51 protein-coding genes (2 of these 51 running past the window's edge) are annotated in these 57025 nt (G+C 56.9%); 25 read left to right on the top strand and 26 right to left on the bottom strand.

Translation table 11 applies throughout. The features are described from left to right. Positions 1-163: the 5' portion of an NAD(P)/FAD-dependent oxidoreductase gene (locus AAGD24_RS15390; RefSeq protein WP_305936639.1), read on the bottom strand. It extends 1640 nt beyond the left edge of the window; the window shows 163 of its 1803 coding nt (coding positions 1-163); it begins with the start codon at positions 161-163; its stop codon lies beyond the left edge, outside the window. A 377-nt stretch (positions 164-540) separates the two neighbouring features. On the opposite strand from AAGD24_RS15390, the gene AAGD24_RS15385 reads away from it, so the two are divergent. After that, positions 541-2484, top strand: a complete 1944-nt coding sequence (locus AAGD24_RS15385; RefSeq protein WP_379865575.1) for a sigma-54-dependent Fis family transcriptional regulator — start codon at positions 541-543, stop codon at positions 2482-2484. A gap of 12 nt (positions 2485-2496) precedes the next feature. On the opposite strand, the gene AAGD24_RS15380 is transcribed toward AAGD24_RS15385, so the two are convergent. Next, entirely contained in the window at positions 2497-3789 is a 1293-nt protein-coding gene (locus tag AAGD24_RS15380) for a hypothetical protein (RefSeq protein ID WP_379865573.1), read from the bottom strand. Between the two features lie 536 nt (positions 3790-4325). On the opposite strand from AAGD24_RS15380, the gene AAGD24_RS15375 reads away from it, so the two are divergent. The 5 genes from AAGD24_RS15375 (at position 4326) to AAGD24_RS15355 (ending at position 9602) form a co-directional block, all read left to right on the top strand. Continuing rightward, positions 4326-5408 carry a TRAP transporter substrate-binding protein gene (locus tag AAGD24_RS15375; protein ID WP_007152684.1) on the top strand — a complete coding sequence of 361 codons (1083 nt, stop codon included), beginning with the start codon at positions 4326-4328 and terminating at the stop codon, positions 5406-5408. 120 nt (positions 5409-5528) lie between these two features. Continuing rightward, on the top strand, positions 5529-6074 hold the full coding sequence (locus AAGD24_RS15370) for a TRAP transporter small permease subunit (protein WP_379865571.1): 546 nt from the start codon (positions 5529-5531) through the stop codon (positions 6072-6074). Then, complete coding sequence (locus AAGD24_RS15365; RefSeq protein WP_075196986.1) at positions 6071-7363, top strand: TRAP transporter large permease subunit; 1293 nt, start codon at positions 6071-6073, stop codon at positions 7361-7363. The genes AAGD24_RS15370 and AAGD24_RS15365 overlap by 4 nt, the downstream gene beginning before the upstream one ends. Before the next feature lie 193 nt (positions 7364-7556). Next, positions 7557-8906, top strand: a complete 1350-nt coding sequence (locus AAGD24_RS15360; RefSeq protein WP_041334152.1) for a cache domain-containing protein — start codon at positions 7557-7559, stop codon at positions 8904-8906. A 54-nt stretch (positions 8907-8960) separates the two neighbouring features. Further along, complete coding sequence (locus AAGD24_RS15355) at positions 8961-9602, top strand: response regulator transcription factor (protein ID WP_041334154.1); 642 nt, start codon at positions 8961-8963, stop codon at positions 9600-9602. Position 9603: 1 nt separating this feature from the next. Here the strand turns inward: AAGD24_RS15355 and AAGD24_RS15350 are convergent, their stop codons facing one another. Further along, entirely contained in the window at positions 9604-10449 is an 846-nt protein-coding gene (locus tag AAGD24_RS15350) for a DUF72 domain-containing protein (protein ID WP_379865569.1), read from the bottom strand. A 144-nt stretch (positions 10450-10593) separates the two neighbouring features. On the opposite strand from AAGD24_RS15350, the gene AAGD24_RS15345 reads away from it, so the two are divergent. Beyond that, the gene (locus tag AAGD24_RS15345) at positions 10594-11046 is read left to right on the top strand and encodes a carboxymuconolactone decarboxylase family protein (protein WP_379865567.1); all 453 of its coding nucleotides are present in this window, start codon (positions 10594-10596) and stop codon (positions 11044-11046) included. 25 nt (positions 11047-11071) lie between these two features. Continuing rightward, a complete protein-coding gene (locus AAGD24_RS15340) occupies positions 11072-11965 on the top strand; it encodes a sigma-70 family RNA polymerase sigma factor (RefSeq protein ID WP_143743924.1) in 894 nt (297 codons plus the stop codon). Positions 11966-11969: 4 nt separating this feature from the next. Here the strand turns inward: AAGD24_RS15340 and AAGD24_RS15335 are convergent, their stop codons facing one another. After that, positions 11970-12539 carry an NnrU family protein gene (locus AAGD24_RS15335; protein ID WP_350034036.1) on the bottom strand — a complete coding sequence of 190 codons (570 nt, stop codon included), beginning with the start codon at positions 12537-12539 and terminating at the stop codon, positions 11970-11972. Between the two features lie 111 nt (positions 12540-12650). Between AAGD24_RS15335 and AAGD24_RS15330 the strand changes: the two genes are divergently transcribed. The 3 genes from AAGD24_RS15330 (at position 12651) to AAGD24_RS15320 (ending at position 15538) form a co-directional block, all read left to right on the top strand. Next, on the top strand, positions 12651-13025 hold the full coding sequence (locus AAGD24_RS15330) for a hypothetical protein (protein WP_085679556.1): 375 nt from the start codon (positions 12651-12653) through the stop codon (positions 13023-13025). Between the two features lie 119 nt (positions 13026-13144). After that, a complete protein-coding gene (locus AAGD24_RS15325) occupies positions 13145-13795 on the top strand; it encodes a dimethylsulfonioproprionate lyase family protein (protein ID WP_305936642.1) in 651 nt (216 codons plus the stop codon). Positions 13796-13804: 9 nt separating this feature from the next. Then, positions 13805-15538 (top strand): BamA/TamA family outer membrane protein, encoded by a 1734-nt coding sequence (locus tag AAGD24_RS15320; protein ID WP_379865564.1) that lies wholly within the window; start codon positions 13805-13807, stop codon positions 15536-15538. Between the two features lie 12 nt (positions 15539-15550). Here AAGD24_RS15320 and AAGD24_RS15315 read toward each other — a convergent pair whose 3' ends face one another. The 3 genes from AAGD24_RS15315 to AAGD24_RS15305 all read right to left on the bottom strand — a co-directional run bounded on the left by AAGD24_RS15315 (position 15551) and on the right by AAGD24_RS15305 (position 19227). Next, on the bottom strand, positions 15551-17173 hold the full coding sequence (locus AAGD24_RS15315) for a M28 family metallopeptidase (protein WP_085679571.1): 1623 nt from the start codon (positions 17171-17173) through the stop codon (positions 15551-15553). A gap of 251 nt (positions 17174-17424) precedes the next feature. Then, positions 17425-18168, bottom strand: a complete 744-nt coding sequence (locus tag AAGD24_RS15310) for an ABC transporter substrate-binding protein (protein WP_051947020.1) — start codon at positions 18166-18168, stop codon at positions 17425-17427. Positions 18169-18303: 135 nt separating this feature from the next. Then, on the bottom strand, positions 18304-19227 hold the full coding sequence (locus tag AAGD24_RS15305) for a helix-turn-helix domain-containing protein (RefSeq protein ID WP_041334166.1): 924 nt from the start codon (positions 19225-19227) through the stop codon (positions 18304-18306). A 121-nt stretch (positions 19228-19348) separates the two neighbouring features. Here AAGD24_RS15305 and AAGD24_RS15300 point away from each other — a divergent pair, with 121 nt between their 5' ends. Next, positions 19349-20212 (top strand): DMT family transporter, encoded by an 864-nt coding sequence (locus AAGD24_RS15300; protein WP_036209353.1) that lies wholly within the window; start codon positions 19349-19351, stop codon positions 20210-20212. 24 nt (positions 20213-20236) lie between these two features. On the opposite strand, the gene AAGD24_RS15295 is transcribed toward AAGD24_RS15300, so the two are convergent. The 3 genes from AAGD24_RS15295 to AAGD24_RS15285 all read right to left on the bottom strand — a co-directional run bounded on the left by AAGD24_RS15295 (position 20237) and on the right by AAGD24_RS15285 (position 24370). Next, complete coding sequence (locus AAGD24_RS15295) at positions 20237-22660, bottom strand: putative bifunctional diguanylate cyclase/phosphodiesterase (RefSeq protein WP_379865561.1); 2424 nt, start codon at positions 22658-22660, stop codon at positions 20237-20239. Positions 22661-22754: 94 nt separating this feature from the next. Beyond that, complete coding sequence (locus tag AAGD24_RS15290) at positions 22755-22898, bottom strand: DUF3096 domain-containing protein (protein WP_007152669.1); 144 nt, start codon at positions 22896-22898, stop codon at positions 22755-22757. A gap of 41 nt (positions 22899-22939) precedes the next feature. After that, positions 22940-24370, bottom strand: coding sequence for a PLP-dependent aminotransferase family protein (locus AAGD24_RS15285; protein WP_075196997.1), 1431 nt, complete (start codon positions 24368-24370; stop codon positions 22940-22942). 93 nt (positions 24371-24463) lie between these two features. On the opposite strand from AAGD24_RS15285, the gene AAGD24_RS15280 reads away from it, so the two are divergent. The 3 genes from AAGD24_RS15280 (at position 24464) to AAGD24_RS15270 (ending at position 28148) form a co-directional block, all read left to right on the top strand. Further along, positions 24464-25084, top strand: a complete 621-nt coding sequence (locus tag AAGD24_RS15280) for a pyridoxamine 5'-phosphate oxidase family protein (protein WP_075196998.1) — start codon at positions 24464-24466, stop codon at positions 25082-25084. 120 nt (positions 25085-25204) lie between these two features. Beyond that, the gene (locus AAGD24_RS15275) at positions 25205-25531 is read left to right on the top strand and encodes a hypothetical protein (RefSeq protein ID WP_036209362.1); all 327 of its coding nucleotides are present in this window, start codon (positions 25205-25207) and stop codon (positions 25529-25531) included. A 40-nt stretch (positions 25532-25571) separates the two neighbouring features. After that, positions 25572-28148: a DUF2339 domain-containing protein gene (locus AAGD24_RS15270; protein WP_379865558.1), complete on the top strand. Its 2577-nt coding sequence runs from the start codon at positions 25572-25574 to the stop codon at positions 28146-28148. Positions 28149-28195: 47 nt separating this feature from the next. Here AAGD24_RS15270 and AAGD24_RS15265 read toward each other — a convergent pair whose 3' ends face one another. From AAGD24_RS15265 to AAGD24_RS15250, 4 genes are all read right to left on the bottom strand, one after another. Beyond that, on the bottom strand, positions 28196-28615 hold the full coding sequence (locus AAGD24_RS15265) for a hypothetical protein (protein ID WP_041334169.1): 420 nt from the start codon (positions 28613-28615) through the stop codon (positions 28196-28198). 106 nt (positions 28616-28721) lie between these two features. Further along, positions 28722-29477, bottom strand: a complete 756-nt coding sequence (locus AAGD24_RS15260) for an anti-sigma factor domain-containing protein (protein ID WP_379865556.1) — start codon at positions 29475-29477, stop codon at positions 28722-28724. Next, positions 29474-30022, bottom strand: coding sequence for a sigma-70 family RNA polymerase sigma factor (locus AAGD24_RS15255; RefSeq protein ID WP_227517877.1), 549 nt, complete (start codon positions 30020-30022; stop codon positions 29474-29476). The genes AAGD24_RS15260 and AAGD24_RS15255 overlap by 4 nt, the downstream gene beginning before the upstream one ends. Positions 30023-30181: 159 nt before the next feature. Then, positions 30182-32275, bottom strand: a complete 2094-nt coding sequence (locus AAGD24_RS15250) for a TonB-dependent siderophore receptor (RefSeq protein WP_379865554.1) — start codon at positions 32273-32275, stop codon at positions 30182-30184. Between the two features lie 255 nt (positions 32276-32530). Here AAGD24_RS15250 and AAGD24_RS15245 point away from each other — a divergent pair, with 255 nt between their 5' ends. Next, positions 32531-33568, top strand: a complete 1038-nt coding sequence (locus AAGD24_RS15245) for a low specificity L-threonine aldolase (RefSeq protein WP_036209376.1) — start codon at positions 32531-32533, stop codon at positions 33566-33568. Positions 33569-33656: 88 nt separating this feature from the next. Next, the gene (gene yeiP, locus AAGD24_RS15240; protein ID WP_036209377.1) at positions 33657-34223 is read left to right on the top strand and encodes an elongation factor P-like protein YeiP; all 567 of its coding nucleotides are present in this window, start codon (positions 33657-33659) and stop codon (positions 34221-34223) included. A 43-nt stretch (positions 34224-34266) separates the two neighbouring features. Here yeiP and AAGD24_RS15235 read toward each other — a convergent pair whose 3' ends face one another. Continuing rightward, positions 34267-34719 (bottom strand): Lrp/AsnC ligand binding domain-containing protein, encoded by a 453-nt coding sequence (locus AAGD24_RS15235; RefSeq protein WP_379865552.1) that lies wholly within the window; start codon positions 34717-34719, stop codon positions 34267-34269. A 158-nt stretch (positions 34720-34877) separates the two neighbouring features. Here AAGD24_RS15235 and AAGD24_RS15230 point away from each other — a divergent pair, with 158 nt between their 5' ends. Both AAGD24_RS15230 and putA read left to right on the top strand, forming a co-directional pair. Next, complete coding sequence (locus tag AAGD24_RS15230) at positions 34878-38378, top strand: NAD-glutamate dehydrogenase (RefSeq protein ID WP_379865551.1); 3501 nt, start codon at positions 34878-34880, stop codon at positions 38376-38378. A gap of 169 nt (positions 38379-38547) precedes the next feature. After that, positions 38548-42177: a bifunctional proline dehydrogenase/L-glutamate gamma-semialdehyde dehydrogenase PutA gene (putA, locus tag AAGD24_RS15225; protein WP_305936649.1), complete on the top strand. Its 3630-nt coding sequence runs from the start codon at positions 38548-38550 to the stop codon at positions 42175-42177. A 49-nt stretch (positions 42178-42226) separates the two neighbouring features. Here the strand turns inward: putA and AAGD24_RS15220 are convergent, their stop codons facing one another. After that, positions 42227-42871, bottom strand: a complete 645-nt coding sequence (locus AAGD24_RS15220; protein WP_075197006.1) for a DsbA family oxidoreductase — start codon at positions 42869-42871, stop codon at positions 42227-42229. A gap of 232 nt (positions 42872-43103) precedes the next feature. Here AAGD24_RS15220 and AAGD24_RS15215 point away from each other — a divergent pair, with 232 nt between their 5' ends. Further along, positions 43104-44846, top strand: a complete 1743-nt coding sequence (locus tag AAGD24_RS15215; protein WP_075197007.1) for a PHB depolymerase family esterase — start codon at positions 43104-43106, stop codon at positions 44844-44846. A 55-nt stretch (positions 44847-44901) separates the two neighbouring features. Here the strand turns inward: AAGD24_RS15215 and AAGD24_RS15210 are convergent, their stop codons facing one another. After that, positions 44902-45594, bottom strand: a complete 693-nt coding sequence (locus tag AAGD24_RS15210) for a pseudouridine synthase (RefSeq protein ID WP_136633719.1) — start codon at positions 45592-45594, stop codon at positions 44902-44904. 64 nt (positions 45595-45658) lie between these two features. Between AAGD24_RS15210 and mtgA the strand changes: the two genes are divergently transcribed. Continuing rightward, complete coding sequence (gene mtgA / locus AAGD24_RS15205; protein WP_036209384.1) at positions 45659-46360, top strand: monofunctional biosynthetic peptidoglycan transglycosylase; 702 nt, start codon at positions 45659-45661, stop codon at positions 46358-46360. A gap of 36 nt (positions 46361-46396) precedes the next feature. Further along, positions 46397-47023, top strand: a complete 627-nt coding sequence (locus AAGD24_RS15200; protein ID WP_036209386.1) for a LysE family translocator — start codon at positions 46397-46399, stop codon at positions 47021-47023. A 5-nt stretch (positions 47024-47028) separates the two neighbouring features. Here the strand turns inward: AAGD24_RS15200 and AAGD24_RS15195 are convergent, their stop codons facing one another. Beyond that, complete coding sequence (locus AAGD24_RS15195; RefSeq protein WP_075197010.1) at positions 47029-47730, bottom strand: lytic transglycosylase domain-containing protein; 702 nt, start codon at positions 47728-47730, stop codon at positions 47029-47031. A 179-nt stretch (positions 47731-47909) separates the two neighbouring features. Here AAGD24_RS15195 and AAGD24_RS15190 point away from each other — a divergent pair, with 179 nt between their 5' ends. Beyond that, positions 47910-48434: a shikimate kinase gene (locus AAGD24_RS15190; protein ID WP_036210277.1), complete on the top strand. Its 525-nt coding sequence runs from the start codon at positions 47910-47912 to the stop codon at positions 48432-48434. Between the two features lie 26 nt (positions 48435-48460). Here the strand turns inward: AAGD24_RS15190 and AAGD24_RS15185 are convergent, their stop codons facing one another. Beyond that, positions 48461-48637, bottom strand: a complete 177-nt coding sequence (locus AAGD24_RS15185) for a DUF1328 domain-containing protein (RefSeq protein WP_007152648.1) — start codon at positions 48635-48637, stop codon at positions 48461-48463. Positions 48638-48858: 221 nt separating this feature from the next. On the opposite strand from AAGD24_RS15185, the gene AAGD24_RS15180 reads away from it, so the two are divergent. Continuing rightward, positions 48859-49338, top strand: a complete 480-nt coding sequence (locus AAGD24_RS15180; protein ID WP_136633410.1) for a hypothetical protein — start codon at positions 48859-48861, stop codon at positions 49336-49338. Between the two features lie 144 nt (positions 49339-49482). Further along, the gene (locus AAGD24_RS15175) at positions 49483-50376 is read left to right on the top strand and encodes a DMT family transporter (RefSeq protein WP_075197011.1); all 894 of its coding nucleotides are present in this window, start codon (positions 49483-49485) and stop codon (positions 50374-50376) included. On the opposite strand, the gene AAGD24_RS15170 is transcribed toward AAGD24_RS15175, so the two are convergent. From AAGD24_RS15170 to AAGD24_RS15140, 7 genes are all read right to left on the bottom strand, one after another. Continuing rightward, on the bottom strand, positions 50373-51116 hold the full coding sequence (locus AAGD24_RS15170) for a maleate cis-trans isomerase (protein ID WP_305936650.1): 744 nt from the start codon (positions 51114-51116) through the stop codon (positions 50373-50375). The two genes, AAGD24_RS15175 and AAGD24_RS15170, sit on opposite strands and share 4 nt — an antisense overlap. 51 nt (positions 51117-51167) lie before the next feature. Next, positions 51168-53051: an amidohydrolase family protein gene (locus tag AAGD24_RS15165; protein WP_305936651.1), complete on the bottom strand. Its 1884-nt coding sequence runs from the start codon at positions 53049-53051 to the stop codon at positions 51168-51170. A 51-nt stretch (positions 53052-53102) separates the two neighbouring features. Next, positions 53103-53321 carry a hypothetical protein gene (locus AAGD24_RS15160; protein ID WP_126811866.1) on the bottom strand — a complete coding sequence of 73 codons (219 nt, stop codon included), beginning with the start codon at positions 53319-53321 and terminating at the stop codon, positions 53103-53105. Between the two features lie 99 nt (positions 53322-53420). Continuing rightward, the gene (locus AAGD24_RS15155; RefSeq protein WP_036209398.1) at positions 53421-53879 is read right to left on the bottom strand and encodes a DUF4112 domain-containing protein; all 459 of its coding nucleotides are present in this window, start codon (positions 53877-53879) and stop codon (positions 53421-53423) included. 4 nt (positions 53880-53883) lie between these two features. Continuing rightward, positions 53884-54591, bottom strand: a complete 708-nt coding sequence (locus tag AAGD24_RS15150) for a DUF3581 family protein (protein WP_036209399.1) — start codon at positions 54589-54591, stop codon at positions 53884-53886. A gap of 165 nt (positions 54592-54756) precedes the next feature. Further along, positions 54757-55041, bottom strand: coding sequence for a SelT/SelW/SelH family protein (locus tag AAGD24_RS15145; protein WP_075197016.1), 285 nt, complete (start codon positions 55039-55041; stop codon positions 54757-54759). A gap of 35 nt (positions 55042-55076) precedes the next feature. Further along, positions 55077-57025, bottom strand: the 3' portion of a protein-coding gene (locus AAGD24_RS15140) for a DUF1631 family protein (RefSeq protein WP_305936652.1). 1753 nt of this gene lie beyond the right edge of the window; the window shows 1949 of its 3702 coding nt (coding positions 1754-3702); its start codon lies beyond the right edge, outside the window; the stop codon is at positions 55077-55079.

The following is a 57025-nucleotide window of genomic DNA, read 5'->3' as shown; positions in this document are numbered from 1 at the left end:
CCAGGGTTTTTATGTTCCAGGTCATTGCAACCAAATCTCGCCAGAAGCCGTTTGCTTCAAACAGTTCCGCTGCCCTTCCAGGATCGCTCGACTGCAGTATCTCGCTGAACCCGTCAAGCCACTGCTGAACTCGTTGGGTGGGGGTGATTTGGGTTTCGGTCATCACGGTTCTCCAGATTTCCATTGTTTTTGTTGGCGGGGAGTCTTTGATCCCCGGTGCGTCGTTGAACACGCTAATAGGAAAGGAGCAGATGACGTGCCACATCGGTCTCCAAGGGCTTTTTATTTTCCAGGTATCTGAAATAAAAGGGTTTCAGGGATTTTTGTGAAAGGAGGAGAGGGTGGCGGAGCCATGTGGCAGAAGGCCCTGGCATTACGGCTGTAATGCGATTGCCTGTAAATGCGTTACAGGTGTAACGATCACTCAGGCACTAAAGGAGGATGTTGATGCCGGGTAATCCGGTATAGGCTGTCAGAACGACGAAGCAGTATCTCATCGTAAATGACAACAACAATATCAGAGCAATGCAGGAGCTTGGCATGACGATGCAACAGGCACAGCGGCGCCACATAGATACGATTCTAAGTTATACAGATGAAGGCGTGTGTGCGGCTTTATCTCCGGAGTCCGAACTGATTGGTCGCTCATGGAAGCGATGTATTGACGAGTACGGACTGGACCCGAGCCAGCCGCGTCGTGCCCGGATCGTGACTCATCAAACCCTGAGGGAGCATCAGGACTCGGTCGATGAATTTCTCAACGTGGCTCGGGCCGGCGTTGAGCAACTGTATATGAATATCGCAAAGCTGGGTTATGTGCTGTTGTTGACGGATCACCGGGGCATTACCGTGCAGTTTCTGGGGGATCGGCGTTCTGACCAACGTTTGCGTAAAGCCGGTTTGTACCTGGGGGCCGATTGGAGTGAGAAGTACGCGGGCACCTGTGCTGTGGGTACGTGTATTGAAGAGGGGCAGGCGCTGACATGTCACCGGGTCGACCATTTCGATGCAACCCATATAAGCTTGACCTGCACCTCGGCGCCCATTCTTGATCCGCTGGGCAACCTGCTTGCGGTACTCGATATTTCGGCCCTGGATTCGCCTGATCCACACAGCAGCCAGACGTTTGCGCTGCACCTTACCCAACTCTATGCCCGCATGATTGAGGACGCCTATTTCCTCCGCCGTTATCGCAATCAGACGGTCTTCCGGTGTGATGCCTCGCGGGAGTTTGTGCAGGTAAATGGCCAGTATCTGTTCGCCATTGACGATGATGGGTGCGTGGAGGCCGCCAATACAGCCGGTCGTTCACTCATGTCGAGCCATGGAAACGGCAGCGATACCAAGCTGACCAGCCTGTTTGAATGCGAGTTAAGGGACATCTGGAGCATTCCTTACGATCAGGATGATCAGGTCAGGGCGTTCAGGCACTGCATCAGCGGCAATACCTTTTTTGCAGCACTGATCCAGCCGAGGATCAAGTCGACGGCTTCCGCACCTTCTGAAGCACTGCCCACTGATGAGTCTGTGCCTGAACTCGATGCGCTGGCAGCGGATGACCCCGTCATGAGGCGAACTCTTGGCCTTGCCAAACGACTGAGGAACAGAGATGTCGGGCTGCTGGTTCTGGGTGAGACCGGCACCGGAAAGGAGGTGCTTGCCAGGGCAATACACCAGTCCAGCCACCGTTACCGACGGGCGTTTGTTGCCGTAAACTGTGCAGCCATTCCCGAGTCACTGATCGAGAGCGAGCTTTTCGGGTATGTGGCGGGTGCGTTTACCGGTGCGCGGGCCAGGGGAATGCGAGGAATGATCCAGCAGGCGGATGGTGGGACATTATTCCTGGACGAAATCGGGGATATGCCCTTGCAGCTCCAGACCCGGTTGCTGCGGGTGCTGGCGGAAGGCGAAATTCTGCCAGTGGGCGCCGACAGTCCCGTGAAAGTGAACTGTCGCGTGATAGCCGCCACGCACCAGGACCTGGGCCAACTGATTGAACGTGGTGCGTTCCGCGCCGACCTCTATTACCGGCTGAATGGGGCCACGTTGCGCTTGCCCTCCCTGGGAGAAAGGGCTGACCGCCAGCATGTGATTAACCGGGTACTCACACACCTGATCGACCAGGGACAACTGCCCGATGTTCGAATCCGGGCAGATGCCATGAGTGCGCTGCTTGCCTACGACTGGCCGGGTAACATTCGTCAGCTTGTTAATGCACTGGCGTTTGCAGAGGCTACCTGTGACGGTGGACAGATCACCGCCAATGACCTGCCAGAGGAGTGCCTGAGAGATCCTGCGATCGCAGCATCGAACGTTGAGCGGGATGTCGACCCCGACGAGAGCGATCCGTTATTGGCGGCACTAAAGAAATACCGCTGGAACGTCTCTGAGGTCGCACGTCGTTATGGAGTGTCACGCCCGACTATCTATCGCTGGATGCAGCAGCAGGCGATTGAGGCGCCGAGGTTCCAAAGCAAAATATAAGTCTACGCTGCATTATATCTGCTTGTAGACCACCTCTGACAATCGGCTGCGGTTGCCATCCGTATCCAGGGTGCGGATAGCGAAGTACCAGGTGCCTTCGGTGAGCTCGTCCACCAGCAACTCGTCGATAGAGGCGTCGCCAATGGCCAGGCTTTGGTCCAGGCTGTCCTCGCTGTTGCCGTAAACCACCTCAAAGCCGGCAATTTCGCCCATCGCGAGACTGTCTCCATTTTCTCTGGTGAGCGGCGCGGTCCAGCTTAGCAGGGCTGCGTTGGCCGGAACGGTGTCCTCGGGGCTTGGCTCGGGGGCCGGCGGTTCGCTGGTGTCGTTGTCCGTTCCGTTGTCGGCGACAGTATCTCCAGTGCTGTTGTCGTCACTGGTATCGGGCTCTGGTGTATCGACAACGCTGGTGTCGTCTTCGCCGTATACCTCTGCAATGGTCTTGAAGCGTTGTACGTAGCGGTATTCGGCCACCACAAGTCTCTGGCTGATGACGCTCGAGTCCACCTCGGCCTGCAGCTCAGAGGCCTGCACTGCTGCGGCAGACACGAGATCGGCCAGAGCGATGTTTTCGCCGTCGCCCATCAGGCTGATCTGGCCGGTTTCGAGAATCTGGGTTGCCACGTTGTTCAGGACATCGGAAATGTTGTTCCATTGGGCGTTGTTGTTGACCAGGGCAAGGAAAGCCGCATTGGCAACGGCGACCTGCAGGGCATCGGCAGACACGCCGTTAAACTCGTCCAGGCGAGTCAGGTCTGGCGGGTCGAGGCGCAAGGAGCCTGCTGCCAGGCCAAACCAGCTTTCAACCCTTTCATAGGCCCCAGAGAGTGCATCGGGGGAGAGCCCATTCTCGCTACGCTCAGCCAGCGCCACGGCCAAATGGGTCAGCGGCGTGAGGTTGACGGTCTCCATGCGAAGATCACCGGCTCCGCGCAGACTGAAACTATCGTCCAGCATCATGGTGTCGCCAAAGGCAACCGGCTCGGCGCCGCTGCGTTCGCATTGGGGAACGACGTCGCAAGTCATGCGGGTATTACTGTCAGCGGTAAGTTCTACCAAAGCCCAGCTGTCCGCCTTTCCTCGCAATTGCCACACATAACTACCGTCGTTTGCTGTCAAAACCGGTTTTGCGGCCTGTCGCTGTGGAGCATAGTAGCCGTCTTTGTCGGATATCAGGCGAGTGGCGGTCACCAGGCCTTGTTGAATAATGCCTTTCATGGCGGCGCCGGCAAGCTCAACAGTTTCAGCCGCCGGAGTGGTTGACGCTTCTGACTGTGGTGTCGTGGCGTTGTCTGAGGACGTCATGTCGAGACCGCAGCCCGAAAGCAGAACCGCTAAAGATAGAGTCAGCAGTCCATGCTTCGTTAAATTATTGCCGCAAGTTGACATTGTTTCGCACCAATTTATTGACGAGTTTGGACGAATCTTACAGCGGCATTTTTCGGTTATATGCGGTCTGGTTCAGGGTTTTTCGGGTGAGAATCGTCAGGAAGTTGGCGCTTACAGAGCGATACACGGTGAGACTGAGCGTTACATGCTCTCGGGGCGATTTTGGTTCCTTAGTTCGCTGTTATTTATACATTTTATGCAATCGACCCGGCAGCCGGGACATTTGCTTGGGCGCGGCGCGACTATTAGCGATTACAAATTTAAACGGTGGGCAGGAGTTGGATATACCTCTAAGTATTAATACGTAGTTTTTCTGCGGCGCTCTAAGTAATCACTGCGTATTGGTTTGGTCATTCCTACGGATTGTTAGTTCTCGCTCAAATCGTGACCATAAGTCGCGAATGACGACCCGAGCATCGTTCTAATACAACAAACACAACAGGAACAAGATCATGAAAAACTTCTTGAAAGCTGCTGCGACCGCCGCAGTGGTGTTCTCCGTGCTGTTCACGTCCTTTGCCCACGCTGCTGATAAGAGCTACACCCTCCGACTCGCAGAAACCTGGGGGCCGAACTTCCCGATTTTCGGTGATGCCACCAAGAACATGGCGGAAATGGCCGAAAAAATGTCCAACGGCCGGCTCAAGATCCGGATCGACTCCGCCAACCGCCACAAAGCGCCTTTTGGCGTCTTTGATATGGTTAAAGCGGGCCAATACGATATGGGCCATTCAGCGTCTTATTATTGGAAGGGCAAAGTGCCCAACACCCTTTACTTCACCAGTATGCCGTTTGGTATGAACGCTCAGGAGCAATGGGCGTGGTTCTACCACGGTGGCGGTATGGAGCTGATGCAGGAAGTGTACGAGCCCCATAACATGCTGTCGTTCCCGGGCGGTAATACGGGCAACCAGATGGGCGGCTGGTTCCGCAAAGAAATCAAAACCCTGGAAGACCTCGACGGGCTGAAAATGCGAATCCCCGGGTTTGCTGGCGAAGTCTTTGCCGAAGTTGGCGTTAATCCTACCAACATCCCGCCGGGAGAGCTTTACACTGCCCTGGAGCGCAACACCATCGATGCGGTTGAGTGGGTAGGCCCGGCCCTGGACCTGCGTCTGGGTTTTCAGCAGATTGCTGACTATTACTACACCGGCTGGCATGAACCCGCCACCGAGTTGCAGTTCCTGATCAACAAGGATGTCTGGGAGGACCTGCCGGCGGATCTGCAGGAAGTTCTGCGTGTCTCTATGCGTACGGCATCCTACGACATGCTGACCCAATCCGTGCATGCCAATGCACAAGCTTGGGCATCCATTCGTGACGAGTACCCGAACGTCAAGGTCAAAACCTTCCCGGACGATATCTTCAAAGCCATGGTCGCGGCTAACGAAAAGGTCCTGGAAGCGTATTCCAGGGATAACGAGCAAGGTCAGCGCATTATCAAGTCACAGCAGGCCTATCTGGACAAAACACGTGCTTACATCGACATCTCCGAGCGCGCCTACCTGAACACCATGGCCGAACTGGAAGAGTAAGTTTCCCGCCATTGGCCGGATGCTTGGCGCTTCGTAAGAAGCGTCGGCATTCGGGTGTTTTCATGAGTCCTATTTAATCCCGATTGGTCCGGAGTCCCCGCTTCGGCAAGAGGAGTTGTAATGCGTTGGTTAATTGCTGTGGATGACGGGTTAGGCGCTGTATCTCGAGCGTGTGGCTGGGTCGCAAGCGTGGCATTTGTCCTGATGATGCTGAATGTTTTCTACGATGTGGTGGCTCGGTATGCCTTCAATGAGGTATCCATTGGGATGCAGGAATTGGAGTGGCACTTGTACGCCGTCGTCTTTCTCATGGGCATTCCTTACGCCATGAGGACGGATGGCCACGTGCGAGTGGACGTTCTTTATGCCGGCCGTAGTGAAGCTTTCAAGGCTTGGGTCAATCTTGTTGGGGCCCTTTTTTTTGCGCTTCCGATTGCCGCCATGATCGCCTGGCTGGGTTGGGGATACATGCTTGATGCCTATTACATGGGGGAAGGCAGCGGAGATCCGGGAGGTTTGCCCTACCGCTTTATTGTTAAAGGGCTGATCCCGTTTTCTTCATTCTGGCTGGCGGTTGCCAGCGTGGGCATGGCGACCTTCGCTCTCAGGGTTCTTGTCAAAGAATCCGCCTACGACGAGCAAACCGGTGCAGGAGGTCTGGCATGATCGGGATGATAATGTTTGGGGTCTGCCTCTTCATGCTGCTGTGGGGCTTTCCTGTTGCGTTTACGTTCGGCGGCGTTGCGTTGATTTTTGGCCTGATTGCAGAGGGGCCGCAACTGTTTGCCTTCATGCCATTCCGCATTATGAGCATCATGCAGAACACGGTGTTAATGGCGATACCGCTGTTCATTTATATGGGCATCGTGTTGCAGCGCACCCGATTGGCGGAGCAATTGCTGGAGTCCATGGGGCGACTGTTTGGTGGATTGCCCGGGGGACTGGCGATATCCACCATCGTGGTCGGTGCTTTACTGGCCGCCTCCACTGGAGTGGTGGGTGCCAGTGTCGTGGCCATGGGGTTGATTTCGCTCCCGGTCATGCTGGCGAATGGCTATGACAAAAAGCTTGCCTGCGGCACCATTTGTGCGTCAGGCACCCTGGGGCAAATTGTGCCGCCATCCATCATCCTTATCATCCTCGGTGACGTGCTCGGCTTGCCTGTAGGGGACCTTTTCAAGGCCGCAGTGATCCCTGGTGTGGTGCTTGTGGGGCTATACATCGGGTATATCCTGTTCGTCAGTTGGCGATCGCCGGGAACGGCGCCAGCGATGCCGCGGGATAGCGACGACAGCCGGGCACAGGAAATCGGCAAAGCCCTGATGGCGATCATACCGCCGCTGGCATTGATTGTTGTGGTACTGGGCTCGATCTTTACCGGTATCGCAACGCCGACCGAATCTTCAGCCCTGGGTGCCGTCGGCGCGCTGGTTCTGGCCGTGGCCTATCGCCAGTTTTCCTGGAGGATGATGTGGGAAAGCTCTCGGGATACGGTCAAGGTGACGGCCATGGTCTTCGCCATTCTGGTAGGGGCAACCGCCTTCTCCATGGTGTTCAGTTACACCGGTGGCGACTACCTGCTGGAGGAGTGGATGCTGCAACTGCCGGGTGAGAAATGGGGCTTCCTGATCCTGACCATGCTTATTATTCTGGTGTTGGGTTTCTTCATCGACTTTGTCGAAATCTCCTTCATCATCGTACCTATTCTGGCGCCCATCGCTGAACTGATGGGTATCAATATGCTCTGGTTCGCCATTCTGATCGCGATGAACCTGCAAACCAGCTTCCTGACGCCGCCCTTCGGGTTCAGTCTTTTCTACCTGAAAGGAGTATCACCACCCGAGGTTAAAACCACCGACATCTATCGCGGTGTGGCGCCATTCATACTGCTGCAGATAATGGTGCTGATCGCGATCCTGATCTTCCCCGCGTTCTTTGGTATGTCATCCTCCTGAGCGAGTTCAGGCGGCTTTTATCAATGACGCTGAGGGCATGTTTCGATCTGGCTGAAGTACCTTGACTGGAGGTTTGGCGGGCCTGGGGAGACTCTTTTCCAGGCCCGCTCTTTTTTACGGTTTGGGTTAGACTGATGGAGTCTCGCAACCGATGCCTAGATGGCGTGTGCTTATAAAGGACAATGTGACGGTCATGTCGTTAAGAACAAAATTGATACTGCTTGCCCTGGTTCCCCTGCTGGTGGTGACCGGTATTTTCTCCGCGGTGACCTTGCACCAGGGCGACATACTCATGGAACGCGAACTGCAGATTTTTGAGCAGAACCTGCGGCGGTCCAAGGAAACAGCGTTGAAAGACTACGTGTCTATAATGCGCACCGCTATCGAATTTGTCCGTCAGAACGCGGCCAATGATGATGAAGCCCGCGACAAGGTTATGGCTCTGATGCAGGAGGCCTCATTCAGTGACGACGGCTATTTCTATGCCTACACCCATGACGGATTGAACCTGGTCCACGCAGCACAGCCGGCCCTGGTCGGACGGGATATGTACGATTTCCAGGACAGTAGCGGGAACTATCTGATCCAGAATCTGATACGGATTGCTGACAATGGCGGAGGGTATTACCAGTATCTGTGGCAGCAGCCTTCCACCGGCAAGGAAGTGGATAAAGTTGGCTACGTTGAACAGATTGAAGACTGGCAATGGATGTTTGGCACCGGATTGTATATCGATGATATTGCCGCTGAGATGCGGGCCATCGAAGCGGGCGTGGACGCCAACGTTAAACAGACCCTGTGGGCCATTCTGTTGGCGTTGATGGTATCAATCGGTGTTGTGGTGTCTGCGGGGGTTCTGTTTAATGTGCACGAACATCGCTTGGCGGACCAGAATCTGAAAGAGCTGAGCCACAAGACCGTGCAACATCAGGAAGAAGAACGCCGCCGGGTATCAAGGGAATTGCATGATGGCATCAATCAACTGCTGGTGTCTGTGAAATATCGGTTGGAGACGGCCATGACCCATATTCCAGAGGGTGACTCCGTCGCCCAGGAGTCACTGGTGAAAGGCGGAGAGGTTTTAAACCGTGCGATACAGGAAGTACGGCGTATTTCCCATGATCTGCGCCCCAGCGTACTGGATGACCTGGGGTTGTTGGCGGCGCTCAACCAGTTGCTGGATGACTTCCGCGAACGTAGCGGGATCGTTATGGACATAGATATCCAGCCACCGCAGGAGGATATTTCCGAGGAGGTGGCTACAACGCTGTATCGTATTGTTCAGGAGGCCTTGTCGAACGTTGAGAAACACGCCCAGGCCACCCGGTTGGCGCTGAGCCTGGAAGAGGATGCGGAGGGACTCTTTCTGTGTATTTCCGACAACGGCGTAGGCATTGCCGAGAAAGATGCATACGCCAGACGAGGCATCGGGTTGCGTAATATGCGCGAGCGTGTGGAGTTTTTGGGTGGGGAGTTTGAGGTGTCTCCGCGGCCAGGAAACGGAACCCGGATAATGGCCTCGTTCAAACAATACCAGGCATAGTCGAAAGAATAAGGATAAGCCTGGCGGTCTAGTAAACCTGACGGTAACGGTCCTATGAGCACATCAGAATCTGTAGTGAAGGTCATGCTGGTCGATGACCATATCCTTGTCCTGGAAGGTATCAGGGCGCGGCTGGAACAGGAAAAGGGCATCGACGTCGTCGGCCAGGCAACCGATGGGCTGGAGGCCCTGGAACGGGTCAAAGACCTGAAGCCGGACGTGATCATGATGGATGTCAGCATGCCGAACATGAACGGGATTGAAACAACGAAAATTTTCCAGGAGCGCTATCCCGATCTGAAAGTGCTTATCCTCAGCATGCACGACAACCGGGAATACATTTCACAGCTGATGTTTCATGGCGCCAAGGGGTACATCCTGAAGGACGTATCGGTTGAGGAAATGGTGAGCGCCATTCGTACCGTGGCTGATGGCGCCACCTACATCTGCCGGGCAGCGACCGAGACGTTGTTTCGTCATGGGGAAACAATGGAGCCGGTGGAGAGCAAACTTACTCGCCGCGAGGAGGCCATTCTTTCCAGAGTGGCCAAAGGGCTTAGCAGTAAAGCCATCTCCAATGAGCTCAACATCAGCGTGAGAACGGTGGAAACCCATCGGCAAAACATCAAGTCCAAGCTGGATTTGAATACCACGGCGGAGCTGACCAAGTACGCCTATGACCAGCAGTTGCTCTGAGTCAGAATAGCCCCATCTGGGGCTGGGTCTCGTCGAGGTCCAGGGCATCAACCATGGGTGCTCGTTCACGCAGTAACTCATTCCAGAGCGCCGCCAGGGAAAGGGCATCGCCCTTGTTCGGCATGTGCATGAAAATATAGGGACGTTTCCCTTCCTCGATCCACGCAGCTGCGCGCTCAACCCAGGGTGCGAGAAACGGACGGTTGGCCTCCAGGTCGGGATGGCCGACAAAGCGGATCACCGGCGCTGCATCCACAGGGAGCAGATGCACTGGTACTCGCGGCTTTTTGCGCTGTGCATCGCGTGTTTCCTCGTTATCCGGGGCCGCGGCAAAGAGTGCCCGGCTGTCCATGCACACCCGTGCAATGCGGCGTTCTCTCAAGCCACGATTCAGGGCTTTCTCGGCCTCTCCCTTGTCAAAGAACGCACTGTGGCGAACCTCAACGGTGCAGGTCAGGGTCGGGGGCAGGGCATCCATAAATCGCCAGAGGTTTTCCAGACGCTCTGGCCCGAAACTGGCGGGAAGTTGCAGAAGGATGGGGCCAAGCACATCGTTGAGTGGCGCAATTATCTCAAGAAAGTCAGATACTTCGCGGCCAGCGCCACTCAGTAGACGGTCATGGGTGATCAGGCGTGGAAACTTCAACAGGAAACGAAAGTCATCGGGCACCTGTGACCGCCACTGTCGGCACTGTTCCTGGCTGGGCGTGGCGTAAAAAGTGGTGTTGCCCTCCACGCAATTGAGGGCACTGCTGTAACGCGCCAGTGGGCTCTGACCGGGAGGGAGTCGGCTGGTCCAGTCGGGATGTTGCCACTGGGGGCAGCCGAGAAAGTAGGGTTGTGCCATGGTCCCGTTTTACCACCGTTTATCAAGGGTCTGCTAAAAATTAGTCTCTGTATGTCACAAACATCAGGGCTGCCCCGTCTACCTCTGTAGAACCTACGTGGACATGATGCCACCTCGTGTCCCCCCATGCAGAGGAGTAAGATAATGGAAACGCGATTGAATGCCTACAAGGCCTCCCCGGACGCCATCGCCGCAATGACCCGGCTGGAGGAGTACGTTGGCAGTTGTGGGCTGGAACACAGCCTCATCCACTTGGTGAAAACCCGGGCATCCCAGATTAACGGTTGCGCCTATTGCCTGCACATGCACACCAGCGATGCCCGCAAAGCCGGTGAAAGTGAAGCACGGCTCTACCTGCTGTCCGCTTGGCGTGAGTCCGGGCTCTACACACCTCGTGAACGGGCTGCCCTGGCCTGGACCGAAGCACTGACGAACGTGGCTGACACCGGTGCACCCAGTCAGGATTACGAGCAGGGGCGAGCGCATTTCACCGAGAAGGAGTTCGTCGACCTGACGTTGCTGATCGGTGCGATCAACGTCTGGAACCGGATCAGCGTGGGCTTTCGGGCGGTTCACCCGAATGACAGTAAACTGTAACCAAGTACGCCGGGAACCAATTGCCATGAATGAACAGCCCGCGCATCAGTTTGATCACTGGCGCCGATACCTGACAGGCGTCGCGTACCGCATGCTGGGTTCGGTGACGGAGGCAGAGGATGTGGTGCAGGATGCATACCTGCGTTGGCACCATGCCGATCACCTGTCAGTCGATGATGTGCGGGCCTACCTGACCACGGTCACCAGCCGGCTTTGTCTTGATCGCCTTCGCGCCGCTCATCGGCAGCGGGAGGTCTATGATGGTCCCTGGCTGCCGGAACCTATAGTCGAAAGTCAGGACACTCCGGCAGGCGCCGAGGCGCTTGCCAGTGATGTGTCCTTTGCCCTGATGCTGGCGCTGGAGCGGTTGTCTCCCCTGGAACGTGCTGCATTCCTGTTGCACGATGTATTTGGGCTGGATTTCAGCCAGGTCGCTGTGAGCCTGGAACGCAGTGAAGCCAGTTGCCGCCAACTCGCAAGCCGCGCCCGGAAACGTGTGCAGGCTGAGCGCCCGCGCTATGAGGTGAGTTCAAGCGAGCATAATCAGTTGACCGATCGATTCTTCGACGCCGCCCGCAGTGGCGATGTGGCAACGTTGAAGGCGCTGCTGAGTGAGAACGCCATACTGCATACCGATGGTGGGGGAAAGAGGATTGCAGCGCGGCGCCTGATTCTTGGTGCCGACAGGATCAGCCGGTTCTTTGAAGGCGTGGCGCGCAAGTCTGCATCGCCCAGCCCTCGGTGGGTTAAAGCCGTTTTCGTGAATGGGCTACCGGGATGGTTGACCATTGAACAGGATGGGCTGCCACAGATCACGACACTGGATGTGGTGGATGGCCGTATCCAGTCGGTCTATGTCGTGCGCAACCCGGACAAACTAGGGCATTTGGCCGGCCACCTGCCAGAGTTGCGTGTTTAGGGTGTCACACTGGCGCCACCCCGAAGAGCCATTGGTGAGCCCACATTACCAGCACCGCATAAACCGCAAGGCCACCAACAACCGCTATGGCATCGTTCGCTTTGCTGGCCGGCAGGGTCGCAATCAGCCGCTGGGTTCTGCGTTTCAAGGAGATCCGATCCACCACGGCCCAGGCCAGGAAAGAGCCGAACAGCAACAGGTCGTGCAGCATCCCGTTCGCGAGTAAGTGAGCCAAAGCCCAGAGCTTGACCGCGACGAGCATTGGGTGCCCAAGTTTTGCCTTGATCTTGCCCGGAAAATAGGTGGCCAGCAGTAGGGGAAAGACCGGAATCAGAAGGAGCATGGCCAGGTGCCGGAGCCAGCCTGGAGAGGTGTAAATCACGGTCGGGTCTAGGCGGGCGTTGCCATACCCCCAAACGATCAGAACCAGACCGACCAATGCGGCCAGCGAGTAAAGCCCCTTGAACGCCCCTTCGCCAAGGGAGTTGTGCAGGCGATTGCGCAGCGGTTCGTTGACGATGGACAGAGAGTGCACGCCAAGAAATAAAACCAGACCAACGATCAGTGTTGCCATTTACCCATGCTCCGTTGAGAAATTCCAGACAGTATAGTTGCGCAAACCGGGACAGCACATTCTCAAGCGTTTATCATCCAAAGCCTGTTTCACTGGATTGATAAGGCGCCCATGAAGTTTCCGAAAGTCACCGTTGTATTGGTATCTGCAGCCCTGTTGTTTGTGTTGTGGGAGCAAACCCGGGAACGCCCACCGTCAGTAGATGCCAGCCGCTTTACAAATCTGACCGCGAATCCAGTTGAGCGTAGCGTTGCCATGGACTGGGTTGTTAAGCAGATCCCGTCGTTATGTGACGATACTGTCGGGCAAAGCCGCCGTTCAGAGGCCCACTCAACCTGCGTCAGCAAAAGCGAGGCCCGTACATCAACCTGCCGCCGTGGGATCTATGATCGATTTCCCAGTGTGATCGCCTCGGAAGAGGTGTTCCGGGATCTGTCCATCACAGCGATGAACTGCCTGGTCCCCCGATCCGGACTCGTAGATTAGGGAATCGGTTTTTTCAAACCTGCTTCGGGTTGGGCTAACATTGGGTGCAGGTGTCAAACAGTCCATCCTCGGTATCGGGATGCACGATTATTTTGGCTGAGCCCGACAGGAGACGACAGATGCACAGACTTTCTGATCACGTTGACTGGCAATATCTGTTTCGTGAGTACTGGCATCTCTACCGGTTTGGCTCCGCAGGTGGGAATCCAATCATCCGCTCACACCTCAAAGATGTTCGCAATAGACTGAACGCGGAACTTGAAACCAACCCGTCCATGGAATTCGATCAGCCGGTCGAGCTACCTGTTTGCGCCTGGCTGGGGCGTGCGCTGGATCAGGGGCTAAGTGAGCGAACCGCGCCGGTGGTGAGGGCATTGATGCGGGTTTCCGATCAACTGACCTGGCGCTATGGTTATGAGCGAATGCACAAAAGCCTGGCCCGCAAGTACGCGTACGCGGAACTGATGGGCCCCAATGGCCCGGCAATCAGCAGAAACGTCATTTTGGGGCTGGTATTGTTTGGGCCTCGCTGCACCTACCCCGAGCACAGCCATGATGGCATCAGCGAATCCTATATCTGCCTGAGTGGATCGGTGTCAGACAGCAACTACAGTGTGTTCACACCCGGATCCCTGTTCTTTAATCCTCCGGAGAAAGCCCATCGAATGACGACCGGGGACTTTGAGCCTACGTTACTGGCCTATGCCTGGACGGGGACAGAGGAGAAGCTTGCCAATCAAACAATGAGCTTTTCTGGCCGCAAGCGATGAGGTGCCGTGATGGCTCGCGTCAGGCACATTGATGCGATCGTTCTATTCCAGAGGCTACTCCTTTTCCCTTTGGGTCTTGCTCCTTTCAGTTCGGATGTGCTGGCGCAACTTGATACCAACAATTGTGTCGCCAGCGAAATCCAGCCCGAAGCCATTGATCTTGATCAGCCCCGAGACCAGTTGGCACGCCAAAGTGATCTGATCATTCCCGAGGATGCCCAAATTACCCGAATAAACATTGTTCGGCGCCCGATCTTCGATACCACCGATCCTGAACAGGACAACTTTCTTTATCGCACGCTGAACGCCCTAAATACCCCGACCTGGAAATCGGCCCTGCGTGCCCAGTTGGTGTTCGACGAAGGTGACGTTTACCAACCGGGTACGCTGGACGAATCCGAACGTATATTGCGGCAGAGTGAGTACCTGACGGCCGCGTGGATCGGTGTTACCCGCGTTTGCGGGAATGAGCTGGAAGTCACTGTGCTTGCACGTGACACCTGGACGTTACTGCCGAGCGTTGGTGCTTCCAGGACGGGAGGCGAGAATAAAACCAACACCGGCCTTTCTGATCCGAATTTCCTGGGTTCCGGCAAGAGCGTGGGGATTTCCCACAAAAAAGATGCCGACCGCAGCGAGACCAGTGTCGATTTCGATGATCCGAACGTGCTTGGCTCCCATTGGCAGGCAGGCCTTTCCTACGATAAGCGCAGTGATGGGCGCGGTCGCAGTGCCTACCTTGAGCGTCCATTCTACAGTGAGCTGGCGGAGTGGCGATTTGGCCTGAGTGGTGAGGATGACATTCGCGAACAATCCCGCTATGTGGGGGCGGAGGCAATTGCGGACTATCGGCAGGACCGCGATTTTGCCAGTGTTGATGTCGGCTGGCGACTGGCAGAACGCAATGGCAGCCAGTTAAGACTGCTTGCCGGTTTTCGCTACGATGCCCGGGCGTTTGAGCGCTTACCGGATGAAACCAATCTGGACCTTCTGCCCGATGATCGGACACTGAGCTACCCATGGGTCGGGTTTGACTACCGTGAGAACCGCTTCCGGGAAATGACAAACCTGACTCGTCTGCAACGGGTCGAGGACGTGCGGGACGGCTTTGTGTGGCGTACCGAGCTGGGGTACTCCTCGCCGGGACTTGGAGCGACGGAAGACCGCGCCGTACTGAATATGGACTTCCGGGATGCTTTGCTGGCCACTGACACCAACTACGCCAGCTACGGGTTCAGTCAGAGCGGCACCTGGCGATTTGACCAGCACCGTTTCGAGAATCTTATCGGAACCCTGAGCCTGGAGTACTTTCATGGCGGGGCAGTGGATTGGAACAGTTGGTACACCAACCTGTCGTTCACGGCAGCGCACAATTTGACCGTGGATCAACAGCTTCTTATTGGCGGTGACAATGGCCTTCGTGGTTATCCGAGCAACTACCAGCAGGGCAACAGAAGAGCGCTGTGGACACTGGAGCGCCGTTACTTCCCGGACTGGCACCCTTTCGAGCTGTTTCGCATGGGGGGTGTAATTTTCACCGATGTAGGCAGAGCCTGGTTTGATGATGGTCGCAATAGCGGACCCGATGACGGCGTACTGACGGATGTGGGATTCGGCCTGAGGCTGGCCTCAAGCCGGATCGAAGTACAGCGAATGCTGCACCTGGACTTCGCCTTCCCGCTGGCGGGAGATGACAGCGTTGACCAGGTGCAGGTCTTGTTGCGGGGTCGTTCGCGATTCTAAGCGACAGTCATGTCACTTGATCCACTTGTCGCCCCAATGGGTGATGTCGTGCTTCTGCTCCACTTGCAGTGTGCGGGCGCCAGCGGCCGGTTCTGCTTCTTCCGCGGCAGCAATTTCCTCGTCAATCACTCGCGTTGAGAGTGACAGCCAACTGGTCACGAAGGCGGCAGCATCGCCGTTGATCTCAAGAGCGAGCTCGTCGACGTTGGTGATGTCGTCACAGGCTGAGTGATAACAGGGGTCGAAAGCAACGCCAGCCTCGCCACCGAACTTGGCCGCCTGCTCTTCGGTTTTCAGCACTTCCGCACCGGTAAACAGCCCGCCAAACGCAATGCCGTCCTCGAAGAACTGCGCGTAGTCTGAGCGGAAGCTGATTTGCGTGCCCTCTGAGGCGATTTCACGCAGGTTGAAGTACTTCTCGAACAGCGCCTCCGTGGCGGCTGATCCCGGAGGACCTGCCAGATCGAAGTCAGAACCATCGCCATCGTAGATAAAGTTGCCGAAGTTGGGCGAACCAATCATGTCGTAGTTCAGGTAGACCTTGATCTTGTCCTTCTCTTCCTGGGAAAGGCTGTTGACGTAGAACGTTGAGCCAACCAGGCCGGCCTCTTCCGCACCCCACCAGGCAAAGCGGACCTGATTACGGGGGTGAGCCCGTTTCATTTGCAGGGCCAGTTCAAGAAGCGCAGCGCTGCCGGAGCCATTGTCGTTGATACCAGCCCCTTCAAACACTGAATCCAGGTGAGCGCCCGTCATCACGACGTTGTCAGGGTTGCCCCGATTGGTTTCGGCAATCACGTTGGAGGTTTCGGTTTGCTCTCTCACCACGTTGGTCACGACTCTGAGCTGGAGGTCCTGCTGCTCAACCCAGCCAGCGCCAATGTCGTAGGTGGTGAACACGACGGGAACTCCCCCGGCGTAGTCATCGCCGAGCGTGGCGTTGATCAGGCCTTTGCGGTCTTCCGTGTTGCCCTGGTTGAAGATCACCACACCCGCGGCGCCAGCATTGGCCGCGTTGGTTGCTTTCTGCCCGAAGGCGCAGGCTCCCCGTTGGATGACGGCGACCGATCCAGCGGGGAAGTCGGTAAAGTCCTCGGGTTCACAGCCACTGGTGGAGGTATTGTCGGGGCCGAGTTGAACGTCAACGGCAACGGCCATGCCCGTCACATCGCCCGGCTCGGTCTGGGACAGGTAGGTAAAGTCCTCTTCCCATACATAGTCGGTCGGAGTGGGTGCCGTGGCCTGCAGAATGCCGTCTCCGGTCGGGTAGAAGGCATTGAAAGGAAACTGCTGGATGGTCACGTCATAGCCCGCACTCTCCAGTGTGGTTTTAACGTAATCGACCGTCGCCTGGTATCCAGGTAAGCCGGCAGCGCGATTGCCATCATTGGCTTCGGCAATGCCGTATAACCGGTCCAGGTGGTATTGGATGTTGCTTGCCTGCATGCAGCGGGGCAGACCAAATGGCGTGCTATTGAGAATGCCAAAGCGACACTCAAACGGACTGATTCGATCCGGGCTCCAGAAATCGTTGAGTAAATCGCCGGTGGATTTCTGGCCTGGCGAGGCGTGTGCGGTTAATGCAAAGAAAAGGGATCCTAAAGCCATGGTGCGGCTTGCGGTGCTGATTTTCATTGTGATTCTCCAATCCTGGGAGTTTGTTGTTAGGTCCGCTTGTGGCGGACTTTCAGCGCGGGGAGGCCTGAATGGATGTTAAACAGGCGCCCGGGCATCACTACTTCCATCGATGCCTACCGCAAGACTAGTCGCGGATTTTTTGTCCATCCAGGCGGAAAACATTACAAAACGTTAGGTTTCGAGAGGTGCCGACGTGAGTGTTGGTCACGTCGGCGTTGGGAGGCAGGAAGGGCGCTCTTGCGGTGCGCTCAGAATCCGTAGGAGCGGGAAATGGTCTCCTTTTCGCCGGACTCAACCAGTGCCTGGTAACTTTTGTTCAGAGCCTGCAGGATCTCGGGGGCGGTGTCCTTGTGGACGGCGAGATACATTGGCGTTTCACGGAACACCAGAACGCGCTCGAGCCCGGTTACATCGGACGCATCAGCAGCCAGGTACGGGCCAGCCAGACCGTCAGCTACCCAGAGGTCAATCTGATCCTGGACCAGGCGGCGCGCATTCAGGCCGTTATTGCTGATTGCGGAAACGTCAAAGCCCTTGTCGATCAAAAAGTTGGTCATGACGTCGCCCTTGTACCCACCGATCTGATAGCTGTGGGCATCGTTCAGGGTGTTCAGTTCAATGGACGAACCGGGTTTGGCGAACAGTGTCCATTCGATGGAGGACAGTGGCCCCACCCAGTCGAAAAAAGGCGCTCGATCCTCTGTTTTGGATACGCAGTAGATGGCGTGGTCAGGATGCCGTTCGGCCCGGTTGAGGCCATAGCTGAGGTCCCGGAGTTTAATGCTGTAATCCAGCTCGGCTTTACCCAGAAGCGCCTTCACGACATCGGTACAAAGACCTGTGATGTCTGCTTCTGAATGGGCAAATGGCTGACCATTGGTGGTCATGTTATAGGGAGGGTATTGCTCTGTGTAGATCCGCAGTTCTTCTGCGGCAGTCGTACAACCTGCCGTTAACATCAGGGCCATTGTCAGCCCGAATTTTCCTTTCATGAACCCACTCCACATGTATGGTTACGGTATTTACGGAGTGCGGCATGATATTGAAGAGGAATCCAGCGTGGCATGCTGGATTCCTCTTCTTTACATTTTGGCAATGTAGTGAAAGTGGCAGGTAATGCTGACGTTCTACCGGGCGTTTGTCCGGGCACGGTAGACGGAAGGTGTCTCTCCGAACCTCGCCTTGAATGCCCGGCTGAACTGGCTGGCGTCGTTGAAACCGCAGTTGAGGGCGATGGCAGTGATTTTACTTCCCGGTTGGCGGAGTAGGTCCCGGGCCCGGGTCAGGCGTTGTTCCTGAACGTATTGATAGGGTGCGCAGCCAAAGGTCGCCCGGAACAGGCGGGCAAAATGGTAAGGGCTCAGATTAACCCAGCCCGCCATGTCCGCGAGGGTCAACGTCCGGTCCAACTGCGCGTGAATACGTTCCTGTAGCAATCGGCGGTAACGCAGTGAGAGTTGTCCGGTAACAGAGGGAGTTGCCTGCTGTACGTTCGAGTGACGACTAACCACCTGTAGTAACAGCCACTGGGCCAGGTGATCCATCGCCATGGACTGACCGGGGGCGAGCCAGTCACTCAGTGCCAGTAACTGGCCCGCCTGGGCCAGAACCGGGTCCTGCGTGTGGTATCGCTCACTGAGTTCAACCCGGTCAGGTTCGCAGTCCCAGGTCTGTTCTGCGCAGCGGGCGATGTCCAGGTCATTGAAGTAGAGGTGGAAGAATTCGAATTGGCCGTCGATCTGCCAGGTGGATTGACTGCCGGCGGGAAACAGGCAAACAGCCCCCGGAAAGCCCTGGCTCACGGCCCGTCCGTTTACCACCCGCCTCGCTTTGTCGCCCTCGTTAATGTAAATGCTCAGGGCGTGATGGCGCGGTCGCTCGTAACGCACCTCGCCCTTGCGGTTCTGCCACTGTGCGAGGGCGCGGCCCTGGTCCAGCTCCATGAGCTTTTGAGGCGCCACGCCAGCGGCTCGCAGCGCGTCCACAATGTCGCGGCGTTCCCTGTGGGGATTCTTCGTTGAATCGGGTATCTGGGGTGAGCTGGTCTGCATATCGGGCCTCCGCAAGAATCATCCATGGTTGCGCAGGATCTGACAAGTTTTCCCCTTCGCACTGTCATAAGATCGGCCACTAGATACATCAATGCGTCACTTATTAAAGGGAATGACTGTTATGCCGATTTCCATGCACTACGGTTTGACGGTACTGATCTGGGGCCTGACCTGGACGGCCATTCGCCTGCAGGTTGAGTCTGCGCCGGTGGATGTTTCGGTGTTCTATCGTTTTTTGATGGCTTCTGTTGTGGCTCTGGTGGTGCTTGCATTGCTTGGGCGCCTGCAGACGTTGACGCTCAAGCAGCATGGCTGGCTTTTTTTGCAGGGGCTGACGCTGTACAGCGTGAATTTCCTGCTCATATACCGTGCCGCCGAGTCCATGACCAGTGGGTTGCTGGCGGTGGTGTTTTCACTGGCGGCGCTGTTCAATGCCTTGAATGGCTGGCTATGGTTGCGGTTGAAGCCCACCGCCCGTCTGTATCCCGCAGTGGCGTTGGGGATTACTGGCGTGGCCCTGCTGTTCTGGCATGATCTGCAGCTTGGCAACGCCACCGGTGCCAGCATCCTGTTTGCGGCTGCCGGCACGTTCTGGTTTTCCATGGGGAACCTGGTGAGTATCAAGGTTCGGCTGGCGCAAATCCCCTTGTTGGTGGCGAATGCCTGGGCCATGGTTTACGGCGCTGTGATCCTCGGCGTCTGGTGTCTGTTGCAGGGAGTGGAGTGGGTGGTGCCAACCTCCGCGACCTTCTGGGGCGCAACGGTTTTCCTGGCGGTACCCGGCTCCATTATTGCGTTTTATTGCTACATCACTGTGATCCAGACCCTCGGTGCTGACCGGGCTGGCTATGCAACGGTGCTGTTTCCGGTGGTTGCCCTGAGTGTATCGACCTGGCTGGAAGGCTTTGAATGGACAACAACCGCCGTATTGGGTGCCCTACTGGCCATCCTGGGAAATTACGTGCTGTTTCGCCGAGTCAAATGATATCCCGTGGGGCCTCGGAAACCGCTACGTTGTATGGAGCTTCAGATGCGTCATCTTTTCCGAGAGACGGCTGGGTTCCGTGCCGAGGATGTCATCCAGTGAGGAAGGCCGATGGACCCAGAAGCCCTGGAGAAGATCCACGCCGATCTCCTTCAGTAACGACGCTGCATCCTCGGACTCGACGTACTCGGCCACCGTGATCATGTCCATGGTTCGGCCAATGTCATGAATGGCCCTGACCATTGCAAGGTCTGTTTTGCTGGTGACGATATCGCGAACAAACATCCCGTCGATCTTCAGGCAGGTAACTGGTAATCGGCGCAGGTAACCAAACGACGACAACCCTGAACCGAAGTCGTCCAGGGCAAAGCTGCACCCCATATCGCTCAGGCGTTTCATAAAGGCCTGAACTTCCAGCAGGTTATGGACGGCGGCAGTTTCGGTGATTTCGAAGCAGATCTTGTTCGCTGGAACCCCGTAATGGTGGAACCTGCCAACCACAAAATCCGCGAAGTCTGTTTGATCGAACGAGCGACCAGACAGGTTGATGTGGCAGGCTTCCAAGGCACCAAGGTGTTCTGGGGCGGCGGACAGTTTTTCGAGTACATTCTCGATAACCCAGCGGTCGATTCTCGATGCCATGCCATAGCGCTCCGCAGGGGGTAGGAAAGCACTGGGAGGCACCACCGAACCATCCTGTGAGCGCATGCGAATCAGCACCTCGTATCGCAACCCCTTGCCCCGGCCCGTAGGCGGGGCAATTATCTGGCATTCAAGGAAAAAGCGGTTGTCCTGAAGCGCGGTCTGAATGCGGTTGTGCCATTCCATCTCGCCCTGCTGGGAGGCCATCTGCTTGTCGTCCATCGACATCACGCACACGCGGTTGCGGCCGCCGTCTTTGGCGGTGTAACAGGCAATGTCGGCGGCTTTCATCAGGGCGCTGATGCCCGCGCTTTCTGCGGTTATAGGCACCACGCCAATACTGCAACTGATGGTGTGGCTGGTTTGCTGCCAGGAAAACACCAGGTGGTCGAGAGAGGCCCGCACCTTTTCAGCCACATGATGGGCGGTGTCGAGGTCGCAGTTCTGAAGAATGATACCGAACTCGTCGCCGCCCAGTCTGGCGAGGATGTCTGCTTCGCGCAGATTCTTTGAAATGATGTCGGATACCTGGCGCAGAAGTTGGTCGCCCGCGTCATGGCCCGACGTGTCGTTCGCCAGCTTGAACTGGTCCAGGTCGATGTAGCAGAGGGCGTGTTGTTTTCCTCCGTTGCGGACGTGCCCGAGATGGCTGGCAAGCTGCTGCTCAAACGCTCTTCGGTTTATCAGGCCGGTCAGGCTGTCATGGGTCGCCATGTAGCTCAATTCCGTCGACAGACGGTGAGACTCGGAAATGTCTTCCATAACCGTTGTGAAGTACGCTGAAGCGCTGGGCACATCCCACACGCGGGATACGGTGAGCCTGGCCCACAAGAAGTCATTGTCTTTTCGAACAATGCGATGCTCGGTCGTATAGCTGTCGATGTTACCGAAGCTGATATCCCGTCGTTCTTCCCGGGCAACGTCCCAGTCTTCCGGATGGACCAGCTCCCGATAGGGGCGATGCACAAGGTCATCGGGCCGGTAGCCAAGGATGTCGCAGGTCGCCTGATTGGCATTAACGATTCGGCCCTCGGTATCAATCTGGATGATACCGATGGCGGACTGCTCGAAGATCGAGCGGAAGTTCTGCTCGGTTCGATTGAGCAGTCTCACCAGCCGGAATCCCAGGAACCAGGACAGCAGCGCCACAAGAGTCAGGAACAATGCACTGACAACAGACAGGAAGCTGGCGGCCCAACGCGAGGCGTCTCCCATGGAAAGGCGGAATTCCCGGGCATTCACCTGCAGTTGCTGGTCAACAATCGCGAGTTTGTCTCGCAGGGCCTGCAGTTGCTCGCGATCCGGAGGTGCCGCCAACCACTCTCGTTCCATCGCATTGCCGATCTGATCCAGTTCAAACAGCAGGTCATCGGCGCCCTCCCAGGCGGTTAACGCCCGCTCCAGTTGATCAAGCCACGAAAAAAGACGGATCAGCAGAATCATGCGGGTCAGGTCTTCTTCATGGTTGCCCCCTTGGAGAAAACCATGCCTGGCACGTTGCCAATCGAGCGTATCGGAGGTGATGGCGACGCGGGCGTGCAGATCGCCGATGGGCACCGCCAGCGCCTGCCTCGCCTTCGCAAGGTGCGAAAAATCACCAGATTCGGAAAACCGGTTGAGGTGGTGGACAGTATCGATCTGCGCTCGGGACCAGACGCTTTCGCCCCAGGTATAGGCAGTGATTGCCGACTGCACCTGCACCACGGCGACCATGAAACACACCGTCAGGATGATCGTGAGGCACAGTCCTGCCACCAGCGCGATCAGTTGTCTTTGAAGATTGGGTTGCTGTCCTTTGCGTCGCATGGCTGCCGGTACTCTCCATACATGGTGCAAAACAACATAAATGGCGCACCACAAATGGTGCCAGTAGGTGGCATTTTCTCAATGGGGCGTCGGCTTATAACGTATGCCCCAACAACCCCAGGACACCGAGGATGATCAGATAGCCCGCCACGATGTAGTTCAGCAGCTTTGGAAACACGAGTATGCCAATGCCCGCGCCCAGGCTGATCAGTGGCGCCAGTTCAAGGTGAAGTGTCATAAGAGTAATATCCCTGTCGAGTACGTTGGAGCGTGTTTTTTCTATCTTTCATCGTAGTCGGTAAGTCTGCACAGTGCATCCACGCACGCCTCGATCTGTGACTCGCTCGCACTCGCGAATCCCATCACCAGCCCGGTTTGCGCGGTTCTTCCGATGTAGTGCTCGCTGAGGGCCGTGCTGCCGAAGCCCAGGTCTCTCAGTTGCTGACTCAGGGCAAGGTCATCCACGTTGCCTTTCAGAACCAAATGCATCCCGGCACTTTCCGCTATGGGGGCCAGCCTGCCGCCAAGCTTTTCGGTAACCCGCGCCTGAAAATGATGCCACTTATCACGATAGAGTTGGCGCATACGGCGCAGATGTCGTGTGAACTGGCCGCTGTCGATGAACTCGGCGATGGTTGCCTGGGTCAGTAACGGTGTCTCTCCGCCGCTGACACGCTTGGCCCAGAGGAAATGGTCGACGAGTGCCTCTGGTACGATCAGGTAGCCGACGCGTAGGGCTGGCAGCAGTGTCTTACTGAAGCTGCCCACATAGAGAACGGGGGCGGTATCGAACATGCCCTGAATGGCTGCAAACGGTTTGTTATAGAAATGGAACTCGCTGTCGTAATCGTCTTCCACGATCCACGTCTGGTTTCGGCGCGCCCACTGTAGCAGTGCCATGCGCTGGGAGACATCGAGAATACCGCCCATGGGGTATTGGTGAGTCGGTGTGCAGAACAGCAGTTTGGCGTCGCCAAGGCTGTCCAGGACGCCGACATCCAGAACCTGTTGCTTGAGCGGTACGGGCAGCAGTGGGTTGCCGTGACGACCAAGGGCGTATCGGGCGCCCCGGTAGCCGGGGTTCTCAACAAAGACCCTGTCACCGGGTTTTAACAGCACGTCTGCAATCAGCGACAGCGCCTGTTGAGCCCCATTGGTCACGATCACTTGGTGTTCCTGGCAACGCACCCCGCGGGAAGCTCGTAAATAATCAGCAATGGCTCTGCGCAATGGCTGGTAACCCTGGGTTGTGTCATAGCCGCGAAGGCTTGTTCGGCTCTCCTGATGGTGCAGTATTCGGTTCCAACTGCGAATGGGGAAGGCGTTGATGTCGGGCAGCCCGGGCTGGAAGGGCAGGTTGGCGTCCTCCCCGAGCTTCAGGCGGCTGGCGGGAGCCGGCGGCAGTGGCGGCAAGGTCATGGCCTGCGTGGTTTGAATGGCTCCGCCGGTAGGTTGGTTGATGGCCAGGTTGAGGTCTTGATGCACGAATACGCCCCGACCAGCCCGGCTTTGCAGGAAACCTTCGGCTTTCAACTGGTCGTAAACGGCATTGACGGTGTTGCGGCTGATACCCAGGTCTGCTGCCAGCTGACGGCTGGAGGGCAGTTGGCTTCCCGGCAGGTAACGTCGATGGATAATGCGTTGGGACAGGTGTTGATAAAGCTGTGTTTGCAGCGGTGTGGTGTGTTCGAACCGTATATCGTCAATCACCTTAACTGGTCCTATTGAAATCTATAATCTGGATCTTTCCATGGTATCAGATGTTGCTTCTAATAGAGACGTACTTTGCAAAAGGAGCATACGATGTCTCGGAAGGAAATCACGGATACCCCTTTATCACTACCGTTATCACCGCCGTCATCACCGCTGTCTTGCTGTCCTCGCAGTCGGGTGAAGCGCGCGGCCAGGAGAGCCAGTTATGAGCGGGCGCCGGCTTACGCCCTGATCGATAGATTAAAAACAGCGCATGTGGGTTTTGTGGAAGAAGGTGAGCCACGCATCATCCCGATCACGGCCTGGCGTCTTGCTGACGACCTTTACCTGCATACACTCAGCGGTGGCAGGTTGGCGCAGACGCTGGCATCGGGACAACAGTTGTGCATTTCATTTGCCGTGACAAACCAGTGGGTAATGACTAAGTCAGCGTTCCACCACAGTGCCAACTATGAATCGCTGGTGCTGTTCGGCAGGGCCTCGCCAGTGTCGGATGATCGTGAGTTCGACGCCGCGTTTCAGGCCATCATTAATCAGATTGAACCGGGCCGCTGGGAGCAGGTGCGTGCCCCCAATGCGAAGGAGCGGAAGGCGACGGCATTGTTCCGGATTCCGATCGAGGAGGGCGCGTTCAAAAGCCGGGATGGCGGTCCTGGAGAGGAACCCGAGGATATGGCGCTCCCGGTGTGGCACGGTGTGCTGCCCGCGTAAGGTGAGTGCAGGCGTTGATGCCCCCGATCGTTGGCCGGCAGGTTATGATTGGGGGTCATTCAAGGTAAACTGTGTTCACAATCGTTTCATTTACTTGCCAGATAACACAGGCAGCAACGCATGTCCGATGTTGATCCCCTGAAAGCCTTGTCCGATATTGCCAGTGATGCCCATACCCGCATCCAGGCTGCCCATGAGCACATCAACCCGGTGTTGGAAGTGCGCCGGGGCATGCGTGATTCGGGTATTCCTGCGGATGTCATGACCATTGACTGTCTGCGCACCCGTCGCCGCATAACGTTGATCCTGCACGACAACCAGCCAGGCGTGTTGTTGTATCAGTTCGTGACCATCGATGATGAAGTGGGTGATGAGTTCCAGGGCATGGCGTTGTCGGAGGTCAGTGCCCAAACGCTGGTGGACTGGATGCAGGATTATTTTGGCTAAGCGGGCCCTTATGTCGGGCGCCTGACACACGAGGGGCAGCATGGAAGCATTATTGATTATTCTGGCACTTGGTCTTGCCATACTCCTGCCGGTGGGCTCCGTGCTGGGTATTCTTGCGTTTTCCCGACGTCGTGATCAGTCGGAACGCCTTGAGTCCCTGAACCGGGAAATGTCCCGTTTGCGCGAAGAAGTGGCTTATCTAAAGCAACATTTGGGCGGAAAAGACCAAGACCAGCCGGCCCCGGAGCTGGAGCTTGAACTCGACGAAGCCGTTGTCGAGGACACGCCAGCCCCTTCTGAATCAAGCCCCTCTTCTGACACAAGCCCCTTTCCTGACACAAGCTCCCCGAGTGCGGATGCGACGTCACGCGATAAATCTCGCTTTGTCCAGGCCCTGAAGGATAACTGGATGGTCTGGCTTGGTGGCCTGAGCGTTGGGTTGGCCGGTATTTTCATGGTCAGCCACTCCATCAACGCAGGAATGATCGGCCCATCGCAGCAATTGATGTTGGCGCTATTCAGCGGTCTTGCGTTGCATGCGGGAGCGGAGTACCTGCGTCGTCGCAACCGGGGTGCAAACGAAGTATTTGCGGCGCTGGCGGGTGGAGGCAGTATCACCCTCTATGCGGCATTGCTGGCGGGCGTTCACCATTACGGGCTGGTCGGCCCTACCGTGGGCCTGTTCGGGCTGGCCATTGTGTCTCTGGGTACCATGGTGCTGTCGCTGTTTCATGGCCCGCTGCTTGCTGTCATGGGGTTGAGTGGCGCCTATCTGGTGCCGTTATTGATCGGTGGCGATGATGGCAGCGTGGCTTTTGTGCTGTCTTACAGTTTCCTGATCACCGTCAGTTCGTTGATGTTGATGCGTTATGTCTATCGGGACTGGCTTTGGTACGCCACGTTATCCGGCGCGTTTCTGTGGTGGTTGGCCACGTCCAGCGGAGCCGCCATCGGCGCCTCAACAGCCTGGTACATCGCCGCCCTGTTTGTGGTGTTTGCCATGGTTCCGGTTCGCGCAAAGCAGGCGCTGCCGTATTTACGGGAAGTCTTGATATCCCTGCTGGCTCTCTGGGCACTATCGATGGTCGGGCAGGGTGATCGCCCGTTTTTCTGGAGCTGGCTTATCATATTGCCGGCAGCAGCTCTGGTGCCGCAGAGTCGTGGAGCGCTCTGGTTCCTGCCCTGGGCCGCGGTGCTGGTCAGTGCGCTGGGATGGCTCGGATACGTCGGGCGCAATGGCACCGAGGTGACCTATTTTACGCAGATGGCGCCGGAGCATCAGGGTGGTTTGCTGTCCTACCTGATTGGGGCCGCCATACTCTCCACCGGGCTCGGATTATGGCACTGGGTTCGCCAGAATGATCGCCGCCGATGGGCCTCCTTTACACTGTTGTCGCCACTGGTTTGGGCGGTGCTGGGTTGGCTGTTAGTACACGGCTACCAGACGTCGTCCGCCTGGTCGGTTGCAATGTTGCTGGTTGGCGGCGTTTACGGCGTTCTCGCGTGGAAGCTCGAAAGCGTGCAGCGCTATCGAGTGGGCGTTGTCTGGGCAGTGATGGCGGCACACGTCAGCTATTCCCTGGCGGCGATAATGATTGTTCGTGAGGCGTCACTCACCCTCGCCCTGTCTGCTCAGTTTGTCAGCCTTACCTGGCTGGCGCGGCGTTATCAGATGCCCGAACTTCACCTGCTGTTGAAGGTGGCCCTGGCCCTGGTGGTGGCACGGCTGACGTTCAACCCCTGGCTACAGGATTACGATACCGGTCTCCATTGGTCACTCTGGAGCTATGGTGGGGCGACGTTGTTTGCCGGCATTGCTACCTGGCTGGCGGGGAAGGATCGTGCCATTCGTCCTTGGCTGGAGGGGGCAACCCTGCATCTACTGGTGCTGTTCCTGGGTGCCGAGATGCGTTACTGGCTTTACGATGGCGATATTTTTTCCCAGCAGTACAGCTTTACCGAGGCTGCAATCAACACACTGCTCTGGGGTGCACTGGGCGTGACCTATATGGTGCGTGCCGGGGCAAGTGAGTCACTGGCCTGGCTGTACCGGTTGTTCTCGCGGATACTGGTTGCGCTGTCGATGTTGAGTTATCTCGCTCTGGTGACGCTGCACAATCCCTGGTGGGGCGGCGGCCATATTGGCGATACACCGATCATCAATATGCTGCTTCCCGGCTACGGTGGTCCCATTCTGCTGGCGCTTGCGGTCAGCCGGTTTCCCTTGCTTGCGCCCCGGTTCTGGTCGTTGTGCGTGGCGTCTGCCGGTTTTCTGCTGTTTACCGCGCTGGAGATCCGGCAACTCTGGCAGGGGAGTGACATGGGGTTGTCGTTCGGTATGTCAGAGGGTGAGCTTTACACTTATTCGGTTGTCAGCCTTTTGTACGCGATCGGCGCTATCGCCTACTCCGCCAGGCGTGACAATGCGGTGCTCTACAAGGCTGGTATGGCTCTGTTGGGACTGGTGATTGCCAAGATCTTTCTCGTCGATATGGCCGGCCTACAGGGGCTTTGGCGAGTGGCGGCCTTTATGGGGCTTGGGCTGGCGTTACTGGGGTTGGCCTGGATGTATCGGAAAGCGCAGCCTTCGGCGGGTAATCAGACCCTCTCCGACTGATCAGGTGGGGCCGCGGGAGCGGCCCCACCCAGTTGTTTGCCGGTCGCTTACTTCGCTGTGATGGTTTTCATCACAAGCTTACCGTCTTTCTTGATGGGACCATCTTCCTTGGCGCCCAGGGTGTATTCGAAAATGCCCGTTTTCATGCCACCGTCTTCGCTATGAAGCATCAACATCAGCATGTCACCGGATTTGACGTCTTCAGTCAAAATGGCGGCCACATCTGTGTTTTTACCCTTGCGAAGGGGCGCGTGTGCCACGACCGGGCCTGGCTTGCCACTCTCATCCGTGCGGTGCACCACGAGCCAGCCATTTTTCTCGGCAACCACTTTCTTGGCAGTCACGGTGCCGTCCGCAACTGACTGATTGTCTCCCCAAACCCCGACTTTCATGTTGTCCATTGCCAATGCGGAACCAGAAGCCAGAGTTGCGGCTAGAAATGCGCTTGTCATCAAATGCTTCTTCATTGTGTTCTCCTTGCTTTCGGGTTGATCCCATCCTGATATTTTGTTCGATGGGTGTAACCACAGTTACGGGGCGTGGTTCCCAAAAGTTTCAGCAAGGTAAAAAGAATCAGTGAGAGGGTTCAGAGGCCCCATCAGCAACGGGATACAGGTAGCCGTGTATGGCTGGCCCGGTGGGCTGGCCAGTGGGTGAACCGCCTTCGGGCTCTACGCTGATGCCAAAGGTGGCTTCCTTCAGAAGCTCAGGGTCGTAGTCACGAAGGGCTGCGCGCTCCAGCTTGAGGTTGTCGTTGAGTACGCCCAGGGAACGGGGGTTCGGCCCGAGTGAATCGGCCTTTATCCACATCTGGTAGGATTTTCCCTGCATGGGTTTGGCCGTTACCGGACGAATCTGCATTTGACGGTTGTTGAGGTCTACCGAGAGCATGAAGGCCGGCTGCTGGTCATTCTGTTGGAACACGGCCACAAACGACTGCGGGCTCTGCTCTGGTGCAGGTTGGAATACGAGAACCGCAACCAGCACCATGGCAGCGGCTGACGCCAGGGCTGTACTCCACTGCCAACGCCTGAGGCGCTTGTGCAGGGAAATCACGTTGGATGTATCGAGGCTGTCAGTATCGACACCGGCCCGGCGCGTCTCGAGGGCATCGATATCGTGTTCAATCCGTTGATACAGCTCGGGGTCTGGCGTGACCGGCGTTACTTCATCAGCCAGTGCAGACAAACGCTGCTCCCAGGCAGAGATCATCTCGTCGAGATCCGGTTCGCTTTGCCGACGCACGGCCACAGCGGCCCGCTCCCGGGCATCCAGTGTGCCCAGGACGAACTCTGCTGCCAGCATGTCCAGATCGTCGTGGTCGGTCATGGTGTGAGACACCCTTTCAGTTGTTTCAGCGCCCGGTGTAGCCAGGTTTTGACAGTATTCACCGGTTGATCGAAATGCGTGGCCAGGTCTGCTCTGGACCAGCCGTTAAGATAGGCCAACCGCACCATGTCGCGGCGATCTTTTTCCAGCTCCTCCAGGCATAGGTTCAGTCGGTTCACGGTCTGCTGGCTTTCCACTTGTGATTGGGCATTGGGTTCTTTGCTGGCAAGCTGCTCCAGCTCATCTTCCGGTGCCTTGCGACTTGCCGGCTGCTTTCGCAGCTCGTCGATAGCACCGTTGCGGGCAATGGTGACCATCCAGGTAATCGCAGAGGCCTTGGACGCGTCGAACTGATCCGCTTTTCGCCAGATCTTGATATACGTATCGTGCACGACTTCCTCGGCCCAGCCCCGGTTATTCAAGATACGGGTGATGGTACCAAGAAGTTTCGGCGCCGTTGCTTCATACAGTGTTGCAAACGCTGCGCGGTCTTTTGCGGCAACGCCCTTAAGAAGCTGGCTGAGTTGGTCGGGGGACTCTGACATGGATGGCGACTCCGCGCCTGATGGGGCGCGGCCAGTGGTGGATGAACTGAACGGTTCAGACATGCAGGAGTCGCCAACGGGTGTGTGAAAAGTTGCCTCGTGATACGCAGATTGCCGTGTTCGGGTTTATTTCGTCAAGCAAGTTTGTGTGTGAGCCCTTCACCAACGGTAGCGGACGCTGGCAACCACGCTGCGGGCTTCGCCGTAGTAGCACCAGTAATCACAGCTTGCGACGTATTCCCGGTCCGCAACATTGGTGACGTTCACCTGTGCCTGCCAGTTGCGGGTTACATCGTATTGGGCCATCAGGTCCAGAACCGTGTAAGAGGGAACATCGGTCGTGCCGTCGCGAGTAGAGCCCACATAGCGTGCGCCGCCGCCGATTTTCAGGCCTGGCACGTGGTCGACGAAACTGTAATCCAGCCAGGCTGACGCCATATGTCTAGGGATAAGCGGGGCTGCGCGTTCGCTGTTGTCGGTCTCGGTTTCCTTGATCGTGGCATCGCTGTACGTGTACGCGGCGGTCAGTTCCAGTTGGTCGGTCAGGTAGCTGACACTCTCCAGTTCAAAGCCAGCCGTGGTGCGCTCCCGGTCCTGGATCTGGAAACCGCTTTGGCTGGTGCCGAGGGAATTCTCTTCTTCGATCCGGTAAATCGCCGCTGTTACGTAGCCATCCAGATCGTCCGGAGCGATTTTGACGCCGGCCTCCAATTGCTTGCCTTTCCTTGGTTCGTAAAGGTCGCCAGTGCCATCAGTACCTGAAATAGGCTGAAATGATTCGGTGTAGGACATGTAGGGCGAGAATCCGTTGTCCGCCAGATACATCACACCACCGGAGAGGGAGAATTCATCAGCATCGGCTTCCTGGCGTGTGCCGGCCGTACGATTAACGCTGTCGACTTCGGCCTGGTCAAAGCGACCACCGGCCAGGAACACCCAGCGATCATCCAGGCGCAGTTGATGTTGCAGGTAGTAGCCTGTCTGCTGCTTGTTGATGTCCTGTACGATCAGATCTGTGGCAGTGATTGGCGTGAAGTTGCCGTACTGCGGATCGAACAGGTCGATAGGACCGCCAAACGGAGTAGATCCTCCAGCGCCGTTCTGTTTGCCCTCGTTTTCAAGATCCTGATAGTCCACCCCGAACAGCAACGTGTGTTCGGTGCGGTCGGTAAACCACTTGCCCACCAGGCGATTGTCGATTGTCCAGCTGTTGATCTCGCCGTCCCGGTAGACCAGATAGCGCTGACCTTCCCGCGGACCTGTCTGGAAGAAGATAAAGCTGCTGCGTAACAGCAGGTCTACCTGGCTGTAGCGGAAGTCCTGCTCGAAGGTCCAGGTGTCGTTTAGGCGATGACTCAGTGAATAGCCGATGGCTGACTGGGTGCGTTCGTTGGTGTCGTAGCCTGGCTCGCTGTAGTTGGTGGACGGGTCCACTTTGCCAAAAGGCGTGTCGTCTATGGTGCCAAATGGCAGCTTGAACGGATTGGTCGGAATGGCGTCGTCCTTCTGGATACTTGCCAATAAGGTGAGCTCGGTGCTATCAGACATCTCCCAGGTCAGGCTTGGGGCCAGGTAGTAGCGCTCGTTCTCGGTGAAATCCAGATCGCCTTCGTTATAGCGGTACAAGCCAACCAGACGGTAGCTGAGATCGTTTCGATCGCCGACGGGTCCGGACGTATCGACCCCAAGCTGGCGATGCTCATCGGTTCCTGCCTGCAGATTGATCTGGCCCTGAACAGTATCGGTAGGTCGCTTGCTGATGGCATTAATCACACCACCCGGAGGCGCTTCGCCGTACAGAATGGACGCAGGGCCTTTGAGCAGTTCTATGCGCTCCAGGCCAAAGGGCTCTGGCAGCCATTGATAGAACCCCTCGCGATAGATTCTCAGGCCGTCCTGATAAGTCGACTGGTCGAAACCACGTATCTTCAACCAGTCGGTATCGTTGTCTTCACCATACTGTCCCGAGAGCACTCCGGCACGGTAGCGGAAGGTTTCATCAAGCGCCTGCACGTTGCGCTCTTCCATTTCCTCCTGCTCCACCACCGAGCCGGGCCGGGGGGTTTCCATCAACGGGGCTTCCACTTTCAAAGCGGTTGCGGACACAACCAGCTCCCCCAGACTCGTTGGTTCGCTGGCATCGTCCTGCGCAGCCGCGATAGCTGGAACACAGATTGCAGAGCAGGTTGCCAAAAGGGTTAGTGTGCGCCTGATCGCCAGCGTGAGCTGGTGCGGGGTGGGAGACTGGGCCATCGAAAACCTCCGGAAAACGCTGGGAGAGAAATGAACGGATGTTCATGTTGGATGGCGGCAATCATATCAGCCGCATTAAATAATGCAAATCAATCTCATTATGATTAATGATTTCGGATGGCATTCTCACTCGTAGGTCTGTGTTCGGTGGCATGTCGTGACGAGCTGAGGAAAGCACTTTTTGAGTAGCAAATTCGGAGTTTTGCAAATAGAGTTAAGGTCTTATCAGTCTTTTCGATACAGACTTCCAGGAGTATGCCCGTGTCTGAGTCAGAACAGTTTGCCAGTGATAATTACAGTGGCATTTGCCCGCAAGCCTGGTCCGCAATGGCCGAGGCGAATGGTTCTGACGAGCCGGCGTATGGGGAAGACCGCTGGACACAACGAGCCGCCGATGGGCTTCGGGGCCTATTCGATACCGACTGCGATGTCTTTTTTGTGTTCAACGGCACTGCCGCAAACTCACTGGCACTGGCATCCATGGGGCAGTCATTCCACAGTGTGATCTGCCACGAACTGGCGCACATCGAGACCGACGAGTGTGGCGGGCCGGAGTACGCTTCCAACGGTGCAAAACTGCTTTTGGGGCAGGGGCCGAACGGCAAGCTGACGCCAGAGAGTATTGAGCACCTGGTTACCAAGCGCACGGATATCCACTACCCCAAACCCAAGGCCCTGAGCCTGACCCAGGCAACTGAGGTGGGTACTGTCTATTCTCCAGACGAGCTACGCGCGATCCGGCAAACGGCTGATCGTTTCAACTTGAATATCCATATGGACGGAGCTCGTTTCGCCAATGCCGTAGCGGCGCTGGATGTTCACCCTTCCGAGATTACCTGGAAAGCTGGCGTGGACGTACTGTGTTTCTCGGGCACCAAGAACGGCCTGGCTCTGGGGGAGGCCGTTGTGTTCTTCAATCGTGCGTTGGCAGAGGACTTCGAATGGCGCTGCAAGCAGGCGGGGCAATTGGCGTCAAAGATGCGCTACATTTCCGCGCCCTGGTGCGGGCTGCTTGAAGGTAATGTATGGCTGGAGAATGCCCGGCACGCGAATGCCTGCGCAGAGCGACTGGCGAAGGGCCTGGAAGGCTTGCCGGGTATCGGGCTCCGTTACCCCAGGCAAGTGAACGGCGTATTTGTAGAAATGCCTGACCCGGTGCAGGCGGCGCTGCGTGACAAAGGGTGGAAGTTCTACAATTTCATCGGCGGAAGTGCCCGTTTGATGTGCTCCTGGTCGACCACCCCGGAGCAGGTTGATCGCTTTCTGGCGGACTTGCGGGCGCTGGTGTCCTGATTTTGGTGTCGGGCCTCTCGCCAGCGTCGTCGCTTCATGATATATCAGCACCCTGTTTGTCCCACTTTAAATTCCGGAATCCGTAGCAATGCCAAAAGCAGGTGAAATCAAAAAGAATTCGGCGATCGAGTACGAAGGTGGTGTCTACTTCGTAAAAGATATTGAGCGTTCTGTCCCGCAGGGGCGTGCCGGTGGCAGCCTGTATCGCATGCGCCTTTACGACGTTGTAACCGGCTACAAGATCGACCAGACCTTCAAGGACTCCGATATGCTGAACCTGGCGGATCTGGTCCGTCGGCCAGCAACGTTCTCCTATTCGGATGGCGAGGAGTACGTCTTCATGGATAGCGAGGACTATACGCAGTACAGCCTGAATGGCGAGGCCATTGCCGATGAGCTGCTGTTCATCAACGAAGAGACTCAGGGCTTGATGGTGGTTCTGGTGAGCGATGCGCCAGTGGCGCTGGATTTGCCCCCTACGGTGGACCTGCTGATCGAAGAAACCGACCCGTCGGTAAAGGGTGGCTCGGCCACTGCCCGCACCAAGCCGGCCAGACTCACCACCGGCCTGGTGGTGCAGGTGCCCGAGCATATTTCCACGGGCGACCGCATTAAGGTCAATGTCGATGAGCGGCGGTTTCTGGGGCGGGTTTGATCCTCGGCTTACCCGATAGCGGGGCTTTCGGTGCCGTTGTGGCTCATAGCCCCGCGTCTTTCACATTCTCCATGACCACAAACGTGCTGGTCTGCAACACATGGGGCAGCGCCGATATATGCTCCCCCAGCACTTGCCGGTATTCTGCCATGTTCCGCGTGCGTACTTTCAGCAGGTAGTCGAAGTTGCCGGCAATCATGTGGCATTGCTCTACCGCTGAAATCTGCTTCACAGAATGGTTAAAGGCCGCAAGGGCATTGCTGCTGGTGTCGTTCAGGGTGACCTGGGCAAAGGCAATATGACTCTGTCCGAGTTTGGTCTGATTGATCAGGGCTGTGTAACCCGTGATATAGCCCTGTTCTTCGAGGCGCCTCATACGGACCTGGCAGGGGGTTTTTGACAAACCAACACGTGACGCCAGTTCGGTGACGGTCACCCGTGCGTGTTTTTGCAGTTCGCGGATGATGGAGTGATCGATCCTGTCCAATTCGACCATAACTTATTTCTCGATATGGATATACGGCTATACAAAGCCAAGAATATAATCAAATTGCCTGCATTTTAAAACTTTATGGGCAAAGAGTCTTTCGTGAGTTGTCTATACTGGGGATGTTCCGTCATACATGCCCCAGTTGATATCCCCGGAGATCTCCGATGACCCATTCCGATTCCCCTCAAAAGCAAACCCTCCTGGAACAGCTCTCCGAGGCGTTGGAGGGTGAGGACTACGACCCGGACGATTCCGGCCATCTGCGTGACGTTGTGGCGACGATGCTGGAGGAGTCCCAGTCCTGGGACGACGCGCTGCACCGCCGTTTGACCGAGGTGTTGGGCAGGGCCGAAGGAAAGCGCTGGGCCGGGATGTTCAGCGGCGGGTTTCCTTCAAGTTACCGATCAAGATTCTCCGTCGCGGAGGCCGCTGGCGATATCCAGCAAATCCAGTCCATTGCCCTGAGTTCTGATGTGCCCATGAGGTTCTACACATCATCGGAGCAGGGAGAGCAGGAACTGAACTTCAAGCTCTACAGTCAGGGCAAGCCGGTGATTCTGTCAGATGTGATTCCGATCCTTGAGAATCTTGGCATGCGAGTGTTGGGGGAGCACCCGTATCGTATTCGGCGGCGTGACGGCGAGCAGTTCGGGGTCAGTGATTTTACCGTGGAATGTCATTCCCGCTGCCGTGGCGCAGATGTCGAAGCGGCCAAACCTCGACTTCAGGAAGGGTTCCGCGAAATCTGGAATGGTTTCGCGGAAAACGACGACTTCAACCAGTTGATGATGGCGGCGGGTCTGAACTGGCGTGAAGTCAGCATGCTGCGAGCCTACTCCCGCTACATCAAGCAGTTGCGCTTCGGATTTAGCCAGCCCTTTATTGCCGACACCCTGGCCCGGCACCTGGATATCACGGCGTTGCTGGTCGCCTTTTTCAGCGCTCGTTTCGATCCTGTAGGGGACAATCGGGAAACAGAATCCGAGCACATCGAGAACCGGATTCTTGAGGCTCTCGAAGCCGTAACTAGCCTTGACGACGACCGTATCCTCCGGCGGTTTTATGTAATGATCAAGGCCACTCTCAGAACCAACTATTTCCAACGCCAGGACACCGGCGAGTTCAAAGGCTATATCTCGCTTAAACTCGATCCTTCCAGCATCCCGGATATTCCCAAGCCATGCCCGCGTTTCGAGGTATTCGTGTGTTCCCCTCGGGTGGAAGGGGTTCATCTCAGGGGAGGCGCCGTGGCCCGTGGTGGTTTGCGCTGGTCCGACCGTAGCGAAGACTACCGCACAGAGATACTCGGGCTGGTGAAGGCCCAGCAGGTCAAGAATTCGGTCATCGTACCCGTGGGTGCCAAAGGGGGCTTTATCGTCAAGCAGCCTCCGGAAGGCGGCTCACGCGAGGCACTGAGAGAAGAGGGTATTGCCTGCTACCAGACATTCATCCGCGGTTTGCTGGACCTGACCGACAACCTGAATGAAGGCAGCGTAGTGCCACCGGTTGACGTGGTCCGTCACGACGCCGATGACACCTACCTGGTGGTGGCCGCCGACAAAGGCACGGCGACCTTCTCTGACATTGCGAACCGGCTTGCCGGGGAATACGGCTTCTGGCTTGGTGACGCTTTTGCCTCCGGCGGCAGTGAGGGGTACGACCATAAGAAAATGGGTATTACCGCGAAGGGCGCCTGGGAGTCGGTCAAACGTCATTTCCTTGAGAAAGGCATCGACACCCAGGCCGACGAATTCACCGTTTTGGGTATTGGCGACATGGGCGGGGACGTGTTTGGCAACGGTATGCTGTTGTCGGATCGCATTCGCCTTGTGGCAGCCTTCAATCATCTGCACATTTTTGTGGATCCGGAGCCGGATGCAGCGGCGTCGTTCGCCGAACGCAAGCGCCTGTTTGAAACACCGGGATCGAGTTGGGAGGACTACAGTGCAGAACTGATCAGCGAGGGTGGTGGTGTGTTCTCACGGGCTGCCAAATGGATTCCCGTGTCGCCGCAGATGCAGGCACGCCTCGGCATCCGTGAAATCCGCCTGCCGCCCAATGAGTTGATCAGTGCGCTGTTGCAGGCCCCGGTGGACATGCTCTGGAATGGTGGTATCGGCACCTACGTGAAAGCGGCTGGCGAGACCCATGACGACGTCGGCGACAAGTCCAACGATGCCGTAAGGATAGACAGCCACCAGCTACAATGCGGGGTCCTTGGTGAGGGCGGAAACCTCGGTTTCACCCAGCTTGCTCGCATCGGTTTTGCCAGAACCGGTGGTGCCGCCAATACCGACTTTATTGATAATGCCGGTGGGGTGGACTGTTCGGACCATGAAGTAAACATCAAGATCCTGCTCAACGAGCAGGTGCGAAGCGGAAAGATGACGCTGAGGCAGCGTAACCAGATGCTCCGGGCAATGACTCCGGAAGTGTCGGAGCTGGTGCTGCGGAACAATTACCGTCAGGCCATGGCTCTGAGCCTGGCCGCCACGGGGGCGGTTGCCACTACGGACGAGTACGAACGCCTGATGCGGCGGTTGGAGGCAGAGGGGAAACTTGATCGGTCCCTCGAATTTCTGCCCGACGACGAGGAACTCCGCTCGCGGCGAGAGCGTGCTTCGGGGCTGACTCGCCCTGAGCTTTCGGTGTTGATTTCCTACGCCAAGATTGAACTGAAGCAGGCGTTGCAGGCTGCTCCTATTGTTCACGACGATCGTTTCGCCAAGGCCCTGTATTCCGCTTTTCCCGGCTCGTTGCTCAAGCGTTTTCCAGACGCGATCGATGCCCATCCCCTGCGCGGTGAAATCGCAGCAACGCAGATTGCCAACGATATGGTGAATCGCATGGGCATCAGTTGGGCGGACAAGCTGCGTAATGCCACCGGTGCCGACTGTGGCCGGATTGCCGCCGGCTACCTGATCTCCCTCCAGATCCATGACGTAGAGACCCAGTGGAAAGCAATTGAAGCGCTTGACGGGAAAATCGGTGCCGGCGTACAGGCGGAGTTGTTCAGCGATGTGATTCGACTGGTTACCCGCAGTACCAGCTGGTTGCTGCACAATCGCCGGGCTGACCTGGACCCGAAAGCCTGTATTGCCCACTATCAGCAGCCGCTGGCGGAAGTGCTGGCATCGACAGAGAGTCTGAAGGCGGTGATTCCTGCAAGTCGGTGGCAGGAACGCTATGATAAATACTGTGAGCACCGTGTTCCGGAGAAACTGGCAGCCTATGCCGCCTCTGCAGAAAGCCGCTATTGGCTGATGGATATCATCGAAATCGGCCGTCAGTTGGATCGGGATCTTGAGTCGGTGACCTGGGTGTACTTCAGCTTGGGTGAAGGTCTCAAACTGACCTGGCTGGACCGTCAGATGCGTGCCTTCAAGGCCCGAGGGCACTGGCAGGTACTGGCGACGCTTCATTACAGGGACGAACTGGACCACCAGTTGCGGAACCTGACCGCGAGTGTACTGTCCTTCGCGTCCGAAGGGGGCGGATCGATGTCTCCTGAGCAGTCGCTTGAACGTTGGCGTGAAGACAAGCAGGCTCTGTTGAGCCGTTGGCAAAAGATGCTGGCTGATATGCAGGCCGCGAGTGACGTGGATTGTGCCGTGTTCTCGGTGGCCCACGGCGTGCTTCGGGAGCTGGCTGCAAAGGCAGCTTAGTCATCTGTCAGGGTGTTTTCGTCTGAAAATTAATCATTTCACAGGAAAAATGTAAATTTTAATTAACCAAAAAAGCCTGAACGTCGCGCTTGTATGGTTTTTACAGTCAAATAGTCTTTGTCGTTCCCGGTAGAATGCGGGAAAGATAAACAACTGAGAGGGTTCAACCATGAGACCGCAGCAATCAGAGACTCCCACACTGGTCGATAGCCGGCAGGCCATCCGCAATTATTACCTCGCGGACGAACACAAGGTGATTAGTGAGATGATTGCTGGCGCCCAGTTGACCCGGGCAGAGCGCGATGGAATCTCGGAGCGCGCCGCCGATCTGGTACGCAGCGTCCGCAAGAATGCCAAGTCCACCATTATGGAAAAATTCCTGGCGGAGTACGGCCTCACGACCAAGGAAGGCGTTGCACTGATGTGTCTGGCGGAGGCGTTGCTGCGTGTGCCGGACAATATGACCATTCACGAACTGATCGAAGACAAGATCACTTCTGGCGCCTGGGGTACTCACGTAGGCAAGGCGTCCTCAGCACTGATCAACACGGCGACCGTGGCGCTGTTGATGACCAGCAATCTATTGAAAGACTCTGAGCGACACAGCGTGGGTGACACGTTGCGTAAGCTGCTGAAGCGTTTCGGCGAGCCGGTCATTCGCACGGTTGCCGGTCAGGCCATGAAGGAAATGGGCCGTCAGTTCGTGTTGGGCCGTGATATCGACGAAGCCCAGGACGAAGCCAAAGAATACATGGAAAAGGGGTATACCTACTCCTATGACATGCTTGGTGAGGCTGCCCGCACCGATGAGGACGCCAAGCGCTATTTCGACTCCTACTCCAATGCCATTGATAGTATTGCCAAGGCCTGCAAAGGCGATGTGCGCAAGAATCCGGGTATCTCCGTCAAACTGTCCGCACTACTGGCCCGCTACGAGTACGGCAATAAAGAGCGGGTGATGAACGAACTGCTGCCCCGCGCCAAGGAGCTGGTAAAGAAGGCCGCAGCGGCCAATATGGGGTTCAATATTGATGCCGAGGAACAGGATCGGCTTGATCTGTCCCTTGACGTCATTGAAGCCCTGGTCGCAGACCCGGAACTGGCCGGTTGGGACGGTTTTGGTGTTGTGGTTCAGGCTTACGGCAAGCGTTCAGCCTTCGCGCTGGACTGGCTGTACGGGCTGGCTGAGAAGTACGACCGTCGCTTTATGGTGCGCCTGGTGAAAGGCGCGTACTGGGACGCCGAGATCAAACGCGCCCAGGTAATGGGCCTGAGTGGTTTCCCGGTATTCACCCGCAAGGCCTGCAGTGACGTTTCGTTCCTCTCCTGCGCAACCAAGCTGCTGAACATGACCGACCGGATCTATCCGCAGTTCGCCACCCACAATGCCCACTCGGTATCGGCGGTGCTCGAGCTGGCCAAATCCAAAGGCGTGGATAACTATGAGTTTCAGCGCCTGCACGGTATGGGTGAATCACTCCACAACGAAGTGTTGAAAACCAGTGGTGTGCCTTGCCGGATTTATGCCCCGGTTGGCCCCCACAAAGACCTGTTGGCGTATCTGGTACGTCGCCTGCTGGAAAATGGCGCCAACAGTTCCTTCGTGAACCAGATCGTGGACAAGAGCATTACGCCAGAAGACATCGCCAAAGACCCGATAGACTCCGTTAAAGAGATGGGCAGTAATATCTCAAGCAACGCGATCGTCCACCCCTTCAAGCTCTTCGGCGAACAGCGCAGAAACTCCAAGGGTTGGGACATCACCGATCCGGTGACGGTTGCGGAAATCAACGAAGGCCGGGATGCCTATCGTGACCATCGCTGGAAAGGCGGTCCGATCATCGCTGGCGAAGTATCCGGTGCGGAAGTGCAAATGGTCCGTAACCCCGCCGACGCGGAAGACACGGTTGGCCATGTGACGCAGGCGTCCGAGGAGGACGTGAACACAGCGATCACCGCAGCTCAGGAAGGCTTCAAGGCCTGGTCGGCCCGGTCCGCCGAAGAGCGGGCCGAGTGTCTTCGCAAGGTCGCTGACCTGTATGAGGAAAATGCCTACGAGCTGTTTGCGCTGGCCACCCGCGAAGCCGGTAAGTCGCTGCTGGATGGCGTCGCTGAGATTCGGGAGGCGGTGGACTTCGCCCAGTTCTATGCCAACGAAGGTATTCGCTACAAGGACAGCGGTGAGTCGCGCGGAGTCGTGGTGTGTATTTCGCCCTGGAACTTCCCGCTGGCGATCTTTACCGGCCAGATTCTTGCCAACCTGGTAGTAGGCAATGCTGTGTTGGCCAAGCCGGCCGAGCAGACCTCGCTATTGGCGGTAAGGGCCGTGGAGCTGATGCACCAGGCCGGTATTCCGGAAGATGTGATCCAGTTGCTGCCGGGCACCGGTGCGACGGTTGGCGGGGCGTTGACATCCGATTCGCGGGTCGCCGGCGTTTGCTTCACCGGCTCGACTGCGACGGCCCAGCGCATCGACAAGAAAATGAGCGAGAACATGGCCCCCGATGCCACCCTGGTGGCGGAAACCGGTGGTCTGAACGCCATGATCGTGGACTCCACGGCGCTGCCGGAACAGGTGGTGCGGGATGTTCTGGCGTCGTCTTTCCAGAGCGCGGGCCAGCGCTGTTCTGCACTGCGCATGCTGTATGTGCAAAAAGACATTGCCGACCATCTGTTGGAAATGCTGTATGGCGCGATGGATGAATTGGGCATTGGTGATCCCTGGTTACTGTCCACCGATGTTGGCCCGGTCATCGATGAGACGGCCAGAAAAAAGATTGTCGACCACTGTGACAAATATGAAGCCAAGGGCCGGCTGATGAAGAAAATGACGGTGCCGGAGAAAGGCAACTTCGTGTCACCTGCGGTGATCAGTGTCAGCGGCATTGAAGAGCTGGAAGAGGAAATCTTCGGCCCGGTGCTGCATGTGGCCACATTCGCGGCCAAGGACCTGGACAAAGTCGTTGATAGCGTTAACGCCAAGGGCTATGGACTGACCTTCGGTGTTCACAGCCGTGTTGACCGCCGCGTTGAACGCATCGCCAGCCGTATCAAGGTGGGCAACACCTATGTTAACCGCAATCAGATCGGTGCCATTGTCGGCTCTCAGCCGTTTGGTGGTGAAGGTCTTTCCGGTACCGGCCCCAAGGCTGGCGGACCGCAGTACGTGCGTCGTTTCCTGAAAGGTGAAACGGTTGAACGCCCGGCGGATATCAGTGCCAAAGCAGTGGATATCAAGAAGCTTGAAGGGCTGATTGGCAAGGTAGCGGATGTGAAAGCGCCCGCGCCGGAGCCACGAATTGAAGCCATGAAGCCTGTTTTCGGTGATGTGCCAGCACCGCTGGACGCCCATGCCGAGGAATTGCCGGGGCCAACGGGTGAGCTGAACCGCCTGAGCAATCATGCCCGAGGTGTGGTGCTCTGTCTTGGTCCGGACAAGGAAACCGCGTTGGAGCAGGCTGCAATGGCTTTGTCCCAGGGCAACAAGGTGGTTGTGGTTGCGCCGGGCACCCAGGATACGGTTGACCGTGCTGCCAAGGCCGGTTTGCCGATCGTGGGTATTGAGGGCCTGTTGGAGCCAGAGGCATTGTCCCAGGCGCGTGGTTTCCAGGCAGCCGCAAGCTGCGCTGAGCCGTCCTTGCTGAAGGAGTACCGTCAGGCCCTGGCGAAGCGGGAAGGTGCGCTGCTACCGCTGATCACCGAACACAAGCTAGACCAGAGGTTTGTGATTGAGCGCCACCTGTGTGTGGACACCACGGCGGCGGGTGGCAACGCCAGCCTGATTGCAGCATCCGAGTAACGACCTGTCACCTTGCAACGCCCAGGGAAGGGCGTTGCAAGGGTTTTGGTCAGGCAGAGTCAGCGATCTCCCGGAACGCGTTGATCAGGGTGTCTGGCTCCTGCGCACCGGATATCAGGTACTTCTGGTTAATGATATAAGCAGGAACTGCCGACACACCTGCCTGCTGATACTGTGCCTCTTCCTCCCGAACAGCCTCTGCATACTGGTCAGACGCCAGTACCTCGCGCGCTTGCGAGCCGTCCAGGCCAATCGTTTCCACGCAGTGGATCAGCGTATCCGGATTGGAAATATTCTCACCGCGTCCGAAATAGGCCTCGAAAAACGCCAGTTTCATATCGGTCTGCTTGCCCTGCTCACCGGCCCACTTCACCAGCCTGTGGGCGTCAAAGGTGTTGCGAGTGTAGCGTTCCTGAAGTTTCTCGAAGTTCAGCCCCAGCCCCTTGGCAATGTCCATCATCTGCGCCTGATTGGCTCTCATCTCGTCCTCGCTACGGCCGTATTTTCGGCTCAGGGCGGGCAGGATGGGTTCGCCGTCACCGGATGGGTCCGGGTTCAGTTCAAAGGCATGCCATGCAACAGTGAAGTCCATGTCGTCTTTCAGGGCGTCCATCGCCTTTTCCAGGCGGGCATAACCAATGGCGCACCAGGGGCACGCAATATCGGAAACAATGTCGATGGCTATTGGGGTCATGGTGGCTCCTGTGTGTAAGGGCGAATAAGGGCAGGGTACCTGAAAGTTAAGCGGATGACTGCCCGTGCAGGCTCTTGGCCGTCCGGGCGCGCGGACACCTCTGTCCGGCGTTCCGGGCATATCGTTATTCGGAACAGTCCCTGGGATGAGGGAAATCAGCAACCTGCAATCCTGGCACGTATCTTTCAGTTGCAACACTGCCGAACAATAAATCCAATAAAAGGAGCTCAAGATGTTCCAACTCATCGCACGTCAGGTGCGCGGTGGCACGCTATCGGCATTGCTGGCCTCCGCCGCCCTGATGATTCCTGCTCTTCCCGCGGTCGCGGGCCAGACAGATTCCTATACCCTGCCACAACAATCCTACAATCAGTCCAGGGCCCGTAACTACAAGGTGTACGTGCCCTCGAACGTGCAATCGCCTGCACCCATGGTGATGGCATTGCATGGTTGCAAACAGACCAACAACGACGTGCTCAATGACTGGGGGCTGAAAGCCGCCGCCGATGAGTACGGGTTCATTCTGGTTGCCCCCTTCATTACCAGCTACGACGGGCTGCGTAATGAAAACTGTTGGGGCTTCTGGTTTGACCACCATCGCCATGAAGGCGCTGGCGAAGTGGAGGACCTGCACCAGATTGCACAGGCTGTTGAGTCCAATTACACCATTGACGCCAATCGCCGTTATATCACCGGCCTGTCTTCCGGCGGTGCCATGGCAACCGTAGCCTCGGTGGCCCATAACGAATACTGGGCAGCGGCCGCGCCTGCCTCGGGCCTGCCGTACGGTGAGGATTCTGCGTCTGTCTCGTTGTCCGGACAGTGCCCCGGTAGTGCGACGTTTCACAGCGTATCGCGGGTATCCTCCGACATGCAGTCGGAAGTAGACGACCAGTATCCGATCCCGCTCATGGTGTTGCAAAACGAGAACGACTGTACCGTGCTGAAAGAGGCGGCTGATAACACCCGGGATGCGCACCTGCAGGTGTTTGGCGAGTCCGGGTTCCAGACCACGGGCCAGGCCTATGCCTCGTCAGTCGCCTGTTCACCCTATTACCAGAACAACCACAGCTGCGAGCACATCCGTTATACCCAGGATGGCACCAACGGAGCGCGTTCGGTGGTTGAAACCGTCTACCTGGACGGCCCCCTGTCGACCCCCAATACCCAGGATACCAATCATGGTCACTACTGGGTTGGCGGAGAGCATGGTAATAATGGCAAATGGTCCGTGAGGGTGGGGCCCAGCTATCCGGATATCATCTGGGATTTCTTTAACCGCCACAGCCGCGATGGAACCGAGCCCGAGGGTTTTCCGGTCATCACACTAATCGGCGATAACCCGATGACCGTGGCGATCAACACCACGTTTACCGATCCGGGTGCCACCGGGCAGGATGCCGAGGACGGTTCACTGACGGTAACGGCTGACTGCAGTGCGGTGGATACGTCAACGGTCGGAACCTACACCTGCGACTACAGTGCGACTGACAGCGACAGCAATACCACTACGAAAAGTCGTCAGGTCGAGGTGTATGACCCCAACGCACCTACCGAGACCTGCGAGCAGGCGACAGCGTCGCCCAATGCCCACATCTCGGCAAACCGGGCCTACGCTGGAGGTAACTCCAACCTGAGGGCCTATGCCAGTGGCGACGACATCGACATCGGGGGCTCCTTCGACACCTGGAGCAATGTCACCCTCTATGAGGGCGATCCGGGGCTCTGGTATACGTCCGAACCCAGCGCTTGCAGCGGAACCGGCGGAGGCGGTGATGGTGGTGGCTCCGGCGGCGATGTCACCTGCCAGGACTGGAACGACACCCATCTCAACCATGATACCGCTGGCCGGGCGTACTATTCAGGGGGGTACTACACCACCGGTGGTAACGATTACCTGGGCGCGGTATCCGGCACCTACAGCTGGGTGAAGGAGACCGACAGCGGCGTCTTCAAAGCCGGCCAATGTAACTGATCGCCATCGAAGACAGGCACTCACAGGGGGCGGAAAACCGCCCCCTGTTTCGTTGTTATTCCAGAATAATTTCGCGGGTGGTGAGTGGTCGGAATTCCCCGGGTTTCAGCGTTGGGTCCAATGTGATCGCGCCCATTTGTTCCCGGTGCAGGCTACTCACACGGTTGCCCGTTGCGTGGAACATACGCTTGATCTGATGATAGCGGCCTTCGTAGATCGTTACCCTGGATTCGTTGGCAGACAGTGGTTCCAGGCGCGCAGGAGAGGTGGTCAGTTGTTCGTATTCGAACCAGATTCCCTGCGCGAAGCGCTCTATGGCATCGGTTGAAACCGGTTCGACCGTGGTGACGCGATAGACTTTGGGGAGCTTTACCCTGGGCTCCGTAAGCCTTCGTGACCAGGTTCCGTCATTGGTCAGTATCAACAAACCGGTGCTGGCGCGGTCAAGCCTGCCGGCAATGTGAAGGTCTTTTCGCAGTTCCGGGTCGATCAGCTCCATTACGGTTTTGTGAATCTTGTCCGCCGTGGCACTGAGGTATCCGGCCGGTTTGTGCAGCATCAGGTAGTGGGCCCGGTCCCCGTGCTGGATAACCCTGCCGTTGCAGGCTACAGTGCTGAAACGGTCGACTTCCCGGGCTGTCTCCCTGCAGATACAACCGTCCACTGTAACCGTTCCGGCCGCGACCAGGGCGTTGGCCTGCTTGCGGCTGACACCGTTTTGATTACTGAGAATTCGGGAAAGCTTCATAGTGGCAATGTTATAGTCTTTCCGACTTTCTCCGTGATTCCCAAACCTGGGTGATGATAACACCGTGGCTCAACGATCCGTGATCCAAAAATCCCTGCGCGCGCTTGCCTGGTTACTGGTGGGCTTTTTGCTGCTGATAATCGCATTGATTGTCCTGCTACGGTTCGTGAATCCGCCGACGTCCACCTTCATGCTGGGGCATCTGTTTTCCGGTTCCAGCCACGAGCTCAGACAGGAGTGGGTTAGCCTGGACGAGATATCACCCTGGGTACCGTTGGCAGTGGTGGCCAGTGAGGATCAACGCTTTCCGTACCATCAGGGGGTGGATTTCAGCGCCATTCGCAAGGCACTTGCGGAATACCGTGCGGGCCAGGGTTTGCGGGGCGCCAGCACCATCACCCAGCAGACGGCAAAAAACTTGTTCCTGTGGAACGGACGCAGTTTCGTGCGCAAGTCGTTGGAGGCCGGACTGGCGCTCGGTATCGACGCTATCTGGCCGAAGCGTCGGATCATGGAGGTGTACTTGAATATCGCCGAATTCGGCCATGGGATCTACGGTGTTGAGGCTGCCAGTTGGGCCTTTTTCGGCATTCCCGCCAGCCGGCTGTCGCAAACCCAGGCAGCACGGCTTGCTGCGGTTCTTCCCAATCCGAAAGTGCTCAGTGCCGCCAGCCCCTCGTCCTATGTATGGGAGAGGGTGGCCTGGATTCGTGGGCAGATGGCTCAGCTGTCCGGGTTGCATTATCTGCGTGGACTGTATAATTAAGAGTTCGGTTTCTCTCAACGTAAGAGTCTGTCTGTGATGTCACTGAACTTGGCCCTGCTGTCCGCGTTTATCCCGACGTTTTTTGTGGTGTCCATTACGCCGGGCATGTGTATGACCCTGGCGCTGTCCCTTGGTATTACCATTGGCGTGAAACGGGCGCTGTGGATGATGGCCGGGGAGCTGGTTGGCGTGGCTGTAGTGGCGACTGCGGCGGCAGTAGGTGTGGCAACCTTCATGTTGAAGTACCCGACGGCCTTCGACGTATTCAAGGTTGTAGGCGGCGCCTACCTTGCCTGGCTGGGCATCCAGATGTGGCAGTCCCGGGGCAAAATGGCCATGCCGGAGGAGGATTCGCAACCGGTGGAGAGTTCAAGGGTGCAATTGGCGCTCCAGGGGTTTGTGACCGCTATTGCCAACCCGAAGGGCTGGGCGTTTTTCATTGCGCTATTGCCGCCGTTTATCGACAGTAAACTGCCAATGGCGCCACAACTCACGGTTCTCATCCTGATCATACTGGCCCTGGAGTTCCTCTGCCTACAGCTCTACGCCCACGGTGGAAAGACTCTGCGCAAGGCTCTAAAGCAAGGCGGTGGTGTTCGCACGGTTAACCGTGTGGCGGGCAGTCTGATGATGCTGGTGGGCGCCTGGCTGGCGTTCGGTTAGGCCGGTCAGTTACTGGCGTAGCGCTGATGAAGGATTCCAACCCGCTCCACATAGGCGCGGGTTTCCGCGTAGGGTGGTATGCCGCCATGGCGCCCGACGGCCCCCGGGCCGGCATTGTAGGCGGCCGTTGCCAGCTTGATGTCACCGTCGAAGCGCTTGAGCATACGGGCCAGGTAATTGACTCCACCGCGAATATTCTCCGGGGCCACCATGGCATTGCGAACACCCAGCTCCTCTGCGGTGGCAGGCATTAACTGCATCAGCCCCTGGGCTCCCTTGGGCGACAGGGCTTTGTCATTAAACGCCGATTCCGCATGGATGACAGCCCGAACCAGAGCGGGGTCAACGTTGAACTCCCTGGCGGCCGTCTTGATTTCATCCCGGTAGGGCGACAGGAACAGCGGTGTGGTGCGCCAATTCACGTTGGAATCCGGATCGCAGGCGTAGCAGTGGAACCGGATGACACTGAAATTCGAGCTGGCGGGCTGGATACCACTGTAGGCAACCACGCCGTTGTCGTCAGTGTAGCGGTAAACCACTTCATCCTTTGTTGACGCACGCTTGTCGCCACTGCCCTTGACGTTGGTGTACTCCACGGTACCGTCGGGGTGCACAATACGCTTGATACTGTCCGCCGATACGGGCGCAACGAAAGCCAGTAGCAGAAATGCGAGCGAGGAAGTGAGAAGGGTTTTGCCGCTTATCATCGTTGACTCTTGGAGTGCATGATCAAGAACGCCGCCTGCATTCGTAAATAACAACCGTAAGGCGGATTATACGGCGTTAATTGCCTGAAGAAACCGCAATGTTTGTCGGAAAAGTGTTACTTTTCTCAATATAGCCGGTCAATTCTCATTGTTGGCGACATCCTGGAGATTCTGTGCCTTTGAATACGTCCCGCAGCAACCTTGTACTCATCGGAATGCCCGGCAGCGGCAAAAGTACGGTTGGGGTGCTGTTGGCAAAACAGCTTGGCCTGGGGTTTATCGATACGGACCTGCTGATTCAGGAGGAAGCAGGTCGCACCTTGCAGGACATTGTCGACGGTGATGGCTATCAGGCACTAAGGCGAATTGAGGAGCAGGTATTGCTGAGGCTGGATGTGCGGCGTCAGGTTATATCCACGGGCGGCAGCGCCGTCTACAGCGAACCTGCGATGAGCCACCTGAAAGCTGATGGTCTCGTGGTGTTTCTTGATATTCCGCTGGAGGTGGTCATTGCGAGGATAGGGGATTACAGCGCCCGTGGCATCTCCCGACGACCGGATCAGTCGCTGGAACAGCTGTTTTGGGAACGTTTTGAGCTTTACTCGCGGGCTGCGGACGTGGCAGTCAATTGTGTTGGTAAGAGTCAGGAAGACGTTTGCGACGACATATCGGCGGTGATGTTGCAGATGCCGGCGACACGTTAAAAACATGCCGCCGGACGCGAAGACTTCTAGGGCTTCGGTCCTTTGCCCCGAAGCGCGTTGGCCACCAGTGAAATAACCAGCAGAACCAGAAAGATAAAGAACAGAATTTTCGCAAACCCTGCGGCTGTCCCCGCGATACCACCAAAACCAAGTACGCCGGCGATTACCGCGACGATCAGGCATACAATAGCCCAATAGAGCATAGTATTTCTCCTGTTGTGTAACGTCATGTTCAAAGTGGCACATGGGCCTGAAAGCCACAAATAGTGGAAGTCCGAAAACGCTTCGCAAGAGAATGATTTGTGCTGCAAACGATTGTTTTGTTGGTCTAATTACCTTTATTGTCGGTTGATTAAGCTTTGCTAAGGTGCGGTTTTACGCCAAAAGTTGTTACTGTCTACCAAATAATATCGGGAGAATTTCAATGCTCTTCAAACAACTCGGTTATTCTCTGGCTTTCGTTCTTGCACTTGGCATGTCCGGTTCCCTGCAGGCGGAATCGTCCGGGGATTCTTCGGTTGAGTCGCTGAAAAAAGAAACCCGCGAGCTTGGCCGGGCGTTGCAGGAGTTCGGTGCGGACCAGAAAGCAGAGGCGGAAACAGCCATTGAAAATACGCTCTCGGCTCTCGACAAGCGCATAGACACGCTACAGCAGGAACTGGATCAGAACTGGGACGACATGAGTGACACGGCCCGGGAACGTTCAAGGAAAAGCCTCGAGTCCTTGCAGGAGCAGCGGCAACGCGTCCAGCAATGGTATGACGAGCTGCAGGCCAGTTCATCCTCCGCCTGGGAACGTGCCAAGCAGGGCTTCTCCAACGCCTACGACGCTTTGTCAGAACAGTGGAATGAAACCGAGCGCAAACTGATGGACGACTCGGACAAGAAGAACGACAGCATTTAGACGGCGTTTCGGAATTGCACCGGCCATACAGACCCGCCCTGAACATCTGTACTGGTTGTTAATTCCGTTTACTGTATCTGTTTTGTTTGTCAGTCACAGGTTACAGTGGGCAGACTCACATTCGTCTGCCTCTCGGTTAACCGTATGCCCCCGATTTTCTATTCGTTTTTTGTGCCGGCGCTCTTTGTTTGGCTGTGGAGCACGGGCTTCATTGGCGCCAAGTATGGTTTACCCTTCGCTGAGCCGTTTACGCTCCTGCTGATACGCATGCTGTTTACGCTGGTACTGCTCAGCGTACTCGCCTGGATAATGAAAACCCGCTGGCCTGGTTGGCGTGGTGCCGGTCATCTGGCGGTCACAGGCCTGCTGGTGCATGGCTGTTATCTGGGCGGGGTTTACTACGCGATTCAGGGGGGCATGCCGTCGGGAATCGTGTCGCTTATTGTCGGCTTGCAGCCGCTGGTAACGTCGGCCGTGGCCATTCTGGTGCTGAAGGAAAGTGTCTCGAGCCGGCAATGGCTGGGCCTGGCACTGGGCCTGGTCGGTGTAACACTGGTGTTGCTGGAAAAGTTCGGCGGTGGTGCTTCCGCCTCCGATTTCCCGCTTTGGACTCTGCTTTGGGCTGCGCTGTCCCTGGGCGGAATATCCTTGGGCACGGTGTACCAGAAACGTAACGGCACCCAGTCGGATCTCGTCGCGGGTACGTTCATTCAGTACAGTGCTGCGGCAACGTTTTTCGCCGTTGGTGCCTTTGCGTTTGAAACCCGTGAGGTGGTGTGGGCTCAGCCGTTGATCTGGTCGATGGTCTGGCTGGTGTTCGGTGTTTCCATCGGGGCGATTCTGCTGTTGATGTGGCTTATCAGGCGCGGTGCTGCCTCACAGGTGGCCAGTCTTTTCTATCTGGTGCCACCTGTCACAGCGCTGGAAGCGTACTGGCTGTTTGATGAAAGGCTGGGCGTGCTTGCGATGATTGGGGGTGTTATCTCCATCACCGGGGTTGCCCTGGTGGTAACGCAGCAGCGAAAACAGGCGGCCTAGTTCCAGGGGTCTACCCGGAACAGGGTACCCAGGCCGGATTGCGGGGTCAGTTTGCCGCACAGCCTCAGCCCCTCCCAGAAGCTGACCTGATTAGCGGTCAGTACCGGCTTGCCCGCCGCTGCCTCCAGGTCTTCCAGCCAGGCGGCGGAATGCAATGCGGTATCGGGAATCAATAGCGCATCTGCGTCCGGGTGGTCATTGTCCGTCACGAACCTCAATACGGCCTCTTTCTCCAGCGTGCCCACCTCCGCTGCGGTAATAATGCCGCGGCAGTTTATGTGCACCACTTCGATATCAAAGTGCTCCAGAAACGTTTTGAACAGCAGGGCTATGTCCCGCGGGTAGGTAGCCGCGATGGCGACCCGCCTGGCGTTGATGGCGGTAACCGCCCTGGCGAATGCCATGGCCGTGGTAGAGGCCGGGATATGAAGCAGGTTCTCGAGCGTCTCGATCTGTTCCCCTATACCGTCGATGCCACGAACGAAACTGGCACTGGTGGAGGTCCATAGAACGGCTTCCATATCCGCACTTTCAAGGTGTCCGGCTCCTTCCGTAAGGCGCGCCGGGCTTCCCATTTCGGTGAGTGCGTCAACGGTATGTGCATCTTCATCGAACGCCGTATGTATGACTCTCACCTCAGCCGGTGGCGAGATCATTCCGGCCAGACGTGGGTAGTCATCCTCGGCAGCGTGTCCAGGATAAAGAAAGGCAAGGCGGGGAACCGGTGTGTTCTTGTCCATGCCTGAACAGTATTAGAGTTCAGGCAGTGTTGGCAACAGGATTGCGGGATGTCAGAAGGTGGTGTCCAGTACGGTGCCCATTTTTTTCTGACCCAGTGCATTGTCGAACGACGTTCCGTGCCACGCTGGATGACCTGCGATCATCACCAGGGGCACCACACCGTCGGTGCGGTTAACCAGTTGTTCGTGCTGAAATGCCTCACGGTACTGACGTTGCACCGTATTGTTGTGGTCCATGCGGCGCAGGGCTGACGGGTCTACCAGGATAAGGTCGGCCTGATCGCCCACTTCGATGCCGCCCCCTTTGACGCCAAACACACGAGCGGGGTCTCGGGTGAGACGGCGTACCATATACGCTACATCTATATCGCCGCCGTCAGAGGCCAGTTTCAGGGCTCTGAGGTTGCCGTCGTAAAAGGCCATGTTGGTGAGATGGGCACCACTGTCATTGAAGCCCGGCAGCAGTTGCCGATCCATCAGCAGGTTGCGGACAACGCGTTCGTTCCGATTCGCGGACACGGTATACCAGCTCAGATCACGGTCGAACGCCCGCAGCATCGCCAGCACGAAATCGCCTTCGTCTTTCACCCCAGAGAAGTGTTCTTCCAGCAGGGCCCGTTCCGCATCGCTGCCTTCGAGTGGTTTTTCTGCGTTGGCGGCTTTCACCCGCGCGAAGACATCGGCAAAGGTAAGGCCTTGCCATTCTCTCAGGGGGCATACGTCGATGGTCATGTCCGCCAGGGTACGATTGAAGGCGTAGTCCTCCAGGCGTACCAGTCGTTTGAGGCGCTTGAGACCAAAACCGGTTTTGCCGCTCATCCACATGGCTTTGAACGACTCGATGTAGGCTGGATCGTTGAGGATTTTCAGCCGGCCCTCACGGTCCTCCAGTTCGGTCTCATTGAGAATACGCAGTTCCTCAATCTCCTCGGAGAGCGGCGTTACGGCGCCGTCGGACCATACCTTGAAGGGGGCGGCCAGGGCCTGCAGGTGGAAGTCACCCCGCAAAAGTCGGGAATTGAGAACCCGGGCCAGCAATCTCGCCAGCCGCACGATCTTGCGGTTGCTTTGCACATCCAGGGCAGCCACCACCGTTGTTCTGAGTGGTTTGCCGTGGAGTAGGCCACAACTGAGCAGAAAAGTCTTGATGGTGCCCATGGTGCTGTCTTTCGGTGGCGTGGCCTGCCAGACACCGCCCTTGCGCCGTACCACGTCCGTCAGCCGTTTGATTTCCGGGTACTTGGCGAACTGCGTGGGTATGGTCTTGCGGGTGTTGGGCTGGTTGGCCAGGTAATGGAACGGCAGGGCATCGGTGGAGAATCCGGCATAGCCGTCATCCATGGCCTGCTCCAGCAAGGCCTCCATGGCATTGAGTTCGTCTTCCGTGGGGTCACGGGAAATGCTGGCGTCAAACCCCATGACCTCAATCCGCAACATTGAGTGCGGCACCATGGTGACCAGATTCGGGCCCAGGCTAAGTCTGTTCAGATGCTGGATGTATTCCTTCGGGTTCTTCCAGTCCACTCGATCGGCGGTCGCCCGCAGGACGTCCTTGGGAATGTTCTCCACTCGGGCGTAACAGTCCACAATCGGGTCTGCACCGTCCTTGCGCTGTGCGCCAAACGCCAGCCCCAGGCTACAGTTGGCAATGACAACCGTGGTGGTGCCATGGCGCACGGATTCGGGCAGGCCAGGGGCAACCTCCAGCTCCAGGTCGTAGTGGGTATGAATGTCAAACAACCCTGGCATGGCCCAGCGTTCAGTGGCATCGATGACCTTGTGCGCTTTTTGCGGATCAAGGTCCGGCCCTCGTGCTGCGACCCTGCCATCTGCGATGGCGATGTCTTCGCGGACCGGTAATTCGCCAATACCGTCGAAGACCTTGGCACCCTGGATCAGATAGTCCCAGACTGTATCGGGTGTGGTATCGCTCATGCGTGCCTCATGGTTTGTTGTTATGGTTCTCCCTAGAAGCCAGACGGGGTGCTAGGGCCTGATCTCGGTGGTGCTACCGGCCGGATTAGCGGGCTCATCCTTGGCTATAACATAGATGGCGCCGAGCACGATGGCCAGGGCTGCGATCAGAACGCCGGCGGCGCCGATAATCATTTTGGGCCTGGAGCTCTGAAGGCTCCCGCATTCCGGGCATTTAGGCGTTTCGGTGGGAAGGCTGGCTCCGCAGTTGGAGCATTGGGTCTTTGCCATGTTGTCTGTCCTCTTGGTGATGACGGGTCACAGGCATAGGGTGACATGTACCGAGTTAAGGCCAGAAAGCATTGGGGATAAATCCGTAGTGACCCTGAGTCAGAGCGCAAATACCGCCACAAGGGCGGTGAATACTGCCAGGGTGCCCACGATCACCAGGAATTGCATCCAGGGGAACCGCGGCTTTTGCTGAACGTTCAGTTCGGTTTCCAGGTGCTCCCTGAGCAGTTGGGTATTCCGGACATTGGCCTTCCAGGCGAAGTCGAAGACGTCGCCAATGACCGGAACAAGGCCGCCGAAAAAGTCGATCAGCATGTTCCTGACCATTTGCTGTTTGACCCGGGGGCTGGCTCCGGCACGGTGCGCTTCCAGGAGTACGTAGCAGGACATGAGCAGCCCGGCCAGGTCGCCGAGTACCGGAACAAGGCCGATGATGGGTTCCAGCCCGATCCGAAAGCGCGTGAAGGGTATGCCAATAGCGTTATCGGCCATCTGACTGAATCGGTTCAGGCGGGCCAGAGCTGCCTGTTTCTCTTCCTGGCTTACGGGCGTTGACATCCCATCAATCCCAGGATTTTTCCTTGAGCCGATAGAACTCCTCTACCACGGCATCCATGGCACCGGCGTCATAGTCACGAAGGCCACTGACCACAAGCTTTTTGGAAACCTCGCCGGCAACGTTGCCGTCTGAAATCAGCCGGTAGTCCAGTGAGACATTGCCACGCTTTCCGTCCGGCTTCAGCTCCGCGTTATGGAGTTCAAGGTCGGGGCTTGGCGCATCAAGCGTATCCAGGGCCAGGCTCATGCTTTGATACATGATCATTGGCCGGTCCGGATTGAACATCACGCCAGCATTTTCCATCAGCGGTTTGAGCGTATGGGGGAAGTTCTTGCCGGACGCGGCCACGTAGCAGCGAGTGAAGTTCTCAATCACGGTGTCATCGTGAGTCCGCTCACCACTGCGTTCCACCTCGATGTAGACCTTGTCATTCTGATCGTAGACGCGGATCAGGCCGTCGTCGTCCTCGCGGAAGTCCAGTGGAACATTTTCGCCGAGCAGGCTGCGAAAATGGAAGGTCATCTGTCGGGACAGGCCGAAGTGTGACAATAACAGGGCAAACAACAGGTCTCCGGGAACACAGAAACGCCGGGCATCCGGATTGTGGATCGGATTAAAATCACCGGCCACTTCCTTGGCAAATCGACTGGCCTGGGTCGCGCTGATCAGTACGAGTCCGTTCTGGGTGGCGTGGTAGCGTTCAAGAAACATGCGTTACCTTTTCGTTTTCGCAAATAGAGATGCCATGATAGTGGCCTGAAACGTCCTTTGCAGCAAGACACTACGAAACCAATGTCTAAGGCCTGGACGTAAATAAATGGTTTCGCTATGTCGCCCGGCGATGATGGCGGCCGGTTTGCATGTACACCAGAGTGCTCAGGCTGTGGGTACCCCGTCGGTATGGCCGAGTGATCGATCGGGCGAGACTTCATTTCGAACCAGTTGCTTCAGTTCCCGGATGTCGGGGAAGCCTTGCTGTTCCTTACGTGACCAGATGCGTTTGCCATTGACGTGAATTTCAAAAATTCCGCCTGTGCCCGGTATCAGGGTCAGTTCGTTCAGCTCCTCTTCAAAGGTGCTCAACAGTTCCTGGGCCATCCAGGCGGATCGAAGCATCCACTTGCAGCCCGTACAGTAGGTGATTCTTACGCTGTTTGGCATGGGTGGTCTCCCGTTGATTCGGTGATTGTGGTGTTTCAGGCTTTTGCGGTGGCCCCCAGACTATCCATCCGCCGGGGTTTTGCAATACAGAATCCCTGCCCGAAATCTACCTGGATCTCTTTAAGCAGCTCCAATGTCTCCATATCTTCCACATATTCGGCGATGGTTTTCATGTCGAGGAAATGACACAACTCGGTGATGGATCGAACCAATGCGTAGTTGGTCAGGTTACTGGCCATGTCACGGACGAATATGCCGTCCACCTTGACGTAGTCCACCGGTAGTTTTTGCAGGTAGGCGTAGGAGGACAGGCCGGTTCCGAAGTCGTCCAGTGCAAACCGGCACCCAAGCCGCTTCATCTCGGTCATGAAATCGGCGGCGTAATGCAGGTTGGCAACGGCGGACGTCTCGGTGACTTCGAAACAGATCTGATGGGTGAGGGCGTTGTGCTGCTTCATCCTCGTTTCCAGGGCGAACAGAAAGGCGTCGTCACTCAATGATGCGCCGGAGAGGTTGATGTTGAACGTATGGATGCTCTCCATGGCGCCTGGGTGTCCTTCCATCCAGTCTATTGCTTCGTCAATCACCCAAAGGTCAACACGGGAACTCCGGCGGAACTGTTCCGCGGCCTCAATGTAACTTTGTGGGGAAATTTCCTGGCCGGAGGAGTTCTGAAGGCCTAGCAGCAGTTCGTACATGTCACCGTTGCTGCCATCAGTCAGGGGAAGGATCCGCTGTGCTCTCAGGTACAGGCTGCCATCGCGTATGCTGCGGTCAATTTCGGGTACCCACTGGGGGCCCGAGGTGGGCACTTGCTGGGATTGGTCCCGAACCAGTTCAACGCTGTTTCCGCCTTTCTTCTTGGCGGATTTGAGCGCCAGGTTGGCCTGGTTCATCAGTTCGCCGGCAGAGCGTAGGGTGTCTTCGAAAGGGCACACGCTCGCACTCAGGGTGGCGGAGAATTCGGTGTCGTCAACGGTATGTGACTCGGTTCGAAAGGCGTCACGCAGCCGTTCGGAGAAATCCAGTCCTTCCTCCACCGGCATCTTTTGGGCCAGCAGTGCGAATTCGTTACCTCCCAGTCGACCGATGCAGTGATCGCCGGAGTGTCCCGAAGCCTGATCCTGAAGCAGGGAGGCAAACCGTTTCAGGAGCTCGTCGCCGACGCCGGTGCCATAGGTGGCATTGATCACACTGAATTCGTCGATGTCGAACACCATCAGGGTATGACTACCGGGTTTGCCGTCCATTACGGACAGGGCCTGGGCCAACTGCTTCTCGAAATCATGCCGGTGAAGACATCCCGTGAGGGCGTCGTGAGTGGCTTCGAAGTTGAGCTTGCTGTAGACCCCCTGAACGATGTCGAACAGGCTCTGGTCGACAAAGGGAATGTCTCCCTGCTTGACGAGCCACGCGTCACCGCGGGCCAGTCTCGACACGAATTCGGAATATTGATAACTCACCTCACCCAGTCCCTGGGGCGAAAGGAACACAAAGCGAAAGACATCCTTGCCGCCCCAGACCAGTCGCATGCGACGTTTTTCACCATTGTCGAGGACAATCTCAACCCAATCGCCCACGCCAATTTCCTGGGCACGCCGGGCCCAGCGGGTGTCAACTGACTCTGTAGAGGCCTCCGCTTCCTCCAGCTGGCAGGAACCCGGGGGATAGGCGTCGAGGGTTACTGTTTCGGTCGATACCTGCTGATGCAATTCCCGGGTCAGCCTCGCCACCACATCGCGAACTGGAGACACTTCGCCAACCGTACGTAGTTCCCTGTCGATAAGCTGGATCAACGCGTCGCTTTCCAGTTCCCGCTCAAATGCGAGATCCTTGCTGGTTTCTCCGCCCGATAGCCAGAGGCGGATCTGCTCAACGATGTTAATGAAACTTGTGGCGGTTTGGCTCTCAGCGCCTTCCCGCAATACCGCCAGTACGATCAACTGCTCCCAGCCTGCGTTCAAAAGATCAAGCAGTACTGTTG

Origin of the sequence: Marinobacter sp. M5B, from assembly GCF_042604615.1 — a bacterium.
Lineage (GTDB): Bacteria > Pseudomonadota > Gammaproteobacteria > Pseudomonadales > Oleiphilaceae > Marinobacter > Marinobacter salarius.
The sequence above is the reverse complement of the archived record's forward strand: the minus strand, read 5'-3'. Positions and strand labels throughout refer to the sequence as shown.

What these genes read in the sequence shown, in the direction of transcription:
- AAGD24_RS15385 (WP_379865575.1), top strand. Translation starts at nt 541, where the DNA reads ATGACGATGCAACAGGCACAGCGGCGCCACATAGATACGATTCTAAGT.
- AAGD24_RS15380 (WP_379865573.1), bottom strand. Translation starts at nt 3,789, where the DNA reads ATGACGTCCTCAGACAACGCCACGACACCACAGTCAGAAGCGTCAACC.
- AAGD24_RS15375 (WP_007152684.1), top strand. Translation starts at nt 4,326, where the DNA reads ATGAAAAACTTCTTGAAAGCTGCTGCGACCGCCGCAGTGGTGTTCTCC.
- AAGD24_RS15370 (WP_379865571.1), top strand. Translation starts at nt 5,529, where the DNA reads ATGCGTTGGTTAATTGCTGTGGATGACGGGTTAGGCGCTGTATCTCGA.
- AAGD24_RS15365 (WP_075196986.1), top strand. Translation starts at nt 6,071, where the DNA reads ATGATCGGGATGATAATGTTTGGGGTCTGCCTCTTCATGCTGCTGTGG.
- AAGD24_RS15360 (WP_041334152.1), top strand. Translation starts at nt 7,557, where the DNA reads ATGTCGTTAAGAACAAAATTGATACTGCTTGCCCTGGTTCCCCTGCTG.
- AAGD24_RS15355 (WP_041334154.1), top strand. Translation starts at nt 8,961, where the DNA reads ATGAGCACATCAGAATCTGTAGTGAAGGTCATGCTGGTCGATGACCAT.
- AAGD24_RS15350 (WP_379865569.1), bottom strand. Translation starts at nt 10,449, where the DNA reads ATGGCACAACCCTACTTTCTCGGCTGCCCCCAGTGGCAACATCCCGAC.
- AAGD24_RS15345 (WP_379865567.1), top strand. Translation starts at nt 10,594, where the DNA reads ATGGAAACGCGATTGAATGCCTACAAGGCCTCCCCGGACGCCATCGCC.
- AAGD24_RS15340 (WP_143743924.1), top strand. Translation starts at nt 11,072, where the DNA reads ATGAATGAACAGCCCGCGCATCAGTTTGATCACTGGCGCCGATACCTG.
- AAGD24_RS15335 (WP_350034036.1), bottom strand. Translation starts at nt 12,539, where the DNA reads ATGGCAACACTGATCGTTGGTCTGGTTTTATTTCTTGGCGTGCACTCT.
- AAGD24_RS15330 (WP_085679556.1), top strand. Translation starts at nt 12,651, where the DNA reads ATGAAGTTTCCGAAAGTCACCGTTGTATTGGTATCTGCAGCCCTGTTG.
- AAGD24_RS15325 (WP_305936642.1), top strand. Translation starts at nt 13,145, where the DNA reads ATGCACAGACTTTCTGATCACGTTGACTGGCAATATCTGTTTCGTGAG.
- AAGD24_RS15320 (WP_379865564.1), top strand. Translation starts at nt 13,805, where the DNA reads ATGGCTCGCGTCAGGCACATTGATGCGATCGTTCTATTCCAGAGGCTA.
- AAGD24_RS15315 (WP_085679571.1), bottom strand. Translation starts at nt 17,173, where the DNA reads ATGAAAATCAGCACCGCAAGCCGCACCATGGCTTTAGGATCCCTTTTC.
- AAGD24_RS15310 (WP_051947020.1), bottom strand. Translation starts at nt 18,168, where the DNA reads ATGAAAGGAAAATTCGGGCTGACAATGGCCCTGATGTTAACGGCAGGT.
- AAGD24_RS15305 (WP_041334166.1), bottom strand. Translation starts at nt 19,227, where the DNA reads ATGCAGACCAGCTCACCCCAGATACCCGATTCAACGAAGAATCCCCAC.
- AAGD24_RS15300 (WP_036209353.1), top strand. Translation starts at nt 19,349, where the DNA reads ATGCCGATTTCCATGCACTACGGTTTGACGGTACTGATCTGGGGCCTG.
- AAGD24_RS15295 (WP_379865561.1), bottom strand. Translation starts at nt 22,660, where the DNA reads ATGCGACGCAAAGGACAGCAACCCAATCTTCAAAGACAACTGATCGCG.
- AAGD24_RS15290 (WP_007152669.1), bottom strand. Translation starts at nt 22,898, where the DNA reads ATGACACTTCACCTTGAACTGGCGCCACTGATCAGCCTGGGCGCGGGC.
- AAGD24_RS15280 (WP_075196998.1), top strand. Translation starts at nt 24,464, where the DNA reads ATGTCTCGGAAGGAAATCACGGATACCCCTTTATCACTACCGTTATCA.
- AAGD24_RS15275 (WP_036209362.1), top strand. Translation starts at nt 25,205, where the DNA reads ATGTCCGATGTTGATCCCCTGAAAGCCTTGTCCGATATTGCCAGTGAT.
- AAGD24_RS15270 (WP_379865558.1), top strand. Translation starts at nt 25,572, where the DNA reads ATGGAAGCATTATTGATTATTCTGGCACTTGGTCTTGCCATACTCCTG.
- AAGD24_RS15265 (WP_041334169.1), bottom strand. Translation starts at nt 28,615, where the DNA reads ATGAAGAAGCATTTGATGACAAGCGCATTTCTAGCCGCAACTCTGGCT.
- AAGD24_RS15260 (WP_379865556.1), bottom strand. Translation starts at nt 29,477, where the DNA reads ATGACCGACCACGACGATCTGGACATGCTGGCAGCAGAGTTCGTCCTG.
- AAGD24_RS15255 (WP_227517877.1), bottom strand. Translation starts at nt 30,022, where the DNA reads ATGTCAGAGTCCCCCGACCAACTCAGCCAGCTTCTTAAGGGCGTTGCC.
- AAGD24_RS15250 (WP_379865554.1), bottom strand. Translation starts at nt 32,275, where the DNA reads ATGGCCCAGTCTCCCACCCCGCACCAGCTCACGCTGGCGATCAGGCGC.
- AAGD24_RS15245 (WP_036209376.1), top strand. Translation starts at nt 32,531, where the DNA reads ATGCCCGTGTCTGAGTCAGAACAGTTTGCCAGTGATAATTACAGTGGC.
- yeiP (WP_036209377.1), top strand. Translation starts at nt 33,657, where the DNA reads ATGCCAAAAGCAGGTGAAATCAAAAAGAATTCGGCGATCGAGTACGAA.
- AAGD24_RS15235 (WP_379865552.1), bottom strand. Translation starts at nt 34,719, where the DNA reads ATGGTCGAATTGGACAGGATCGATCACTCCATCATCCGCGAACTGCAA.
- AAGD24_RS15230 (WP_379865551.1), top strand. Translation starts at nt 34,878, where the DNA reads ATGACCCATTCCGATTCCCCTCAAAAGCAAACCCTCCTGGAACAGCTC.
- putA (WP_305936649.1), top strand. Translation starts at nt 38,548, where the DNA reads ATGAGACCGCAGCAATCAGAGACTCCCACACTGGTCGATAGCCGGCAG.
- AAGD24_RS15220 (WP_075197006.1), bottom strand. Translation starts at nt 42,871, where the DNA reads ATGACCCCAATAGCCATCGACATTGTTTCCGATATTGCGTGCCCCTGG.
- AAGD24_RS15215 (WP_075197007.1), top strand. Translation starts at nt 43,104, where the DNA reads ATGTTCCAACTCATCGCACGTCAGGTGCGCGGTGGCACGCTATCGGCA.
- AAGD24_RS15210 (WP_136633719.1), bottom strand. Translation starts at nt 45,594, where the DNA reads ATGAAGCTTTCCCGAATTCTCAGTAATCAAAACGGTGTCAGCCGCAAG.
- AAGD24_RS15200 (WP_036209386.1), top strand. Translation starts at nt 46,397, where the DNA reads ATGTCACTGAACTTGGCCCTGCTGTCCGCGTTTATCCCGACGTTTTTT.
- AAGD24_RS15195 (WP_075197010.1), bottom strand. Translation starts at nt 47,730, where the DNA reads ATGATAAGCGGCAAAACCCTTCTCACTTCCTCGCTCGCATTTCTGCTA.
- AAGD24_RS15185 (WP_007152648.1), bottom strand. Translation starts at nt 48,637, where the DNA reads ATGCTCTATTGGGCTATTGTATGCCTGATCGTCGCGGTAATCGCCGGC.
- AAGD24_RS15180 (WP_136633410.1), top strand. Translation starts at nt 48,859, where the DNA reads ATGCTCTTCAAACAACTCGGTTATTCTCTGGCTTTCGTTCTTGCACTT.
- AAGD24_RS15175 (WP_075197011.1), top strand. Translation starts at nt 49,483, where the DNA reads ATGCCCCCGATTTTCTATTCGTTTTTTGTGCCGGCGCTCTTTGTTTGG.
- AAGD24_RS15170 (WP_305936650.1), bottom strand. Translation starts at nt 51,116, where the DNA reads ATGGACAAGAACACACCGGTTCCCCGCCTTGCCTTTCTTTATCCTGGA.
- AAGD24_RS15165 (WP_305936651.1), bottom strand. Translation starts at nt 53,051, where the DNA reads ATGAGCGATACCACACCCGATACAGTCTGGGACTATCTGATCCAGGGT.
- AAGD24_RS15160 (WP_126811866.1), bottom strand. Translation starts at nt 53,321, where the DNA reads ATGGCAAAGACCCAATGCTCCAACTGCGGAGCCAGCCTTCCCACCGAA.
- AAGD24_RS15155 (WP_036209398.1), bottom strand. Translation starts at nt 53,879, where the DNA reads ATGTCAACGCCCGTAAGCCAGGAAGAGAAACAGGCAGCTCTGGCCCGC.
- AAGD24_RS15150 (WP_036209399.1), bottom strand. Translation starts at nt 54,591, where the DNA reads ATGTTTCTTGAACGCTACCACGCCACCCAGAACGGACTCGTACTGATC.
- AAGD24_RS15145 (WP_075197016.1), bottom strand. Translation starts at nt 55,041, where the DNA reads ATGCCAAACAGCGTAAGAATCACCTACTGTACGGGCTGCAAGTGGATG.